This window comes from Cloacibacillus evryensis DSM 19522 (assembly GCF_000585335.1).
In the GTDB taxonomy this organism is placed as follows: Bacteria; Synergistota; Synergistia; order Synergistales; family Synergistaceae; genus Cloacibacillus; species Cloacibacillus evryensis.
In genome coordinates, this window is record NZ_KK073872.1 from 130001 (window position 1) to 187671 (window position 57671).

The following is a 57671-nucleotide window of genomic DNA, read 5'->3' on the forward strand; positions in this document are numbered from 1 at the left end:
TTGGCGCTGAATGCCGAAGAAAGACGCAGCAAGCTGCGAAAAGCCGCGGGGAGGAGCAAGCATCCCGTGATCCGCGGATCTCTGAATGGGGCAACCTTCACAGAGTAACCTGTGAGCCTATCCAATAGGCGGCAACCCGGGGAAGTGAAACATCTCAGTACCCGGAGGAAAAGAAATCGTAAGAGATACCCCAAGTAGTGGTGAGCGAAAGGGGCACAGCCCAAACCATATACATGCCAAGCCTGCAGGCGTTGTGTAAATGGGGTAGAGGGACCTGTCGCGGAGTCCTGCAGAACTCCGAAAGAGTTACAAAGCCGTTTTATAACCGAATCGAGTTGGAAAATCGAGCCACAGAGAGTGAAAGCCTCGTAAGTGAAATAAAAGGCCTCTTAGACAGACACCCAAGTAATACGGAGCACGTGAAATTCCGTACGAATCCGGGCCGACCACGGTCCAAGGCTAAACACATTCAGCGACCGATAGAGAAACAGTACCGAGAGGGAAAGGTGAAAAGCACCCCTGGCGGGGAGTGAAACAGACCTGAAACCTCGTGCTAACAAGCAGAGGGAGCATCTTCGGATGTGACCTCGTGCCTCTTGGAAAATGAGCCGTCGAGTTATAGTACGTGGCAAGTTAAAAACTACAAGGTTTGCAGCTGCAGCGAAAGCGAGTCTGAACAGGGCGCAAGTCGCGTGCTATAGACCCGAAGCCATACGATCTATCCATGTCCAGATTGAAGACCGGGTAACACCGGTTGGAGGATCGAACCACAGCCTGTTGAAAAAGGCCTGGATGAGGTGTGGATAGGAGTGAAAAGCTAATCGAGTATGGTGATAGCTGGTTCTCCCCGAAATGCATTGAGGTGCAGCCTCAATCGACAGACTGCAGGGGGTAAAGCACTGAATAGGTAAGGGGGCAGCACTGCCTGCCGAGCTTAATCAAACTCAGAATACCTGCAGATCAAGATTGGGAGTGAGACTGCGAGTGCGAAGATCCGTAGTCGAAAGGGAAACAGCCCAGCCCGACAGCTAAGGTCCCAAAGCCCATGCTAAGTGTTACAAGGATGTGGGGATGCCCAGACAGCCAGGAGGTTGGCTCAGAAGCAGCCACCCTTGAAAGAGTGCGTAACAGCTCACTGGTCGAGCGTCCCTGCGCCAAAAATGTGGGGGCTAAGCATGGCGCCGAAGCTTCGGATTCAATGGAGATATCTATTGACTGGTAGGGGAGCGTTCTTTATAGGACGAAGCAGTGCTGTAAGGCACTGTGGACAATAAAGAAGTGAGAATGACGGCATGAGTAGCGAAAAGTGTGCGAAAAACACACTCACCGAAAACCCAAGGATTCCTGGGGAAGGTTCATCCACCCAGGGTTAGGCGGGACCTAAGGCGAGGCCGAAAGGCGTAGTCGATGGACAGCGGGTAGACAATCCCGCCCTTCGGTAGCTCGTTTGGCAGAAGTGGTGACGCAGAAAGCTATGCACGCCGGGTGATGGAAATCCCGGTACAAAGTCGTAGGCTGAAAAAAGAGGCAAATCCCTTTTTCTAAAGGCCGAGAACTGACGTGGAAGAATCTGATTCGAGAAGGTGCAAATGCTCGGCTGCCGAGAAAAGCCACTATGGAGAACTATCGAACCCGTACTCAAAACCGACACAGGTGGGTTGGCTTAGAAGGCTAAGGTGAACGGGATAACCATTGTTAAGGAACTCTGCAAGTTGACTCCGTAACTTCGGGAGAAGGAGTGGCTGGAGATGTCAATACTATACGTAATAAGCATCTTTGGTTCGCAGAAACCAGGCTCAGGCGACTGTTTAACTAAAACACAGGACTCTGCTCAAGGCGCAAGCCGAAGTATAGGGTCTGACACCTGCCCGGTGCTGGAAGGTTAAAGGGAGAAGTTAGACGCAAGTCGAAGCCTTGAACTGAAGCCCCAGTAAACGGCGGCCGTAACTATAACGGTCCTAAGGTAGCGAAATTCCTTGTCGGGTAAGTTCCGACCTGCACGAAAGGTGTAACGATCTGAGCGCTGTCTCGACAGTGGACCCGGTGAAATTGTGGTACTGGTAAAGACGCCAGTTACCCGCAGTAGGACGGAAAGACCCCGTGGAGCTTTACTGTAACTTGATATTGAATTTCGGTATAGTATGTATAGGATAGGTGGGAGTCAGTGAAATAAGGACGTCAGTCTTTATGGAGACACCGTTGGAATACCACCCTTATTGTGCTGGGATTCTAACCGCAAGCATTGAAGCATGATGCGGGACATTGTCAGGCGGGCAGTTTGACTGGGGCGGTCGCCTCCCAAAGAGTAACGGAGGCGCGCGAAGGTCACCTCAGTGTGAATGGAAAACACACAAAGAGCGTAAGGGTATAAGGTGGCTTAACTGTGAGACTGACAGGTCGATCAGAAACGAAAGTTGGTCCTAGTGATCCGGTGGTCCTGAGTGGAAAGGCCATCGCTCATCGGATAAAAGCTACCCCGGGGATAACAGGCTGATGCCGCCCGAGAGTTCCTATCGACGGCGGCGTTTGGCACCTCGATGTCGGCTCATCGCATCCTGGGGCTGAAGCAGGTCCCAAGGGTTGGTCTGTTCGCCCATTAAAGCGGTACGTGAGCTGGGTTCAGAACGTCGTGAGACAGTTCGGTCCCTATCCACTGTGGGCGCAAGGTACTTGAGAGGAACTGTCCCTAGTACGAGAGGACCAGGATGGACGGACCGCTAGTGAACCAGTTATTCCGCCAGGAGTAAAAGCTGGGTAGCCATGTTCGGATCGGATAACCGCTGAAGGCATCTAAGCGGGAAGCCGGCCTCAAGATGAGATACCTCATTGCATAAGCAAGTAAGGTGTCCGGCAGACGACCGGTTAGATAGGTTGGGAGTGTAAGAGGGTAACGCCCTTTGAGCTGACCAATACTAATACACCGAGGCCTTAACCTCATAAATCCTTTATAGACCTGATAGAAGGTTTATAGAAAATTTCCAGTGATAATAGATAAGTGAGAAAGGAAATCTTTGATTTCCGTCTTCGAACTTAGTCTTGCAGTCAGTGGAATTGACAAAGCAGATAGACGCGCAAGCGTTTATTCATAAAGTTTCCAGTGGTAATAGATAAGTGAGATAGCAAAATCTTTGATTTGCGTGATCGAACTTAGTATTATAGCTGGGGACGATGACAAAGCAGATAGACGCGCAAGCGTTTATTCATAAAGTTTCCAGTGGTAATAGATAAGTGAGATAGCAAATCTTTGATTTGCGTGATCGAACTTAGTATTATAGCTGGGGACGATGACAAAGCAGATGAACGCGCAAGCGTTTATTCATAAAGTTTCCAGTGGTAATAGAGGAGTGGATCCACCCGGTCCCATGCCGAACCCGGCAGTTAAGCACTCCATCGTCGATGGTACTACGGAGGGTATCCGTGGGAGAGTAGATCGCTGCTGGAATTAATTGAGAAAACAGACTCAGGAGATCATCCTGGGTCTGTTTTTTTATAGCCGATTGGCAACAGTTTAACCGTAAGCGTCAAACAGCCAGGACCTCCCCTCAAAGCAGGAAGCCTGTTATCGTCATTTTGTAGTGAAGGTATGGATTGCTATTCGTCGACTAGGCGATAACCTACTCCCACTTCGGTGACGATGTATCGCGGCTGTGCGGGGCTTTTTTCTATTTTACGGCGCAGGCTGGCCATCAGGGCGCGCAGCGATTGTGTGTCGCTGCCGTATCCGACTCCCCATATCTGCCTGATGATGTAGGCCGAGGTCAGCACTTTGCCGATGTTTTTGAAAAAGAGGGCCAGCAGGTTATATTCCATGGGGGTCAGGTGGAGTTCCCCGCCGTCAAGGTATACGAGGCGGCGGTCAAGCTCGATCCGCAGGCCGCCGACATTTTTGGCCGCCTCCTGCTGGGGTTTCCCCAGGCGGTCCAGGTGGCGGAGCGCGACGCGGATACGCGCCGAGAGTTCGGTGGCGGAGAAGGGCTTGGTCAGGTAATCATCCGCCCCCGCGTCTAACGCCGCGGCTTTTTCTTTGTCCTGGTCGCGGGCGGAGACGATGATGATCGGCATCTCCGACCATTCGCGCACTTTTTTTATGATCTCCATGCCGTCTATGTCCGGCAGCCCGAGGTCGAGCAGGATGAGGTCGATCCGCTCGGAGAGCAGCTTGCCCGTCGCCTCGGCTCCGTTGGCGGCGGCCGCGTATTCAAGTCCCGCGTTTTCGACGGCGAAGCAGTTGAAATTCCTTATCTGGCTGTCGTCTTCAACTATCAGTATGCGTCTCTTCATTTTGACCGTCCTTCGCGAGCGGCAGCGTGAAGGTAAAACGCGCGCCGCCGTCCGTGATATTTTCCGCCGAGGCCGTGCCGCCGTGGCTCCTTATGATCGCTTCGCATATAGGAAGTCCGAGGCCGATGCCTTTTTTCACGTCGGCGGAACGTTTTTGGGAAGTATAGAACATTTCAAATATGTGCGGCAAGTCCTCCAGCGGGATGCCCTCTCCCTCGTCCGCCACCGCGACACGCGCGAAGCCGCCGTTCTCGCGGGCGGCTGAGATCTCGATCGTCTTTCCCGGCGGCGTATGTTTGACCGCGTTGTCGAGAAGGTTGACGAGCACCTGCTGGATGAGGCGGCTGTCAGCCCGCACCATCAGCAGTTCGTCGGGCAGCCGCACCTCCAGCCGGCGGCCGGCCAGGCGGCGTTTGACGTGGTTTATCGCGACTTCTACGATCTCTTCCAGCGCGGAGGGCTCATATTTTATGACGGAGGCTCCGCTCTGTATCCTCGTCAGGCTAAGAACGTTCTCCACGATGTCGTGAAGCCACTGCGCGTCGTTGTAGATCGCCAGGGCAAGTGATTTTTCCGCGCCGCCGTCTCTGTCCCGCCCGATAAGGATCTCCGCCGTGCCCATGATCCCGGCGAGCGGAGTTCGCAGGTCGTGTGAGATGGCGCGCAGGAGGTTGCCGCGGTAGCGCTCCCGCGCCGCCTCTTCTTCCGATCTCAGCCGCGCCCGCGCGCTTCTGTACCTGTCCATCGCAAGCGCGGCCCCCTTGATCACGGAGTGCAGCGCCTGCCGTTGGTCGCCGGTCATCGCGATCGCGTCGGGAGCCGGTATCCGGATGACGGCGAGCAGTTTGTCGGTGCTGTAGACCGGCCAGTCGAAGAATTCGGCTCCCGCCAGACAGGCGCTGCGCAGCCGCAGCATCTCCCCGCCGATCCGCTCTGGGTCCTCGGTCATACGCCAGACGGGGGTATCCTCGCCCACCTGCTGGATATAGGAGTTTTCAGGCCGCCCGTCGCCGTCGAAACAGAGGCAGGCCGCCTGCCAGCCCCAAAAGCCGTGTATGGTGTTTACGGCAACGCCCGCTATCTCATGCGGCGTGAAGGCGTTGCTCAACCGGTTTGTAAAGCTGTAAAGCATCAGCACCTCCGCCTCGCGGCGCAGAGACTCCTCTTCGGAGGCTTTCGCCCTGGAGGTCACGGCGCTGGTTATCGAGGCGGTGATCGTCATGATGGCGAAGGTGACGATGTAGGAGCTGTCGTTTACCGCGAATGAATAGAGCGGAACGGTGAAGAAAAAGTTATAGGTGAATGTGGATACGAACGATACGGCGATGCCCCAGCGATAGCCGGCGGTAAAGCGCGCCGTGAGCAGCACGGCGAGGAGATAGATGATGACGATGTTCGTTTCCGGAAAGCCGAGGGCGCGGAAGAGCAGCCCGATCAGCGTTGCCCCGACGATCAGCGAGGCGGCGAGAACGGCGAAACGCGCCGGGCGTTTCATGAAAAGACGCCTTTTCAGCCTTGAAAAAATCCTCTCCATCGCGGCGGCCCTCCTACGCATAACGAGAGTTATTCTCTTCAGTCTACAGCATTTTTATTCTTTGGCAAACCGGCGAATGTCCGGAACCGGAGATTTCTGTTGTTGGCGAATGTTTTGTGTTAGAATATCCGCGGTAATAAGATGATGCGTAACGCATTGCCGCCGGGTAATGCGGTTTTAAACGCGCTGGACTCACGCCGTCAGGCCTTAGAAGGGGTGAGTCTCGGCGCGGTTTTTATTTTTGCGGAGGGTGTTTGTTTATGAGGGGAAAGCTTTTCATGTCTTTTATCAAATATGTTTCACAGAGCGTGATGGGGATGGTCGGCATTTCCTGCTATATCCTTGCCGACACCTGGTTTGTCGCCGCCGCTTTAGGCGCGGAGGGGCTCGCCGCGCTGAATCTTGCGATCGTATTTTACAGCCTGCTGAACGCCGCCGGGCTGATGGCGGGCATCGGCGGCGCGACGCTTTTTTCCCTCTCGCTATCGTCCGGCAGAAGAGGGCGTTCGGAGATTTTTTCCGCGACGGTCATTCTCGGTTCCGTGCTTGCGGCCGTCTTTACCGCCGCCGGACTTTTTTGCAGCGGCTGGATCGCGCGGACGCTCGGCGCCGACGAGGCTATTTTTGCGATGACGGAGACCTATTTAAGAACGATCCTCTCCTTCTCATTATTTTTTATCATGAATAATATTCTGCTCGCCTTTGTACGCAACGACGGCGGCCCGCGGCTCGCGATGGCGGCGATGGTGACGGGCAGCCTTTCTAATATCGCGCTTGATTATATCTTCATCTTTCCCTTCGGCTGGGGCATCTTCGGCGCGGCTTTTGCCACGGCGATCGCCCCGATGATAAGCATCGCGCTGCTTTCGCTGCATTTTATCCTGCGGCGCGGCTCTTTTTCTCTCTCGTTCTCGCGTCCGCGCGGCGTCTATATCTTGAAGATGATCCCGCTGGGGTTATCTTCAATGGTGACGGAGTTGTCTTCCGCCGCCGCGCTGGCCGCCTTCAACCTTATTATCCTGGCGATGGCCGGTAATACCGGCGTCGCCGCCTACGGCGTCGTGGCGAATCTCGCGCTCGTCGAGCTTGCGGTCTTCGTCGGTATCGCGCAGGGGATGCAGCCGCTCGTCAGCCGCCGCCGCGGCATGGGCGACCTGGCGGGCTGCCGCGCGCTCCTGTGCTACGGAGCCCTCTTTTCGCTGGGGGCCGCCTCTCTGGCCTATGGCGCGGTCTTCGTGTGGGCGCGGGAGATCGCCGCGCTTTTCAACCAGGCCGGCGACAGGCTGCTGGCCGCCTACGCGGAGGAGGGGCTGCGCATCTACTTCGCGGGCTTTTTCTTCGGCGGCCTTAATGTGGTGACCGCCGCCTTCTTCAGCGCGGCGGAGATGCCGAAGCGCGGTTTTTTGATCTCCTCGCTGCGCGCCTTTCTGCTGGCCCTGCCGCTGGCGGCCCTCTTTTCCCGATTTTTTGGAATGCGCGGCCTCTGGTTCTCTTTTGTGGCCGCGGAGGCGCTGACTCTCTTCATCGCCGCCGCGATGCTGCGCCGTTTTGCGGCAAATTTTCAGCGTGAACATTAAAATCTGCCATATATGCCTATTTTTTCTTTAAAAAAGGCGTATAATCTGGCAAACATGATGATAAACGGCGCAAGGGCTAATACATCACTACTTTAATACAATATATAGTATAATTGTAATAGGATATTCGGATTTTTTGCGAGTATAAAGCCATATAAGTCAGGCATATATGGCTATGCAGATAGATAGCTTTATCGATATAACATCGAAAGGAGTGCTTTTTTATGTCAGAATCAAACAGTGTGTGGAAGGCATACCGCTTTCCGATAATCCTTCTCTGTGCCATCGCCGTCGGCTGCGTCATCGGGGCCGTGATGGGCAAGGACGCCCTCGTGCTCAAACCGCTCGGGGATCTCTTCATCAACGCGATGTTCATGGTGGTCGTGCCGCTCGTCTTTACGACGATATGCAGCGCCGTCGCCTCTATGTCCTCGATGGAGCGTCTCGGGAAGGTCATGCGCTCGCTCGTCGTCGTATTCCTGATCACGGGCGCGCTGGCGGCGATCCTCATGCTTGTCACCGTCACCATTTTCCCACCGGCGCAGGGAGCGAATATCCAGATGCAGGCCGCCGGCGAGATCCAGGCTTTCAGCACGCCGGACCAGATCGTCAAAGCCTTTACGACCGACGACTTCGTGAACCTGCTTTCGCGCCGCGCGATGCTGCCGCTGATCCTCTTTACGATCTTCTTCGGCTTCTGCCTCCAGTCCCTCGGTGAGAGGGGACGGTCGATCGGGCGCGGTATCTCCGTCGTCGCCGACGCTATGCTGCAGATGGTCAAGTACCTCATGTACTATGCTCCGATCGGACTCGGCGCCTACTTCGCGACGCTCGTCGGCGACTACGGGCCGCAGCTGCTCGGCGCCTATTTCCGCTCGATGGTCGTCTATCACGTGGCGACCTTCGGCTATTTCTTCGTCGCCTTCACGATCTATTCATGGTGGGCGACGGACGGCAGAGGCGTCAGGGTCTTCTGGAGCAAGATCATCGCCCCCGCTCTGATGGCGCTCGGCTCGGGCAGCAGTACGGCGACGCTGCCGATCAACCTTGAGGCGGCGACGAATATGGGCATTCCGCGCGACATCAGCGAGATCGTCCTGCCGATCGGCGCGACCGCCCACATGGAGGGCTCCTGCCTCTCCGGCATCCTTAAAATATCCTTCCTCTTCGGCATCTTCGGCCTGCCGTTTACCGGCCTTGGCACGATGGCGACCGCCGTCGCGGTGGCGGTGCTATCCGGCGTCGTCCTCTCCGGCATTCCCGGCGGCGGACTGGTCGGCGAGATGCTGATCGTGAGCCTCTACGGTTTCCCCCCCGAAGCTTTCCCGATCATCGCGACGATCGGCTTCCTTGTCGACCCCGCGGCGACGATGGTCAACGCGACGGGCGACACATGCTCCGCTCTGATCATTTCGCGCCTCGTAGAGGGCAAAGACTGGTTCGCGAAGGCAAAGGTCACGGACCTCTAAGCCTCTCCGCACGGGCCGTTGATATTAAAAGGCCGCCCCGCCGTCATACAGCACGGCGGGGCGGCCTCTTTTTGTTGCCGAACGGTTGGAGCCGGCCTGCGGGTAAACGCGAGGCCGGCTCCGGTCCGTACACAATCCTGTTGGGCAGGGAGAGCGCGCCGACTGCCTCCGAGTCTCTATTCGAAGGCAGTGGCGTCGCTTTGTGTGTGGTGTGGGTTTTATAGAAGGGTTTTGGGAGAAACCGTGTCTATCTTATTTGTTGTCTTTCTTCGGCGGGTGGCAGATGGTCGATCCAGAGCAGCTGCCGCAGCTTCCGCCGCAGCCGCAGGAGCTTTTGCCCTCGCGCCGGTCCTTGTTGATTTTCATCAGTATCGCGATCACCGCCGCGAAAAGAAGTATGCTTATCACTATTGTGGCAATCATTAATGTTCACGCTCCTGACTTTCTAACTTATATCGGCGGCGCGCACTCTTCCGTCAATTGCCGCCGAGTCTTTTTTTTGCGGGCGCACCAGCAGGTAGATGGCTGCCAGCAGGACCGCCGCGGCGATCGCCGTCCACGCCGTAAACGGTTTGCCCTCCAGGGCGACAAGGCCGAGCTGGTAGGCGACGAAGGCCACCGCATAGGCATAACCGGTCTGGTATCCTATCGCGAGGCAGGTCCACTTCGTACTGTTCATCTCGCGCTTGATCGCTCCCATTGCCGCGAAGCAGGGGGCGCAGAGAAGGTTGAAGAGCATGAAGGAGTAAGCCGCGAGCGGTGTGTAGTGGGCCGCGAGCTGCTGCCAGATCTCTTCGCCCTCTTCCGATACTTCGGCAAAGCCGAAGAGGATTCCGAAGGTGCCGACGACGTTTTCCTTAGCGACAAGCCCAGTAAAGGCGGCGACGGCGGACTGCCAGGTGCCCCAGCCGAGCGGCGCGAATATCCAGGCTATCGAACGCCCGATAGCGGCGAGGAAGCCGTCCGAGAGGTCTTCTACCATCACGACGCGGCCGTCGGCGTAGCCGAAACTTGAAGTGAACCAGACAAATATAGTTGAGAGCAGGATTATCGTTCCCGCCTTTTTAATGAAGCTCCATCCGCGCTCCCACATGCTGCTGAGAACGTTGAAGAGAGAGGGCATGTGGTAATCCGGCAGCTCCATGACGAAGGGCGCGCTCTCTCCCGCGAAGAGGGCCGTCTTTTTCAGGATCAGCCCTGAGATGATTATCGAGGCGATGCCGACGAAATAGGCACTCGGAGCGACCCACCAGGTACCGTCGAACAGCGCTCCCGCGATGAGGGCGATGATCGGCAGCTTTGCGCCGCAGGGCATGAAGGTCGCCGTCATTATCGTCATCCGGCGGTCGTGTTCGTTTTCTATCGTGCGCGAAGCCATGATGCCGGGGACGCCGCAGCCGGTGGCGACGATCATCGGGATGAACGACTTCCCGGAGAGGCCGAAGCGGCGGAATATCCTGTCGAGGATGAAGGCGACGCGCGCCATATACCCGGAATATTCAAGGACCGCCAGCAGCGCGAAGAGGACCAACATCTGCGGCACGAAGCCGAGGACCGCGCCGACGCCGGCGATGATCCCGTCAAGGACCAGGCTTTGGAGCCAATCCGCGACATTCAGCGCCGCGAGGATTCCCTCAGCCGCCGGCGGGATGATCTCGCCGAAGAGGACGTCGTTCGTCCAGTCTGTCACGAAAGCGCCCACCGTCGTCACCGAGATGTAGTAAACGGCGAAGATGATCGCCGCGAATATCGGCAACGCCATCACGCGGTTTGTCACGACGGCGTCTATCTTGTCCGTCATTGTGAGGAGCGATTCGTTCTGCCTCTTGTGCGATTCCTTTATCAACGCGCTGATATAGGCGTATCTTTCACTGGTGATGATGCTCTCGGCGTCGTCGTCAAATTCCGTCTCGCAGCGCTCTCTGACGGCGTTTGCCGTCTCGATGCCGCGGACGTTGTCCTTCAGCTCCGCCATTACGTCGGGGTCCCCCTCGAATAGTTTGATGGAGTACCAGCGGATGCGGTCTGCCGGCAGAGTATCCGCGAAAGCCAGCTCTATCTCGGCGAGGGCCTTCTCGACGGAGCCCTGGAATATCCTTTTTACCACCGGGACCGTCTTCTCCTCCGCGGCGACGTATGCCTTTTTGACGAGCGCGTCAAGCCCCGTCCCCTTCAGCGCGGAGATCTCCACTACGGGAATGCCGAGCTTTTTTGAAAGCTTGGCGCAATCTATCGATTCGCCCCTCTTCTTTACGACGTCGATCATATTGACCGCCGCCACGACCGGGATCGATAGCTCCGTGAGCTGCGTCGTCAGGTAGAGATTACGTTCGAGATTACTGCCGTCGATGATGTTGATTATCGCGTCAGGCGTCTCGTCCCGCAGGTAATTCCTGGCGACGCGCTCCTCGGGGCTGTAGGGAGAGAGGGAGTATATGCCTGGAAGGTCGATGATCCTCACGTCTTTCTTACCGCGAAGGACGCCCTCCTTTTTTTCAACCGTAACGCCAGGCCAGTTGCCGACCGATTGGTTGGCGCCGGTGAGAGCGTTGAATAAAGTCGTCTTGCCGCTGTTGGGGTTCCCAGCGAGAGCAATTTTTTTGATCATGCCAATTCCTCCTGTGGTTAGCAAAACCTAACCTAAATAAGATTTAAAAATGCGCAAGACGCACATCCCGCGCATGATTCTTTAAATGATAGGTTCTACCTCGACCATCTCTCCCTCCGACTTCCTCAGAGAAAGTTCATATCCGCGTATAGTAACCTCGATCGGGTCTCCGAGCGGGGCCGCCTTCAATATGTCGATGCGGCTTCCCTTCGTAATGCCCATGTCAAGCAGGCGGCGCCGCAAAGCGCCGGCTCCGTGTACCTTCACAACGCTGACGGACTCGCCCGGTTTCGCCTCTTTCAGAGTTCTCATGACTGATCCTCTCCTTGTCAAACCATTATTTTAAGGGCCACGTCTCTGTTTATCGCTACTCTTGAGCCCTTTATGCTGACAATAAGGTTGTCCGCATTTTTTGATATGATCACGACTTCGGCTCCGGGAACAAAACCGAGCCCCTCAATGAACTGTCTCTGAGTGCCCTCTCCGCCTATCCTTTTGATCCCGTAGGCCATCCTCGTATCGGCCATCATTAAAGGCATCATGGACATTACCTCCGTCTCTTAAAAGTGGTTAGATACCACTAACTCATTTACGGCGCTAAGGTTAGCATAAGCTAATAATTTTGTCAACCTTTGGAATGATTACAAATTAGAAAGATAATGGACGGCGAGGCAAAGCCTCGTCCGTCCATTCTGAAGAAGGGGTATATTTGAATGAGTAAATTTGAAAAGCCGCTATTTAACCGCCCCTATTATCTTGTCGTAGATGACCGCGCCGATGGTGTTTTCCGGGACGGCGCGCCAGCCCTGGGCGGAAAACTCGTTTGATTCATTTCCTGCCGTTTCATAGCCGTATACTACCTCGGCTTTGAGCAGTTGGTCTTCGCGCGCCGCCTTATTATATGCGAACGTCATCAGGACGTAGTGCGCGTCAAGGCCGCTGCGCTCCTTGAATTTAGCCCTCTCCTCCGGCGTACGGAGGATGATCTTTGTGACCGCCGTCAGATAGCCGCCGTTATCCTTGATCGAGTCAGTGTCGAGGTAGGCGATATTCCTCTCCGTCCTGTCGACTTCGACGAAGTTCTCCGCGAAAGCGGCCTGTGAGAGGCATACCGTCGCGAGCATTGTAAGGGCAAGCGCCGCGAAAAGAATTTTCTTCATCTTCGCCGCCTCCTAGTTTGAGGCCGAATTGTTGATGACGGTCGTCAGCACCGCGCCGAGGATCGCTCCCGTAACCAACGCTCCCGTATTGTTCGAGCCGTCATTGTGGTGCTGCTTCGGCGGTGCCGGGGGCTGCTGCGGCTGCGGTTGCGGAGCCGGCGTTGGTTTTGGCGCGGGCTTAGGCGCAGGCGTCGGTTTCGGCGCGGGCGGATTGTTGGGCGCTGGATTACTTGGCTTAGGCGCGGGCTGGTTCTGCTTAGGCTGATTTGGTTTCGGCGCAGACTGCCCCGGCTGCTGATTGTTCGGCGCCGGTTTTACCGCCGGCGGGTTTTTCTGCTGCCCTTGACCTTTGTTGGGCTGTTGCTGCTGCGGCGGCAGGGGGGAGGCAAAGGCCGCCGCGGCAGCCATCACCGAGATAAGGACAGATGTTGTGATAAGTTTTCCCGATCTTCTCCACATATTCATTGTTGTCATTCTAAATCACTCCCGGATTGCTCGGATCAACGAACTATATTGTCTCTGGAAGTTAATATACAACTTAAATATGGAGATTTTATGATGATTTTCTGTCTTTTATTGGAATTATTGCCGTTTTATTTGAAAAACGTCTTACAAAAAAAGCAGTATTGCCAAAGATAGCCTTTTTCTATGCGCTGAAATTAAAGATGACCCCGACAGCCGCCGATATTGCGATAAATACCACCGGGCTCCACTTCAGCCTCTTCTGCGCCGCGAAAAGAATGAGGCCTAAGAGGATCGCCTTCCAGGCGAAAAGATCCGCTGGACCGCCGGTCGCCTTAAACTTTTCGAGGTCGAGCAGGGTCACGGCGACGACATTCATTCCCGAGGCGGCGATCAGCGCGATCGAGGCGGGGCGCAGCCCGTAAAAGGCGTCCTTGACGACGGGGCGTTCCTGAAAGTTGTCCAGCAGGTTCGCGATCAGCAGTATCACGATTATCGACGGCAGCACGAGCCCCGCCGTCGCGACGGCCGCTCCGGAGATCCCCGCGCTCATATATCCGGCGAAGGTCGCCATGTTTACCCCGATCGCCCCGGGGGTGGATTCCGCGACGGCGATCATATCCGCGATGTCGGTCGGCGTGAACCAGCCGCTCCTGGCGGAGAGAGAATAGAGGAATGGCAGCGTCGCCAGGCCGCCGCCGACGGCGAAGAGGCCGACCTTGAAAAATTCATAGAAGAGCCGCAGCAGGAGGGTCATCTCTTGCCTCCCATCCTTCGCCGCCACGCTATCCCGAAGAGGAGCGAGGCGAGGACGATGAGCGCCGGGCTGACCGAAAAGGGCATATAAGGCGAACCCGCGCTGACGGCAAAGACCGCCGCGAATAACAGCAGCGTGGTACGGTCGACGACGGAGTTTTTCCAGAGCCGCAGCACGGCGTTTACGATCAGGACGCAGACGCAGACGCGAATACCGGCAAAGGCACTGCGAACGGCGGGGACCTGCGCGAAGCTGCGCAGCGAGGCGGCGATAGCGATCAGCAGCAAAAGCGGCGCGGTGACGAAGCCGAGCGTGGCGACGATCCCTCCCGGCAGCCCGCCCCTTTTGTTCCCCACGAAGGTCGAGACATTGACGGCGATGATCCCCGGCGTGCATTGCCCGACGGCATAGTAATCCGTCAGCTCGGCCTCAGTTATCCAGCCGCGCTTTTCAATAAATTCATAAGACAGAATGGGATACATGGCGAGCCCGCCGCCGAAGGTGACGCTGCCGATCTTCAAAAATATGAGATAAAGCTGCAAAAGGTTTTTCATCCACGTTCTCCCAAGACATTTTACCGCGAGATATTACACTTGTCGCAGTTTGAACTGTATAAAGATATGGCGTTGGGGCTAGGATGTCAAGAAATAGCAGATGTTTTCGATGCAGGCGTCAGGTTGAAGGTTCTTCAGCGCCGTGTATTCCTATCCCCCGCATGTGATATGATGATGTGGGGATAAAGTAGTAGATAAAGTAAAGAGAACGGGGGATCAGCGTCCGTTCTCCTTTTTATTGGAAGGTGGTTTTGGCTAAGGCAAAATCGAAATTTTCCCCGGGATGCTTAGATAAAGGTAAGGACCGTAAATACCCCGCAGATAATGATCCCCGACACTATTGTCCATATCACACAGTATCCCATTATGTCTCTTGCACTGAGTCCGACGACGCCCAGTAACGGCAGGGCCCAGAAGGGCTGGATCTGGTTTGTCCAGCCGTCGCCCCACGCAAAGGCCATGACCGTCTGCGGAATGCTCGCGCCCATCGCGGACGCCGCCTTCAACATGACAGGCCCCTGTATGGCCCACTGCCCGCCGCCGGAGGGAACAAATATATTGACGAGCCCGGCCGCTAGGAATGTGATCATTGGGAATGTAGTCGGGGTAGCAATATTTACGAACCACAGGGACAGGCTTTCAACCATACCTGATCCGACCATCATGCTTGATATCCCCGCGTATAATGGAAACTGGACAATTATTCCTTTTGTCGCCGTAATCGCTCTGGCTACAGCCTGGAGGTATTGCATCGGAGTGCTGTGAAATAGGAGCCCCAAGGTCATAAAGATCAATATGACGAGGTTCAGGTTGAGGTTGAATCCCAGCTTGTTAAAATTGACCACTAGGTAGGTAAGCGGGAATAGGGCGATCAAAATGTTAAGTATATAGGTGTTCTCAAGTCTTTCTGCAAAAGTCATCGCGCTCTTTTCTTTTTTAGCGATAACAGCCTCTTCCAGGGGCTCTTTATACTCGATGATTTCGTCGTCGGGTGCCTTTACCGTACAATAATAGGTGAAAAGTGCCGCGGCTATGAGTATCGTAAGAATGATATTCCACGGGGAATAGAGTGTTTCAGTTACTGGAACGATGTCTATCCCAAGCTCGGTCATAAAATTGCCTGGTGTGGCGGAGACGAGGGGAATAGAAGATGAAGGGCCGCGCACCAGTTCGCCGCCATAAGAAGCCGCGACAAGAAGCGGAAAGTGGATGCCTTTGATCTTGCGTCCCATTGCCTTGGCGACGATGGCACCTATCACCATTCCGAACCCCCAATTGAAGTAACATGAAACGAGCCCGACGATCGCGGTCAGTCCCATTGCGGATTTCGGCGTCTTGGGGATCGCCACCAGCTTATCGACGACTTTTTCCATAACCGGAGTCAATGCAAGCACGTATCCGGTAAGCAGCACAAGGACCATCTGCATCGCAAAGACGAAGAGAGATGGATACCCGTTGCCCCATAAGGAAATCATATCAAAAGGGCTTTTTCCCATCACTACTACGCCCGCGCCAAAGACTACGAAGGTAAGCAATACTGCTAAAATGTATGCGTCCGGCAATATGTTTTGCACGAGACGGACAAAAAATTTGGTTATTTTCTGCATAATATTATAACCCCCAAAATTATTTCTTATCGGTTATGAAGCCCTTTTTAATCTGCCATATCGATTAAATCGGGTGCAACGCTGTAATTTGCTTCGGTAACAGATTTCAGCTCATCAAAAGATACTTCTTTCGCTTTGGCCGTCAAGACCATTTGTCCATTTTCGAATTTGAAGACGGCGTATTCCGTGACGACGGTATCAACCGCGCTGTATCCGGTTATTGGAAGCGAACATGCGTGTACCAGCTTGCTCTTTCCTTTTTTGGATACGTGCTGCATCGCGATATAGACCTTCTTGGCGCCTGATACGAGGTCCATCGCACCGCCTACGCCGAGCATTTTGCCGTTGGGGATGATCCAGTTGGCGACGTTGCCTTCTTCGTCAACTTCAAAGGCTCCGATGACGGTGGCGTCGACATGGCCGCCGCGGATCATGCCGAAGGAATCCGCGCTGTCCATATAGCTGCACCCTGTTGTCTCCGTTACCTTTGCGCGCCCAGCGTTTATCAGCAGCGGGTCGATATGGGCTTCGTCGGCGACCGGCCCCACGCCGAGCATGCCATTTTCCGCCTGCAGAAAGACGCGTTTGCTCGCGGTGTAATCGGCCACCATCGTGGGGATGCCGACGCCGAGATTTACAAACAGGTCGTGTTCTTCGCTCATTTCGTCGAACTCTCTGGCGATGTATTTAGCTATTCTGGCTTTTGCCTCTTCTTCTGTGAAGGTAAACATTTCTAACAGCTCCTCAGTACGATCGCGTCCACGAAAATATGCGGCGTCACGATGCTTTCAGGGTCCAGCGCTCCGGCCGGCACGATTTCTCCAACTTCGGCTATTACAGTTTTTGCGGCCATTGCCATCACAGGGTTGAAATTTCTGGCAGTTTTATGGTAGACGAGGTTTCCCAGTTCGTCAGCCTTGTCCGCGCATATTAGGGCGACGTCGCCGGTAATCGCCTCCTGAAGCAGATATGTCTCTCCGTTAAATTCTTTGGTGTCTTTGCCTTTAGCGAGCTCAGTTCCTACGGCCGTCTTGGTATAAAAGCCGGCGCTTCCTACGCCGGCCGCCCTGATGCCTTCGGCGAATGAGCCCTGCGGCACGAGTTCTACCGTGATTTCACCGGCGTTGTAGGCGTCGGCTACTTCGGTGTTCCAGTTGTAGTATGTGCCGATAAGTCCTTTTATCTTCTTTTTGGTCAACAGCTGCCCGAGCCCGATGTTGGGCGAACCAAGGTCGTTGCTTATAATCGTAAGCTCTTTTTTGTCGGTCTCCACGAGCGCCTTGATGAGCTGTTTCGGGTCGCCGGCATTGCCGAAACCGCTGATAAAAATTCTATCCCCGTCTTTTATCAGCTCCATCGCTTCGTTAAACGAACAAAGTTTTGAACATGTTATCTCCCGCATTTTCTTTTCACCTCTTTTCCTTTATATCTTCTCGAAGGCCATCGCCATTCCGAGGCCGCCGGCGATGCAGATGGTCGCAAGGCCGTAACGAACGTCTCTCTTTTGCATTTCGTAGAGCAGCGTTGTTGAGATTCGTGCTCCGGAGCATCCAAGCGGGTGTCCCAGCGCGATGGCGCCGCCGTTGACGTTGACTGTTTCCGGATTTAGGCCGAGTTCGTTGACGCACGCGACGGACTGTGCCGCAAAGGCTTCGTTGAGTTCGACAAGGCCGAAATCATCAAGTTTGAGGTTTTGCGGTTCGATCATTTTCATCAGCTTACGCGTCGCGGCGACGGGTCCCATTCCCATTATGCGCGGGTCTACCCCCGCGGCGCAGCCGGCGATGATGCGGGCCAGCGGTTTCAGCCCGAGCTCCTCGACCTTTTCTTTTGACGCGACCATGACCGCCGCCGCGCCGTCATTGCGCCCTGAGGCGTTTCCCGCCGTTACGAAGCCCTCGGGGAATATGGTCTTGAGCTTTGACAGTTTTTCCATATTCGTCCCGCGCTTGGGAAATTCGTCGGTGTCGAAGATAGTCGGTTCTTTTTTGCGCTGCGGTATGATTACCGGCACGATTTCGTCTTTAAAACGCCCTGAATCTATCGCGGCGATGGCCTTTGTCTGGCTCGCGAGGGCGAATTCGTCCTGTGCTTCGCGGGATACGCCGAACTGTCTCGCCACGTTGTCGGCGGTCTGTATCATCGAGAATGTCCCGTAGATGTCATTGGGCTGGCTTTTTGGCTGGCTCTCGATGTTAGGGTCTACAAAAACGCCGTTGCCGTTGCCGACGCCGAATCTGGCGTTGCGGATATAGAAGGGAGCGGTGCTCATACTCTCCACGCCGCCTGTAAGTACGACGTCGGAATATCCGCACTGGATCTGCTGCATGCCGCTGAGGATCGCCTGCATCCCGGACGCGCACTGGCGATGGACGGTGTATGCCGGAGTCGCCTCCGGTATCTGCATCATGAGCGAGACGATCCTTGCGATGTTGGGGGCGTCCGTCGTCTGCTTCGCCTGTCCGCAGATCACCTCGTCGATTATCTCTTTGCCGATCCCTGCCTTGGAAACAGCCCCTTCAAGAGCGACTCTCAGCAGCTCTTCCGGCTGCGTATTTTTCAGGGTCCCTCCGATTGATCCAAGCGGCGTCCTGGCTGCGGATACCACATATACCTCTTTCATTGCTTACCATCAACCTTTCATGCTGTGTTGCTGACTTAATGCGTGTTTTATGCGCCTTCTGTAAAACCTATTAGTGTGTGCGCATTTAAGATATCAAGGAGCTGTATTTCTGTGCATGTTTTGTGAAATAAAAAACAAATAATATTTTTGTAGAAAATTATAAAATGAGACCTTCGGTGATTATTTTAAGGAAATATTAGAAACGTAAAAATACACTGATAGTAAGATGTTGGATAAGTTAAATTTATCTTAAATTGTATAAAATAACAAGTAATTTATTATATTTTTATATAAAAATCTAAATGCCGTGGAGGAAATATGATATAATGCCGGTAAGGGGGGGGGAGGTGCATTATGCGTGAATCTATAGATGTCGAATGGCTCACCGAGATCACGATGTTTAAAAATAATATCAGGCTTGTGGCCGGCGGAGGCGGTCTCAGCCGTCATGTGACATATGTGGCAGTGCAGGAGGCCCCTGACTTTTATGAGTGGATCGAAGGCGGGGAATTTATCCTTTCTACGTGGTACGCATTCAAGGACGACATTGATGCCGGACTTGCCGCCATACGCAACATGTGCGACAAAGCATCAGGAATCTGCATAAAGGTCAACCGGTTTATCGATAAGATACCGCCCGAGTATCTGAGATGTGCCGATGAATTTAATCTCCCTCTGTTTGTTGTGGACAAAGACGTAAAATTTCGCGAAATCATAAAGAGCATCACCCTTGAGATCAATATGGCTCACGTCAACGTCCTGATCCAACTGAACGATTATTACACATATCTTTTTCAGACGGCTCTGGAAAACGGAAGCGCTGACTCGATGCTGCTTGATTTTGCCAGGCGTTCCGGCCTGATCGCGATCACGATTTCCACTGATTTTAAACAGCTGCGCGGTATGCGTTCTTTTCAGAAACTGCCGAATCATGAATACAGGCTTCAGGTCATAAAAGATATTATCAATTCGAACTCCAACAGGGTGAAATATTTCTGTGAAAACGAATATCATATTTTCCCCTGTATTGCGCGAGGTTATTGTTATGGTTATCTTGTGGTGCTGAGCGTCAACGTATTATCTGAACGTCAGCGCCTGTACGTCGCCCAGTTGGTCAATATCATAACGATAAAATGGCTTGACAGACAGGAACAGGAAAATGATTCGCTGCTTTCATTATTGGATATGATTATGAATAGCCCGGGAAAAGATCAGGAACATATAGTTCAGTTTTTGACTAAAAAATCCATTGATATCAGCTCCGGTATAAGAGCTGTTCAATTAAAGTATAGTAAATCGAAGAAAGGCAATGCTAAGGTTAATTTTTCTGTAGTCCAACGATTCTTGGTCGACCTGATGGCTGTCAAACCAAATCTTCTGTATATATGGGATAAGGCCGCCGATGCGTTTACTCTTCTAATAGATGGGCAAGGTTGTGAAAAGGAGGGAGAGGGCTTATCGCATGGTTTTTTATACAACGTAGTGAAAATTTCGGAAAACTATAAAGAGATTTCCGTGTCGATCGGTCCTGTCGTGACGAAAGTCTCCGATATTAGCATCAGTATAAAAATGGCGATAAATTCTTTTTTATTTAAAAATAGTGAAATCCCCAAAGTCATGTATTACAAAGAAAATTTGATGCAATTCGCACTGCTGGGAGGGGCCGGCTCGCGGGAGAGTGATTTCTTTCTGGAAGAGGTCATTATGCCTTTGGCGGAGCATGATCGCCGCTATAATGACTGCATAATGCAGACGCTTTCTTCTGTCGCTGAGAATGTAAGTTTGGAACAAGCCGCGCAAAAACAAAATGTCCACGTTAATTCTGTACGCTACAGGCTGCAAAAAATCAAGAATATATGCGGACTTGATTTTTTCAGTCAGGCGGAAAAATATGTAATAATAACAGCATACATGATCTATCAGAACAGAGACAAATATCGTTATTAGCAGGGAAATATGAACTATAAAAGGGGACGGACTTTTGCCCGTCCCCTTAAACTGCTTTGTATCGGAGCCCTCCTCTATTAGAGGAAGAAGCCCTTGATCTTGAGTCCGTCGGCAACGCGTTTGATGGCGACGAGGAAAGCCGCGCGGCGCATCTTCACGTTGTGCTCCTGAGCATAGTCCCAGACTCTCTTGAAGTTGTCCTTCATGATCGGGACGAGACGGTTGTTGTATTCTTCCTCGGTCCAGAAGAATCCGGCGAGGTCCTGTACCCACTCAAAGTATGAGCCGATGACTCCGCCGCTGTTGGCGAGGAAGTCAGGTACGACGATGATGCCGCGCTCGTCAAGGATCTTGTCGCCTTCGGGACGCGTCGGTCCGTTGGCGCCTTCGACGATGTATTTGCACTTGAGTTTGCCGGCGTTCTTTTCGCTGATGACGCCTTCAAGGGCGCAGGGTGAGAGGACGAGGCATTCCTGCTCGAGGATATCTTCGCCGCTCATCTTCACGAGGCCGGGTTCCGTGTATCCGTCGAGGATGCGTTTCGGGTGCTTCTCGACATAGGCCTTCGCGGCTTTGATGTCGATCCCGTTCGGGTTGTAGTAGCCGCCGGTGATGTCGCTGATACCGACGATCTTCGCGCCGGCTTCCTGGAGGAAGAGGGCGTTGTAGGTCCCGACGTTGCCGAAGCCCTGCACGATGATGGTGGCGTCTTTAGGATCGATGTGCTGCGTCTTGAGCAGTTCGAGCACGCAGGTCGAAACGCCGAGTCCGGTTGCCGCCGTGCGGCCCTTTGATCCCCAGTAGGCGATCGGTTTGCCTGTTACGACGCCGGGCTCGAGGTGGCCGCGGAGTTTGGAGACGGTGTCCATGATCCAGACCATTTCGGGGCCGCCGGTGTTGACGTCGGGAGCGGGAACGTCAGTCCAGTCGCCGATGAAGGGAGCGATGCGGGCTGCGAATGTGCGGGTCATCATTTCGCGCTCACGCGGTGAGAGCTCGAAGGGATCCACGGAGATTCCGCCCTTGCCGCCGCCGTAAGGAATACCGGCGAGCGAGCACTTCCAGGTCATAAGGCTGGCAAGCGCTTCGCACTCTTCAAGGTTGACGTCCGGGTGGAAGCGAAGTCCGCCCTTGGCGGGTCCGCAGACTGTCGAATGCTGTACGCGATAACCGTTGAATACTCTTACCGAGCCGTCGTCCATCTGGACGGGGACGGAGACGCAGATTGCGCGCTCTGGACGGCTGAGGACTTCGACGAGACCGTCTTCAAGTCCCATCTCTTCTGCTGCGTCATAGAAATTCTGCAACGCTGTGTGGAGAAGTACGTTGGTGGAAGTACGTTTCTGTACGGCCATACAAAAAACCCCCTTAGTATTTTTGTCCCTTGCGGGACGGTAACTTTAAAATTGTACCCTTCGCAGGACAAATTTTATCGTACATAACTATTGTATTCCTGATTAGTTTTTCCGTAAAGGGGCTGCAAATAAGGTTATATTTGTGAATTCCAGAAAATAGTATAGAATTTATATAATTTCGCGCCTAAACTTAGAGAAAAAAGGAGCTATTTGGCTTTATGAACAAAAAACCCTAAAAAAATAACCTCACAAGTATGACGGCGACTATGAGGCCCGGAAGCATGTTCATTACCCGTATTTTCATAAAGCCGAGCAGGTTGATGCCGATGCCCATGAGCATAAGCCCTCCCGTCGCGCTCATTTCCGTTACCGCCGCTTCGGACATAAAGGGCTGTATCCATCCGGCCGCCAGGGTCAGCAGTCCCTGATAGAGAAAGACGGGGACGGCGGAAAAGATCACGCCAAAGCCGAGCGAGGCCGCCATTGCCACGGAGGTGAGGCCGTCGATGAGCCCCTTTGCGAGGAGCAGCGAGGGGTATCCGCCGAGCCCCTCTTCAAAGGCTCCGAGCACCGCCATCGAACCGGTGCAGTAAATGAGGCTTGTCGTTATAAATCCCGTTGAGAATCCCTTCGCGCTGTCTCCGATGCGGTTTTCGAGCTTCATGCTCGCCGCTTCGAGCGCTCCTTCGAGATCCATCAGTTCGCCTATAAGCGAACCGAGGGCGATGCTGGCGATGACCACCAATGGCTGTTGTGTCTTTATTGCCATGCCGACGCCGAGCGTCACGACAAAGAGCGCCATTCCCTGAACCGGCAGCTCCATTATCTTTGCCGGGATTTTTTTGCGGAGAAGAAGTCCCGCGAGGGCCCCGCATACGATAAAAACAGCGTTGGCGATGCTTCCGAAAAGTGGTATAGAGCTAAATAATTCCAAAATAAATTCCCCGCTTTCATCCTCGCTATTATATAGCATAAAGGCGGGTGCGCGGGGAATGGTCAGTTATTTGGGCAAGAGTCCTTTTTCTTTGAGGATTTCGACAATACGCTCTCTGGCGGCCCTGACGGCTTCGTCGATGAGTTCAGGCTTGTGGGCGGCAATGTATTCGGCCGCTTTTCCCGTGCCTCCTCCGAGCGCCAGATCGTTATATAGGCCGCCGACCAGCTTCTCAATCGATTCCGGCACAGAGATATACTTTTCTGGGTCACGGCTGTGCAGGGAACTTTCCAAAACCTGGAAAAGTCCGGCGAGGTTGTTCGTGTCGACCGACATCTCACCGGCAAAGTTCTCCGCGTCTGAACCGTTGTCGAAGACATCCGCCGCGGCGGCTCGCCCCCCGTCTATTCTCGTTACGACCCATACGCGTTTGCGCGGGCTTTCGTTCATAAGATCCCCTCCTTAAAAGCGTTGCTTGGTATCTAATATAAAAAATAATGAAATTGCGCGGAGGGTAAAAATAACGGCAACGGGCCGCCATTTTGCCTATTTTATACGGCCCGTTTGACTTTGCCGGGTTTGGCGCTAAGCTATGTATTCGTAAATATGAAATTTAAAGAAGAGGTCATTACGATGCTTATAGATTTTGAAAAGATCGCGGCAAGTGTGATCCACAATTTTTACGGTGGCGAAAAGGAGACCGAGGCGCGGATGTTTTTTGACGGAACGAACCGCATCGCCTACAGCACGCTTGCGCCCGGTGCTTCGGTCGGAATGCACCTCCATGATAACGGCAGCGAGATTGTCTATGTACTTAAGGGCAGGGGGATGGCTCTCTATGACGGTGGCACGGAGGAACTCTCTCCTTGGCTCTGTCACTATTGCCCCAAGGGGCATTCACATAGTATCGTCAATGACGGCAGTGAAGAACTGATCTTTCTATCCGTCGTGCCGCGCCAGTGATCCTCTGCCGCCGATATTCCGGCGTGTTTCGATTGCTTATAGCAAGCGTCTGAGAAAATATTATATTCTCAGACGCCGTCTGCGGCTTTCGTCCCGGCAGAAACGCACGTTAGGCAACACTCAAAGCGAAAGAATATTACGAACAGGGATACACAACGGCGGCTCAACCACTGTTAGTGAACATAACCGCAGGGAGCAAAGATCTGATCCGACCGCCTAGCAGTCCCATCAAAGGAGGCCTCTCAAATAATGAGAGGCCTCCGGCTCGATAAGAAAAATCTAGCTATCTATTAGCCACCGTATACATATTGTTAGCGGTAGCTATGCCTAAAATAGCCAACAGGCGATCCGCAACATAATCACGGTCGTTGTAGGGTGCATGATATAGTGACGTAGTGCTGTCCTGTTCACGGGCGGAGACATTAACCACTACCGGCATATCTTCATCCTGCCACGCGGCGGTATCGGTCCTGGGGCGTCCGACATATTTGGCTTGCCCCGTGCTCGTTGGAGTGCTCATTGTAATAGTAGCTCCGGGGTTGACATCAGAAGCATCCTGTCCCCAAGGGTGATGTCTGCCCTGGCTGGAATCCAGAAGTTCATCTACAAGCGGGGCTAAACCGGCTGACATACTAGTTGAAAGTGTGATCTCGCCGTGTCCTTTGCCGAAAGTAGCGTCTGTGTGGAATACAGCCTTAACTTTCTCTCTGCCGTTGGCCGCAAACCATGCGGCTGCTTTTTTCGCGCCATTCATACCTGATTCTTCCGCTCCGTCAAGAATAAAGACCAAGCTGCGCTTGGGTTTATTTCCGGCGGCCGCCATCATGGCAGCGTAACGAGCCGCGATCATATTCGCCGTACTGCCGCCTCCGTTGTCAGCCGCACCTGCGGTCATATACGGGCCCACGAAACCACAGTGGTCAAAATGGGTCATATAGATTACATACTCGTCGGGAAGTTCGCTTCCTCGGACTACTCCAACAACATTCATGGCTTTAGCATCTACACGGCTCTGTGCTTCAGTCGTAATTTCAATTTCGATCCGATCATCAAAATTAAAGGAATTTGTTGCGATCGATGCGTCATAATTCTTATCATACGGGCTGTTTAAGGCTCCTACCGTGCTGTCGGGGCCTTTAAAAAGATCGGCCGTCGCCTGGTAAAGGAACTGTGGGTAGTCTGGCACGTCGCCCTTCCCGTCGCCAAAATTCTTCATGGGGACGCTGCGAACCGGGCCGTTGCCGTCCTTATTTGGGCTCTTAACAGCTTTTGCGCGGGTAATGAGGTCGGTAAGCGTGTGCTTGGCACCTCCTGAAGCCGCCTCGATCTCAAGCTGTTTTGCAAAGAGGTCGTTTAGTAATCTGCTGTCGCCGGTACCGTTGGTGTATGTGGTTTCACTAAGCGTGCCGTCTTTTGTATTGCGCCCGATACTGCCGACCAAGGCAATCTGGAACACATTATCGCCTACCGGCGGCTGATAGCGGATGTTGGGGTTGGCAACCATCTGATTGTAAAGCACCCCTGCGGCTTTCCTCTGTCTGGCAACTCCAATTTTGACATAATGTTCGTCATGGCGGATCCAATCGTTGCCCACGGTGTATTTATACTCCTCAGCCTCAAGGGCGCCGCCTAAAATCGGAGTAGGCCGGTAATCCACATTGCTTAAAGAATTGGGAGTGGCGTTCCTGAAAATTACGACACGGTCGGCAACGTCCAGAAGCGTTTTATTCGGAATGTCATTAGCGGGATCGGATCCGGAATCCCATGTCAGCCCGGCATACTCGTTAAAATCGTTGCGATATACAGTGGCCGGATTGATATGTTTAAATTCAGTGTTAGCATAGACATTCGCCGCGGTGGCATCAATACCATAACCCAGGAAGGTTAATTTACTTCTGACCGTCCCTGTATTGGTACCATGAGCGGACATAATATCCTTGACAAACTCGTCATCAATATAATCACCGTTCTCTGTGGATTTCCATACCTTTCCGTCAACTAAAATTTTGATTACAGGCGATTTGTTGATGGGCATACTGTAAGAAATGTTAAAGTCCTGGAAGTAACTACCGTCCAGCGGCTCAAGTCCCCATGCTTTAAAGTTTGTGGCGGCCCACATTGCCGCTTGTTCATAACCGATGTCTCCGGCCATTCTGCCTCTGAATTCAGTAGAGACCATCTGATCCAGCAGGAGAGTTCCCTGATTTATCCAAGCCGATTTTTCAGCCGCGGTCCAATTGGTTGGATCTTTTGGAAGTATGGCGCCATCTGCATTCACAACAGGATATTTGGAATCGCTTCCGCCGCCGCAACCGCCGCTCACTGCGACCAACACTCCCATTAGCACCAGAAAAACAATTTGCCTTAACAACTTACTCATACCCACTCTCATCTCCTAAAAAAATTAGTATTACAGTTTCATTTTCAAGCCTCAAAATCTCTCAAAAATGTTAACTCAAACTTTACACCGAGGGATATACATCACAAGATACCTCGTTGTTTTAAATGGGCAATAGACGGATTTAATATTGCCCGCCTATCCTAAAGCAAATGCTTATGATTCCTTCGCTGGTGCCCTGTTCTTTCAGTTCATTGAAGTCCGGATTTTCTATATTTTATTGATATGCCATGGTAGTGTCAACAAGTTATGCGCATATTACCGTTGAATTTTGAAGATTATTGTATCGCCGGCTGCTTTGACTTTTATATGTGATTAATTTATAATCATGATTATTACAATAAAAAGCGAGGCACTATCTTACAGAAAGGGGTGTGCGCCATTGGATATCCAAAAACTGAGCATAAAAAAGAGACGAGTGATGATCTATTTTATCGAGGCGGCGCGGCAATTGATGTCATCCGATGGCATACAGGCGCTATCGATACGGGGGATCGCGGAGATCGCCGGGTATAACAGCGCGACGCTCTACAATTATTTTGAAGATCTTCAGCATTTGACGCTTTTCGCCTCGATGTCGTACCTGCGGGATTATGTCTCCGCGCTCAGCGGCAAATTGAAGGCGCCGATGAGTTCGCTTCAGCGCTATCGCGTCATTTACGAGACCTTCGATCATTTTGCCTTTCGCTCGCCGGAGATATTTTATAATATGTTTTTCGGAAGCCAAAGTTCAAAGCTCCCCGAGGTGACCGTGCAGTACTACACGCTCTTTCCCGACGAGCTGAAAGAGCATACGCCCTCGGTGCGAAAGATGCTGACACAGGGAAATATGTATCTCAGGGACGAACCGATCGTGGAAGAGCTGGTGAAAGACGGTTTTGTAAAGCGGGAAAATGCCCCGTATCTGTCGGCCATAGTGCCGCGGCTCAATCAGACCTATCTCCATGAGCTAGCGAACGGCGAACGTATCGACCCGGAGGAGCAGCACAGACGTTTCATTGCCGTATTCGATTATCTGCTGGAGACGGCAAAATAAACTTAAAGGGGGGGCAAACCATGCTTTCTGACAAGATGAAGTTGCTTGAGGACCGGACCATATGTCATTTCACGAGGCTCTGCGGCATTCCGCACGGCAGCTTCAACGAGAAAAAGATCAGCGATTATCTCTGCGAGTGGGCGCGCGGGCTTGGATTGAAAGCCGCGCAGGACGAACATTTTAACGTGGTGATCCGCAAGGAGGCTTCGCCGGGGAACGAGGCTGCGGGAGCCGTCATCCTCCAGGCGCATATGGATATGGTCTGTGAGAAGTCGCCGTCGTATAAGCATGATTTTAAAAAAGATCCCATTCCTTATCAGATAGACGGGGACATGATCTCGACTGGAGGCAAGACTACGCTGGGAGCCGACGACGGCATCGGTGTGGCTCTGATAATGGCGATCCTTGAGTCGGACGGCTTCGCGCATCCGCGTATCGAGGCTGTTTTCACCACGGCGGAGGAGGAGGACCTGAGCGGGGCGCTCTCTATCGACGGGAGCCTTTTTACGGCGCGCAGGATGATAAATATCGACCATGCCGCCGACAACGAGGTCGTGCTGGGAAGCTGCGGGGGAATGGCCGCCGAGCTCGCGCTTCCGGTCGAAAGGATACCTTTGGACGGCGGTCATGTATGCAGAACGATAGGGCTTTCGGGGCTCCCGGGAGGGCATTCCGGTGAAAATATCCACTGCGGCAACGGAAACGCCATCGTTCTCATCGGGCGTGTCCTTAGGCGCTGCGAACCGCTGGGCGTGCTGATATCCGATATTTCCGGCGGAAACTTTCGCACCGCGATACCGCGCGAGGCCTCGGTGACGGCGGCCGTTCCCCGGGAAAACACGGAAGCCTTTGATACGGCGCTCGCTGAAATGGAGATGGCGTTTAAAGAGGAATACCTGGCGGCCGCGCCGGAGCTGCGGCTCTCCGTTACGGAAGCCACGGCTTCGCAGGCCCTCTCCGCGGCCTGTACGGAACGGCTTATCCGGGCGCTTTGCCTCTCCCCCGACGGTATCTCCGCAATGAGCGACCGGATGGAACATGTCGTTGAAAGCTCTGACAACCTCGGCGAGCTGCATCTTGAGGAGGACGTTTGTCGGATAATATGTGAGATACGCGCCGCATATCCTTCGACGGCCGCGTATATCGCGGATAAGATCGCTATGCTTTCCGAACTGCTGGGCGCACGGTTCAGGACCTTCGGACGCTACCCCGGCTGGAGTTATGATCCCGGCTCCAAGATGAAGGAAATATCCAACCGGGTTTACGCGAGGGAATTTGGCGAGGCGCAAAAAAACGTCGTACTGCACGCGGGGCTTGAGTGCGGATGTTTTTACGCCGTGATACCCGGCCTTGACGCGATCTCAGTCGGACCGAATATGTGGAACCTCCATTCCCCCTCCGAGCGCATGAGCCTTTCGTCCGTCAACAAAATGGCTAGATTTCTTGTCAAGCTGCTCGAAGAGCTGGCTTTGGAGAGGTAGATGACAGGGAGGATATAAAATAAACGGAGAAGACAGAGCCCCGTTCCGTTCGAGATCGGGGCTCCGCTTTTGGGGGAGAATTAAGAAAAGGAGAAAGGCCGGACCTTTGATCCGGCCGGGAATGTTTTTTAAAAGGGCCCGTATCCGACCGTGACCGCGATGATCAGCGATGCGAAGGCGATCAGGCACCAGATGCCGAATAGCGGCAGCAGCCATTTTACCCACTTTCCATAGGGGATTTTCGCCATCGCGATCGCCGCGATGACTTCGCCGCTGGTCGGCGCGAGTACGTTTGTGAAGGAGTCTCCCATCTGAAAGGCCAGGACCGCCGTCTGGCGCGTCACGCCGATGACGTCGGCGAGCGGGGCCATGATCGGCATCGTGATCGCCGCCTGCCCCGAACCAGAGGGGACGAGGACGTTGAAAATGTCTTGAACGACGAACATCGCGCAGGCGCTTATCGCCGGCGGCAGGCCGTTGAGCAGTCTGGAAAGGGAGTGGATTATCGTATCCATGATCGAGGCGTTTTCCGTGATGATGATGACGGCGTTGCATAGGCCGATGACCATGCAGGCGAACAGCATATTGTCGCAGCCTTTGAGGAACGCGTCAGCGATCTCGCCGGCTTTCAGCCCGCCGGCGATACCGGCGACGATGCCGACAATGACGAACAGCGCGGCCAGTTCGTCGATATAGAAGCCGAGTTTGAGCACGCCGTAGACGAGTACGGCGATGGCGGCGACGAATGTCAGCAGCACGAGCTTGTGGCGCGTCGTCATGCCCTTGCTTTGGGCTTCGGCGATGGCGGCATGGGTGTGGCTGTTATATTCAAGGTCTATCTCGTGAACGGAGCTGAGCTCAGGATTATTTTTGACCTTGCGCGCGTAAAGCATGACATAAATGATGCTCGCGGTTATCAGCGCGATGAAGACCCCGGCGCGGAAAACGATGCCGGAGAACATCGGCAGCCCGGATATCCCCTGCGCGACGCCGACGGTGAATGGGTTCGTCATCGCCCCCGCGTAGCCCGACGCCGCGGCGCAGAAAACTACGCCGATCGCCGTCAGAGAGTCGAACCCCATCGCGACACAGACCGCGATCATCAAGGGGACGAAGACCAGATATTCCTCAAAGTTACCGGCGAAGGCCGAGCCGCAGCCGAAGATGATCATGCAGACGGGGATGACTACGAGCTCGCGGCCGTCCATTCTTTTTACGACTGATGCCAGGCAGGCGTTCATCGCGCCGGTCGCTTCGATTACGCCGAAAGCGCCGCCGACGAGGAAGAGGAAGAAGATTATATAGGCGGCTCTCTGCATTCCCAGCGTTATTGACATGAAGAACTCAAAAAATCCTACCGGGTGCTGGGCGATGTATTTGAAACTCTGCGGGTTGACGACCTCGCGCTGCGTCGTCGGGTCCATAACGCGCTCGTATACGCCGGCCGGGACTATGTAGGTCGCGATGGCCGCGATGACCAGGATGATTGCAAGTAAGACGATGGGGTTCAACGCTTTCAATTTTGTCTTTTTCTCTGACGTGTTTTCCACAATATGACCTCCTCTTGAGTTTAAAATAGTTTTTATGTCAAATACAGCAGTGCCTTTTTGCGGCGCACGCTCCTCTCCCGTATCATATTTAAATTTTGTGAATATGCTGAAAACGTGTTGTTTATAATAATCCAGATTATAAAATAATCATGTTTATATGTCAATTTTTAAATCAGTAATTTTTATGCTTGAAATTTTGAGTTTCTATGTGAAGAAATAAAAATGAGAAAATGTGATGCCAACGAAAAAACGGGCCGGACACAAAGGTCCGGCCTATCTCTTATCTTAGGTTCGGTCGTTTCCGCGTCCTTAAAACTTGCCGGCTTTTGCCGCCTCTTCGACGGCGACGGCCACCGCGACGGAGGCGCCGACCATCGGGTTGTTGCCCATGCCGATGAGGCCCATCATGTCGACATGCGCGGGGACGGAGGAGCTGCCGGCGAACTGCGCGTCGCTGTGCATGCGGCCCATGGTGTCGGTCATGCCGTAGCTCGCGGGGCCGGCTGCCATGTTGTCGGGGTGCAGCGTGCGTCCCGTACCGCCGCCCGAGGCGACGGAGAAGTATTTCTTGCCGTTCTCGACGGCCCACTTTTTGTATGTGCCGGCGACGGGGTGCTGGAAGCGCGTCGGGTTTGTCGAGTTGCCGGTGATGGAGACGTCGACGCCCTCGTGCCGCATGATCGCCACGCCCTCGTTGACGTCGTTGGCGCCGTAGCATTTGACCTTCGCCTTGTCGCCGTCGGAGAAGGGCTTTTCCATCGTTACCTCAAGTTCCCCTGTGTACTGGTTGTAGAGCGTCTCCACGAAGGTGAAGCCGTTGATGCGTGAGATGATGTAGGCGGCGTCTTTGCCGAGCCCGTTCAGGATGACGCGCAGCGGCTCTTTGCGCACCTTGTTTGCCGTGCGCGCGATGCCTATCGCCCCCTCGGCGGCGGCGAACGACTCATGTCCCGCGAGGAAGCAGAAGCACTTTGTATCTTCCCGCAGCAGCATTGCCGCGAGGTTGCCGTGGCCGAGGCCGACTTTGCGCTGGTCGGCGACGGAGCCGGGGACGCAGAAGGCCTGGAGCCCCTCGCCGATCTTTTCCGCCGCTCCGGCCGCCGTCCGGCTGCCGCTCTTTATCGCGTTCGCCGCGCCGAGCGTGTAGGCCCAGACGGCGTTGTCAAAGGCGATCGGCTGGATGCCGCGCACGATGGCGGCGACGTCGACGCCCTTGTCAAGGCAGAGCTGCTGCGCCTCTTCCAGGCAGTCGAAGCCTATTCCGGCGAGGAATGAGTTTATCTTGTCTATCCTGCGTTCGTAACCTTCAAAGTTTGCCATTGCCGTTTCCTCCTACTGCCTGCGCGGGTCTATTATCTTGGCGGCCTCTGCGTAGCGGCCGTATGCGGCGGTGTTTTTCTCAAGGGCCTCTTTGGGGTCCATGCCCTTGCGGATCGCCTCCATCATCTTGCCGAGCGATACATAGCGGTAGCCGATGATCTCGCCGTTTTTGTCGAGTGCCTGGTCAAGGACGTAGCCTTCCGCCATTTCAAGGTAACGCGGCCCCTTCTCGAGCGTGCCGTACATCGTGCCGATCTGCGAACGCAGCCCCTTGCCGAGATCCTCCAGCCCCGCGCCGACTGGGAGCCCGTCGTCAGAGAAGGCGCTCTGCGTCCTTCCGTAGGCTATCTGGAGGAAGAGCTCGCGCATCGCGGTGTTGATCGCGTCGCAGACGAGGTCGGTGTTGAGCGCCTCAAGGATCGTCTTTCCGGGGAGTATCTCCGCCGCCATTGCCGCCGAGTGGGTCATGCCCGAGCAGCCGATCGTTTCGACAAGCGCCTCCTGGATGACGCCGCCCTTGACGTTGAGCGAGAGTTTGCAGGCGCCCTGCTGCGGCGCGCACCAGCCCACGCCGTGCGTAAAGCCGGAGATGTCTCCTATCTGCCTCGATTCTATCCATTTCCCCTCTTCGGGGATGGGCGCGGGGCCGTGATTGGCGCCCTTTGCCACACATACCATTTCTTCAACTTCGCGAGAACACTGCATGTGGTCCGTCTCCTCCTCAAAATTATCTATATATTGTGAACCGCGTTCCTTAATAACCCCACTCAAAGTCAGGACTGCCCGCCGCAAGCAGCCGGCGCTTCATGTCTTTGGTTATTTCGTCCAGAGCCTCTTTCGTGCGTCCCTCGCAGCGCGCGACGAGCACGGGCTGGGTGTTTGAGACGCGGACGAGCCCCCAGCCGTCTTTGTAGATTATTCTCACGCCGTCGACGGTGATCGTATTGAGCTTTTCCGCGAGAGCCGCCTCTTTGACGCGCTCTACCACGCCGAACTTGACGTCGTCGGGGCAGTCGTAGCGCGTCTCTATCGTCGAGGGATAGAGCGGGATGTCCCTCATCAGCTCCGCGAGTGTTTTTTCGGTGTTGGAGATTATGCGCGCGAGCCGTCCGGCGGCGTAGAAGGCGTCGTCATAGCCGAAGTATTCATCGGCAAAAAACATGTGCCCGGAGACCTCGCCGGAGAAGAGGGCGTGTTCTTCACGCATCTTCGCCTTAACGAGCGAGTGCCCCGCGTTCCACCACATCGGCCTGCCTCCGAGCTTCTCCACCGTCTCCGGCAGGGCCATCGAACTCTTTACCTCGCAGATCGCCACCGCGCCGGGGTGTTTCGGCAGGATCTCGCTCCAATAGAGCGCCATCAGGCGGTCTCCCCAGATTACCTCGCCGTCGTTGTCGACGACGCCGATGCGGTCGGAATCGCCGTCGAAGCCGACGCCGAAATCCGCGCCGCCCTCCTTTACCGCGGCGATCAGCGCGGGGAGGTTCTCGCGTTTCGTCGGGTCGGGGTGATGGTTGGGAAAGCGTCCGTCCGGCGTGCTGTATAGCTCCGTCACATCGCAGCCGATGCGCCGCAGGAACTCCGGCGCGTAGAGGCCGCCGGTGCCGTTGCCCGAGTCGCAGACGATCTTGGGCCGGCGCGGTCCGAGGGTTATCTTTGAAACGAGCATGTCGATGTACTCGGCGCTGATGTCTGCGGTCCTATAGACGCCCGGCCTCTCCGCCGCCGTCATGTCGTCGGCGGTTATCATCCTGTAGATCGACTGGATGTCGTCGCCCCAGAGCGTGGCTCTGTCGTAGGCCACTTTCAGGCCGTTGAACTCTTTCGGATTATGGCTGCCGGTCACCATGATCCCTCCCCCCGCCTCGAAGCGGTAGAGGCTCCAGTAGAAGGTCGGCGTCGAGACGAGGCCGATATCGGTGACATTGACGCCGGCCGCGTTCAGGCCGCGTGCCGCGGCCGCTTTTATGCGCGCGGTGGAAAGCCTCGCGTCGCCCCCGACGGTGGTTTCGGTGACGCCTCGCCGGCTGAGCCAGGTGCCGAAGGCCCTGCCGATGAGAAATACGTGTTCGTCGGTGAGCTCCGAATCGGCGATGCCTCTTATATCATATTCGCGAAAAATGTGCGCGGGGACAAAACTCATAGTGATACCTCCGTTTCTGGTATTACTTCAGCTAAAGCATATAGCTTTTGCGCGGCTTTTGCAACCGGAACGAGTGTGCAAAAACACAAAACGGCCTGAGAAAAATCTCAGGCCGTTTTGTGTTTTTATCGGTTATTGTCTGCCGACTGCCATGACGCCGGTTATCTTCATGATCGGGCCAAGCGTCAGCGCCGCCTCTATATTTACCTTGTTGAAAGAGGCTAGGAAGCGTCCCTTGAGGCCGAGCGCCTCGGCGGCGAGGAAAACGTTCTGCGACATCGCGCCGGTGGCGATGTAGTTGTAATTTTCAACGTTCATCGTTCCCTTGCTCACGAATACGAGTATACAGGGGGCGCTCTTCGCGAAGTCCTGCGTTACGGCGCGGCTCGTCAGCTTCTTTTCCGCCGTCTGCTGCATCAGCGCGTTTTTCTCCCAATTATAAAGATAGCCGCCGCTCTTCAGCAGAACGTAGACGGAGACGTAGGGCTCGCGCCCCATCGCCATCGGCACCGTCCAGCCCTTCGGTTCGCGGTTCTTTCCCGTCGCCGCCCAGAGTATAGTTGAGAGCTCTTTCAGCGAAAGCTCCTCTTTGGAAAAATCCCGCTGTTCCGCCGAGGCGCGGGTGGGGATCGCCTCCATAACGGAGGGCCCGCCGGTTTTATCCGGTTCCGGCAGGACGATGTTGGCCGCCGTCGCGGCGGATGCCGCGGCAAGCAGGAGCGCCGCTGTGAGCGATAAAATCTTCTTCATAAGTTGTTCCTCCTTAAATTATTACTTAAAAATTTTTTAGATCACGGCCCAGGGCCATTGCGCCGTATACCCCAGGTAGGACAAAATCTTTTCCCCAAACAACATCGCGAACGCCATCCCCGCGCAAAGAAACGGTCCGAGCGGCACGGCGGTCTTGCGCGTGACCCTCTTGGCAAGCAGCAGGGGTATCACCACGAGGCCGCCGCTCATAAAGCCGAGGTACAGCGAGAGCAGCGTCAGCCTGAATCCCATGAAAGCGCCGACGCCGAGCATCAGCACCGCGTCTCCAAGTCCCATGCGCCCGCGGCTTGCGATGATTATCGTCCCGATCACCCCGAAGCCGGCGAGCGCGCCGAAGAGGCCGTCCAACAGCCCGCCCCAGCCGTGAACGGCGCGCAGCAGCATGCCGCAGGCCGCCATCGCTATCGCCCATGAATCGTAGATATAACCAGTGTCAAGATCCGTGAGCGTGTGGAAGGCGATGAAGGGAACTGAGAGCGCGGCGAAGGCGAGCGCCGGCGTCAATCCAAATCTCCAGACGAAGATGGCCGCAAGCGCTCCGCACGAAAGCTCGGCGGCAAAATGGCGCAGCGGGATGCGGGCGCGGCAGACGCGGCAGCGGCCCTGAAGAACGATGAAGGAGACTACTGGAATGAGGTCGCACGACGATAAAGTCCGGCCGCAGCTGTCGCAGACGGAACGTTCGCGTCCCCACCATTTTTTCTCCGCCGCCGTCCGCATGGCCGCCGCGTTGGCAAAAGAGCCGAGCGCCGCGCCGAGGCAGAAACCCAGAAATATATAAATACCGCCGTCCATATAGACACCTCAGCCATAGAGCGATTAAAATACGGGTTATATTTTACACGCAACCGCCGATATTTCATAATCATAATAAGGAGATGCGAAAGATGCCGATCGTTATGGTAAACATCAAAGAGGGACGCACCGTGGAACAGAAACGCGCGATGGTGACGGGGATGACGAAGGTCCTTTGCGAGACGATGGAGGTGCCGCAGAGCTCCGTGCGCATCATCATCAACGAGATGAAGAACGATAACTTCGCGATCGCCGGCACGCTGATCTGCGACGATCCGTCAAAGCAGGTGAAAAAGAAAGACTAGCGCGGCGTGACCTTCCCTATGGACAAAGAAAAATCGTGGATCACTTCGGAGGTCCACGATTTTTCATTTATGAGGATTTTACATATTGCCGATGATATGGTCCAGCGAAGGGCTCCTGAATAGGAAATCAGGGTTTTCCGCGGGCTCGCTCCATCCGAAGGTGGAGGATATCTCCGCGCAGTATTGGGGAATGCGCTCCTTCAGCCCCTTGACGATGTTGTCGGTGAACCTAGCGCTCGGCCCGGTGACAGCGATCGTACAGAGGATATTGCCGTCGTTCCCGACGATCGGTCCCGCGATCGAAGAGAAGCCCTCCTGGTATTCGTTGATGCAATAGCTGTAGCCGTTTTTACAGAGGTTATAAAGCTCCCTCATTAACTTTGCCCGGTCCGTCGTCGTGAATGTCGTAAGGTTCCTTGTATCTTTTAAAAAGCTGTCCTGTTCCTCCGGCGTGGCGTAGGCGAGGAAACCCCTGCCGCCCGCGCCGGCCCACAGCACATACTTTGAGCCGACGGTGGGCGAGAACTTGAAGCTGTGAAAGGCCGGCACCTTTTCAAAGCAGATGCGGTAATCGCCCTCTCTGATGTAGACCAGCGCCGTTTCTCCAAATTCATCCCTCAGCCTGACGAGATAGGGATATGTCACCTTTCTCAGGAAATCATTCTGCTTTGCGCAGTAGCCGAGGCTGTAGACCCGCCGCCCGAGGCTGAAACGCTTGGTGCTTTTATCGCGTATAAGGAAAGATTCCTGCTCCAGTATACCCGCGATCCTCGAGGCGGTGGAATATGGTATCTGCACCAGCTTCGAGATCTCCGTCAGCGACAGGTCGTCTATTCCTCTTGTAAAACAGTTTAATATCGCAAGGGCCCTCTGTATGGCCTGAGTTCCGGTCTCCAATTGTTTTTCGCTCATCTCTCATACCTCCGCGAAACGTATTATAAGCCTAAACATAATGTGATAAGACATTTCTCCTTGTTATTGAAAATATATTTAACCGCTCAATGAATTTTCCTGAATTTTAACAGATAACATCACCTCAAACCAGATAGAGAAATTTTTCGTTATTGACAGCCGAGATAAAACTATGTATGATGTAATCACCACATAGAAGATATTATATCCACAATATGGATATAAGCAAGAGATAAAAATTATGAAAGGGATGGCGCGGATATGCAGATAAAGATGCCGGTCGACGATGAGACGATAAAGAAGCTGCACGTGTATGACATGGTCGAGATCTACGGGCCGATCTTTACGGGTCGCGACGCGGTGCTGCCGAAGGTCGTCAAGTGTATCGAAGAGGGAACATGTGAGGAAAAGGGGATCTTTCTGAAAGGGGCGGCCGTTTTTCACACGGCGGTGAGCCCCGCCGGCATCGGGCCGACATCGAGCAACAAGCTCGATATTGAGGGCAGCATTCCCGCGCTCTCGGAGGCCGGCGTCAAAATGCACATCGGCAAAGGCAGCCTCAAGAAAGAAACGGTCGAGGCTCTGAAGAAAAATAATTCGATCTTCCTCGTCACCCCGCCGAACACGGCGCTGTTGACGGCTACGATGAAAAGCAAGCGCGTCGTGGCCTTCCCCGAAGAGGGCATGGAGGCGCTTTACGAGGTCGAGGTCGAAAAGTTCCCCGCTATAGTCGCCATCGCTCACGGCGAATCGATCTATGACTAAGAGGGGCCGGCGGAGGTAATTAAGATGATAGATTGCAGGGAAGTTACGGAAAAAACGGCGGATACACTGGTCAGGGCAAGCACGGTCTTTCGTCCAGACCAGATAGCGGCCTATAAGCGCGCGGCGGAGAATGAAGAGAGCCCGCACGCCAGATGGGTACTCAACAATATCCTTGAAAACGCGGAGATCGCGGAATCAAAGGTATTCCCGCTCTGCGACGATACGGGCATCCCCCATCTCTTCCTTGAAGTGGGCGAAGAATGCGTCGTCCCCGCCGGTTTTTACAAAGCGGTGGAGGAAGGCGTCGCCAAAGGTTTGAGGACGCTTCCGGGCCGCCCGATGGCGGTGATGGGAAACGACGCCGAACGCATAAGCCAGAGCGGAGGGCTCTCCGACGACTCCGGCGCGCTCGCGATGGCCCCTATTCAGACAAGACATGTTCCGGGCAAAGATATCCGCCTGACGGTGATGATGTACGGCGGCGGTCCCGAGATCCGCGGCAAGACGCTGCGCGTCTTCCATAAACATTCGGTCGACACGGTGATAGACGAGATGATCGCCTGGGGCGCCGAGGGCGCGAAGCTCCTGGGTTGTCTGCCCTGCGTGCTTGTATTCGGCATCGGCCGCTCCAACTATGAGGCCGCCTCGCTGGGCATGGAGGCGATGGCCAAGGGCAACTTCCTTGTGCAGTCGGAGATGGAAAAGAGGATCACCGACGCCGTAAACGAATCCGGCTACGGCGCGCTGGGGCTCGGAGGCAAGACCACGGTCCTCGGCACCTTCGTCAAGGTCGGGCCGCAGAGGGCCAGCGGCATAAGAGTAGTATCGATGAGGCTGGGCTGCTGCTTTGATCCGCGCCGCGCCGAGTGTCTCTTTGAAGGATAAGAATCTAATTTATATCAGGAGGATATAAGATGAAGATATTTAAAAACGGCACCGTCGTAACCGGAGACGGCAAGACAGTATTGGAGAAGGCGAACGTCATTGAGGTCGACGGGCTCGTCGCCGACGTAAACCTCTATTATGACGAAAACCTTGAGTCATACGCGGAAGAGGTCGTAGACTGCGGCGGCAAGTGCGTGATGCCCGGCATGATCAACCACCATCAGCACGGCGTGACCTTTGGCACGATGTTTGCCAGCGGCTGCGTCAGCTACGGGCGCGAATTTATCCTCGACCACCTCGACAGGAGCCTGCTCCAGGGGCACACGACGGTCCTCAACGTCGACGGTTTCGCGACGATGGACGAGGTCGAAGAGGCCCAGAAGGCCCATCCGATCCGTATCAAGACGGCGACGACCCACGCCCCGATCAACTACCACGCGGGCGAGCTCTGTGACGGCAAAGGTTTCCTGCCCAAGCACAAAGAGATGACCGTTGAAAAGATGCTCGCGGACGGCGCGGTCTGCATCGGCGAAGTCGGCGGCGGCCATACGCTCGGCGGCGGCGGTCAGGATTATCTTTACATCCCGCGCGCGGTCAAAGAGCGCAAAGGCAAGGACATAGACTACCTCCAGGCGCGCGCGATGAAGCTCTCCGTCCTCGGACGCTATATAGAAGAATCATATTATGACCGCGACCGCGTGGCGGCGGCGCTCAAAGAGGCCAAGCTTGACAGCTTTCTCACGCCGGAAGAGACGAAGGACATCGTCTACAAGACGACGCTCGCCTCAGTGAAGGTGGCCCTTGACGGATACCGCGAAGCGGCGAACCTCGCCAAGAGATACGACGTGCCGCTGATGATCCACAACGCTCCGACCTCTAAGTACATCGTCCACGAGATCGCGAAGATGGGCCTTAACACACTTATCTGCTGTCACTCAAACTACCTATTCACCACCGAGGAATGCGTCGAAAACGGCCGCTACCTCAAGCAGTTCCCCGGCGTCGTGCTCGACGCCGCCGTACATGATCCCTGGGGCGCGAAGCACCTCGTCGCCACGCCGGACAACCTTTACGCCTTCTATGAAAACGACCTCATCGACGTCATCTCCACCGACTTCGCGGCCGGACACAGCGATTCGATGCTCGAAGCCATCCAGCACGCGGCGCTCGAGAAGAAGCTCGTCGGCCTCGCTAAAGCGGTGAGACAGGGGACTTCAAGAGTCACCGAAGTGCTGCCGCTGCTCGCGCCGAACCTCGGCGAACTCAAGAAAGGCTATACGGCTGACATCGTGGTCACGGAATATCCGCAGCTCAAGAACGTTGAAAGAGTTTACATCGGCGGCAAACTCGTCGCCAAAGACGGTAAAGTCATTCGTTAATTATCATATAAATATTCAGAGAGGAAATGATTTGAAATGAAGGTTAAAAAGGTACTTTGTTCAGAGGCGCTTACCGGATTCTATATGGACGACAAAGAGGCCATCAAAAGCGGCGCTAAGTCCGACGGCTTCGTATATAAAGGCGCGCCGGTAACGCCCGGATTCAAGTCGATCAGACAGCCAGGCGTGGCGGTTTCCGTGATGTTCGTCCTTGAAGACGGCCATGTGGTATACGGCGACTGCGCCGTCGCCCAGTACGCGGCCAGCGGCGGCAGAGAGGTCCCGAACACCGCCGCGGCGCTGATCAAGGTCATCGAGAAGTACGTAACGCCCTACTTTGAGGGAATGGATATCAAAGAATTCAAATCGACGGCGGAGAAATTTGACCGCTATGAGTTCGACGGAGAGCGCCTCCCCGCCTCCATCCGCTACGGCGTGACTCAGGCGATACTCGAAGCCGCCGCCTACGAGCAGAAGCTGACGATGTGCGAAGTCATCCTCAACGAATACAACCTGCCCGTCGACCTCACCCCTGTGCGCATCAACGCCCAGTCCGGCGACGAGCGCTACACCAACGTTGACAAGATGATCCTCAAGAAGGTCGGCATGATGCCCCACGGACTGATCAACAACGTCGAAGAGAAGCTCGGCAAAGACGGACAGATATTCCTTGACTGGGTCAAATGGGTCACGAAGCGCATCTCCGATATCGGTGAACCCGACTACAAGCCCGTCATGCGCTACGACGTCTACGGCTGCATGGGCAAGGCCTTCGACAACGACCTTGACAAGGTCGGCGAATACCTCATCAAAGTCGCCGACGCCTGCGCCCCCTATGAAGTATTCGTCGAGATGCCGGTAGATATGAAATCGAACGAAAAGCAGCTTGAGGCCATGAAATATCTGCGCAAGTACCTTGACGACGCCGGCTGCCGCCTTAAACTTATCATCGACGAATACGCGAACACCTACGAAGAGATCGTCGAGTGGGTCGACGCCAAGGGCGCCGACATGGTACAGGTCAAGACGATCGACCTCGGCGGCATCAACAACATAGTGGAGGCCGACCTCTACTGCAAGGCGCACGGCGTCCTTGCCTACCAGGGCGGCACCTGCAACCAGACGGACAAGGCTGCGATCGTCTGCGCCAATCTTGCCGTTGCCACCAAACCGTTCGCAATGGCGGGAACCCCCGGAATGGGCGTCGACGAAGGCGTAATGATCGTCAGCAACGAGCAGGAGAGACTGCTCGCGATACTCAAAGCGAAACAGGAAGGTAAGATCTAGCGTACCACCTCTACCCTCGCTCCGGCAGTGTCGACGGCAGTAATGCAGCGCTGCCGGAGTTTTTGTAAGGCCCCTTTTAAAGGAGTTGGGAGAAATGATAAGAGTTGAAATCAGCAAGTGTGTGGGATGCAAGGCGTGTGAGCAGGTATGTCCCTCCGGGGCGATCAGGGTCGTTGACAGAAAGGCGGTAGTCAACGACAACTGCGTCCACTGCGTCACCTGCATCAAATACTGCAAACCCGGCGCGATATCGGAGGATGCGGTAGCGGAGAATACCCTGCTCTGCCGCAACTGCGGCGTCAAATGCCGCATTCCCGAGGGTAAAGAGGGCGCGTGCAAGCGCTTCCGCAATGAAAACGGCGGGCTTGCCCTTGTAAGGCCCCTGCAGATACCGACAAACACCGAGATCACTCCGGAAAAGACCGCGATCATGAAACCGGTCGTTTCCGCGGTCGGAGCCGGCGCTGCCTATCCCGATTACAAACCGGCCCCCTATATCGTCACCGAAAAGCGCGATGATTTTGACGTCGTCACCGTCGTTACAGAGGCCCCGGTCTCCTACAGCTCGATGATGGTGAAGATCGACACCAACGCCCACATCGGCGATGAGGGCGCGCTCGTTCGCCGCAGCGGCAGGGTTGTCGGCATCGTCACCACGGAGCAATACGGTTCCCATATTCTCATCCTCGGCGGCGTCAACAAGGTCAAAGGCCCCGACGGCATGTATGTCGTGAAGACGATGGCCGAGCTGGGAAATAAAGAAAAGGTGACGCTGACGGTGGATAACGGCTGCACGCTGGAGCTGCAGGTAGGCGAGCATCCCGTGATCAACGGCGTCGTTGACGATAAAATGCGCGTCGGCTGCGGCGGCGCCTGCTGCGGATTGTTCGCGCGCTCGCTGGCTCCGCTTATTGACGAGGCGATCATCCTCGACCATCATATCACCGGGCTTTTCACACAGCATCCCGCCGGCGCGGAGCAGAAACCTTACAGCGGCGTCACACCCGTCGGACGGCTGGCGACCAACGGCCGTTATTTCTTTGAGCACGGCGACGGCTGGGGCGGCACAAATATCAAAGACCCCATCGAGGCGATCAGGAATATCGATATGAACATCGCCAGGCCGGGCATGAAGATACTGGTCGCCGAAACCACCTGGCGCAAGATCGCGCTCTTCGAGGTCTCATCCGAGGGAAAGCCGGTACCTGTCGCGATCCCCGCCGAACTGGAAGCCTTCCGTAAAATGGCGGCTGGCTGCTGCGAAGACAGCCGCGTCTCCGCGATGTACTATGCGGGCGTCGGCGGCAGCGCGCGGGCCGGCGTCACGGTCGACCCGATACAGATCACCAAGGCGGTGCACCGAGGCGACGCGAACCTCACGATCGCCGGCGCTCCGACATACCTGATGCCCGGCGGCGGAATAACGTTTCTTGCCGATGTGGAGAAGATGATCGACCACCCCTTCAACTACACGGCTTCGCCGGCGGTCCTCGCCCCCATCGAATACACGATGACGGTTGAAAATTACGAAAAGATCAAGGGGCACGTCCACGCGATGCGCACAAAAGAGGATGTGCTCAAAGAGGGCAGATACGAGTTTACCGAGCTCAAGGATTAAATGGCGGTTTTATGTCCCGTGGGAGAGAAGGGACATTTATTCGGAAAACGTTTCACATTTTGAGAGGAGGAACTTTGTAATGAAAAAGTTTTTTACGGTACTGGCATTAGTGGCGGTAATCTTCTCAGTGGCTGGTTTTGCGGCAGCTCCGGCACAGGCTGCGCAGAAACTTGACCTGGCAATATGCGGAGGCTCTATCGGCGGCGCTTGGGCGGCGATCGGCGAAGGCGTCGGCGAAGTCGTAAGGCGCAGCTATCCCGGTTCCAACACCGCTTATGAAGTGGGTCAGGAAGCGGCCAACCTCGCCCTTGTTTCGCGCGGGAAAATCCAGCTCGGCATCGCTCACGCCCAGCTCATCAAAATGGCGGCGGACGGCAAACAGCCCTTTAAGAAAAAGATCGATAACCTTCGCGCGCTCTGTGTTCTTTACAACGGAGCGGTAGAGCATTTTATCGTCAAAGCTGACACGAAGGCAAACACCTTCGCCGATCTGAAGAGTAAGAAATATCCGCTCAAAGCCTATTTCAACACCAAGGATTCCTTTATGGACATCGTAGGCAAAAAGGTTATCGAGGCTGAAGGCATCACTGCGGCCGATATCGACAAGTGGGGCGGGTTCACGAAGAACAGCTCGATGGGCGCGGCTCTTGACCTTATGAGAGACGGCAAGATCGACGCCTACAGCAACGTTATTCAGGTACCGTCAAGCCATGTCGTCGACGCGGGAACGACCCTGAAGCTGAACCTGCTCGGCATGTCTCCCGCCGCCCAGAAGAAGGTCAACGACGAACTGGGCACCTACTCGGCCGTGATCCCCAAATCCGCCTATAACTTCCTCAAGAATGATGTTCCCACCGTCGGAGCTACGGTCATCCTGTTTACCAACGCCGACCTTCCCGACGACGAAGCATACGCGATCCTCAAGTCGATCAAGGACAATTTCCCCTACTTCTGCAACATCCACGGTTCGCTTAAGGGGCTGAAATTCTCGGAAATTAAGAATACGGCGCCCGTTCCGCTTCACCCCGGCGCGGTGAAGTTTTTTAACGAAAACAAGTAATAAGTTTTGATTTTGCCGCGGGAAACCCTTTTATTTAAGGATTCCCACGGCAAATCAGGAGTAATTTCATGAACTTTCAAAAGTACAATGTAATACAGGAGGGCCTCGTCTATATCGATCACGGCCCGATCACCATGACGCTTGAGGCGCGCCGTAACGGCTGTGCCTTTACGGAGGCGGCGGTTGCCGGAGCGGAGCGGGTGCTCGAAGTCTTTGGAGAGTCAGCAGTATATCTTGAGTATCTGCGCCGCCCGGTGGAAAAAATATCTTCGCTCCCGGACGGGACGCCGCTGGCGGTACGTAAAATGACGGAATCCGTCATGATGCTCGAAGAGGGAGACTTCACTCCGCTGGCTGCGGTCGCGGGCACGACCGCGGATTTCGCCGTCGAAGCGATGGCCGCCCACGGAGCGGATTACGCGCTTGCCAATAACGGAGGCGATATTGCCTGGCATATATCCCGGGGACAGAGTACGCCGCGAGATTTTTTGAAGGTCGGCCTGATAAGCGACATCAACGGCGGGCGGGCAACCCATTCTCTGAAAATAAAATCATTCGGTGAGATAAGGGGACTTGCCACAAGCGGATTGGGAGGAAGGAGCCTTACGCGCGGTATCGCTTCAGCCGTGACGGCGCTCGCTCCCGATTCTTCAAGGGCTGACGCGGCGGCCACCGCGATCGCCAACGCCTGTTACTGTGATGATCCGGCCATAGAACAGTGCCTCGCTGAGGAGCTTGACTACGGAACGGATATCCGCGGGCTGACGGTGACGAAGTCCGTCGGCTGCCTTCGGAGCGGAAGCGCCGAGCTTGCTCTTGAGGCGGGATGCCGGAGAGCCGAAACGCTGATCGGCAAAGGAATGATTTTTGGCGCGGTGTTGTTTGTCGCCGGCGCCATGCAGATAGTAAAAACGAAGGAGAGAGTGGACCTCTTTGAGGTCGCCGCGTTGGATTAGGTAATACAGTTGTGGAGGGCTCTATATGGAGAAGTTTAACAGTATCGGCTTGAAACAGAGCTTTGTAGACGCTCGGGAAAAGGTGACGGGCAGCGCCAGGTATCTTGACGATCTGGAATTTCCCGGCCTTTTGACAGGGAAAATACTGCGCTCGCCCTACCCTCACGCGAGGATATTGTCGATCGATACCTCCGCCGCCGAAGCGCTGCCTGGCGTGAAGGCGGTCATCACCGCCAAGGACTGTCCGCAGAACAAGTTTGGTATGGAGATCGCAGACGTCGACATGCTTGCGGTGGAGAAGGTGCGTTATGTCGGCGACGAGGTCGCGGCGGTCGCGGCCGAAAACGACGAGATCGCGCGCGAGGCGCTCAAACTCATTAAGGTAGAATACGAGGAATTGCCGGTAGTCGACGACCCGGTGAAGGCGATGGAGAAAGATTCGCCGCTCGTCCATGAAGAAAAGGGGACAAACGTCGCGCGCGAGTATCATATACAACGCGGCGATATCGAGGCGGACTTCGCCTCCTGTGATTATGTTTTTGAAAAGGAATTCAGCACGCACCGTGTCTCTGGGCTTTACCTTGAGCCTTTCGGGGCGGTCGCGCAGTGGGAATCAAACGGGCGCCTTACCGTGTGGACCGGCCTTCAGTCCGCTTTTCAGGGAAGAAACGAGATCGCGAAGGCGCTTGGCATCAAGCCGACGCAGGTGACGGTGAAGTCGCCATTCATCGGAGGCGGTTTTGGCGCGAAGATCTGGATCAGGAATTTTCATCCCATCGCCGCCGTGCTCGCGAAGAAGACGGGGCGGCCGGTGAAAATACTCCTCACAAGGGACGAGGAACAGCTTACGACGCGCCCGCGTATCGCGCCGCGTATGAAGGTCAAGCTTGGCATGATGAAGGACGGCACGATGGTCTGCAAGCAGGCGACGATCGTCGCCGACAACGGAGCCTATTCATGGGCCGCGCCGAAGGTGCTGCTGAACCTTTCGATGCGTACCGACTGCCTCTACAGATATAAGTCAAGTAAATGCGACTCCTATCTCGTCTATACAAACCTCATTCCGACCAGCGGCTTCCGCGGCTACGGCAACAGCCAGATGCACTTTGCCGTCGAGTCGTTCATCGACGAATGCTGCCGCAAGGTCGGCCTCGACCCGGTCGAGGTGCGTCTCAAGAACTGTGTCCACAAGGGCGACATGACGCTGCACCGCTGGCATATCAAGAGCTGCGAACTTTCCGAATGTATCAGGATAGCGGCGGAGAAGATCAAGGAAAACCGCCTGCCTGCCGAGGAACAGGACGGACGCATCAAGCGCGGCATCGGAGTAGCCTGTATGACGCACGTCTCCGGCAACCGCGGCGGCGATAAATTTGACGGTTCTTCGGCAATGATACGTATCCACGAGGACGGTGAGGTATTCATCTTCTCGGGCGAGGCCGACATGGGGCAGGGCGCGAAAACGGTATTCGCGCAGATCGCCTCGGAAAGGCTTGGCGTGCCGATCGGCGACATCACGGTGATGCCGCTCGACACCGACGTCAGCCCCTTCGGTATGGGGACATATTCGAGCCGTGTCACGACGGTGGGCGGCAAGGCCGTCTTCCTCGCGAGCGAAAAAGTTCTCGACCAGGTGCTGACTCTGGCCGCGGAGATGAGCAAGCGCCAGCGGGATACGATGTATATGGAAAACGGCCTCATCAAGTGCAGCCGCGATCCGTCGGTGCTGATGACGCTCAAAGAGGTGGCGGCGAAGGCGATACGCAGCCGCGCCGGCGTGCCGCTCACGGCCTATGTCACCTACGACCCGCCGACGGAGGGCGCCGACAAGGACTTCTACGGAGACTACTCCAGCGCTTATTCGTTTGGCGCACACGGCGTTGAGGTCGAGGTCGACACCCATACCGGCAAGGTCAAGGTGCTGCGTGTCGTAGCGGTACACGACGTCGGCAAAGTGATCAACGAATTGGGGCTGCACGGACAGATAACGGGCGGTGTAGCGCAGGGCATCGGCTGGTGCCTCTACGAAAACATGCTCTTTAAAAACGGCGTTCCTGCGACGAACGGACTGCATGGCTATACCTTCATGACGATCAAGGATATGCCTGCCGTAGAAGGGATCGCGATAGAAAGCAACGACCCTATAGGCCCCTACGGCGCTAAAGGAGTCGGCGAGCCGACGTTGATACCGACCGCTCCGGCCATTGCCAACGCGATCGAGGACGCTTGCGGTGTGCGTATGCGAGACCTGCCGATCACGCCGGAGAAGATGTACTGGGCGCTCCATTCGCCCAAAGAAGATTAGACACAGCCCCGGAATCCCTGCAAGTGAGACCCTTAATATTTGAATTGAGGTGCAGATAATTGAACAAACTATGGAAATTGTTGACAGAAGAGGGGAAAAAGCGCAAACTGAGCGGTTTTGACGCGCTGACGGTAAAATATGTCGCGGTAATCATGTCTCTATATCAGCTTGCCCAAGCAACTTTTTTGACGATCCAGCCCCAGATGCACTACGCGATACATCTGACGTTCATCATGGTGCTCTGTGCGCTGATATACACGAGGACATTTCAGACCAACCAACGCACCAGCACAAGGGTCCCGATCGAGGACTGGATATACGCGGCGATCCTCGCGTTGGCGGGTATATATTACTGTACTCAAATGGAGACGTATCTGACGCGTATGCCAATGGTGGACGAGCTTTCCTCGCTGGAGATCGTGATCGGTCTCCTGACCGTAATCGCCGTCATCGGCCTTACGAAGAGGTGTATGGGATTCGTGCTCCCGAGCATCGGCTGCATCTTCCTCGCATACGCGCTGTGGGGACACCTCATACCCGGCGTCCTCTATCACCGTAAACTGCTGGCGATCGACATTCTCGACCAGCTCGTCTTTACGACGAACGGCATATACTCTTCGCCGATCGCGGCAGCCGCCACATACGTATTCATGTTCGTCATGTTCGGCTCGTTTTTTGCCGCCTCGGGAGCGGGGGACTTTTTCTACAAGTTTTCGATGGCGGTCGCCGGGCGTTATGCCGGCGGTGCGGGCAAAGTCGCGATCATCACCAGCGGGCTCTTTGGTATGATCAACGGCAGCCCGACGGCCAACGTCGTTACGACCGGTTCCTTTACCATCCCGATGATGAAAAAGGCCGGTTATGACGGGACCTTCTCCGGCGCTGTAACGGCGGTGGCGGCCACCGGCGGCGGTATAATGCCGCCGATTATGGGCACGGCGGCATTCCTGATGGTCGAGATGGCAGGTATCTCCTATAAGAACATCGCTATCGCAGCATTCGTGCCCGGCGTTCTATATTATCTGGCGCTGCTGCTGATCGTCCATTTCCGCGCGAAAAAATGCGGTCTCGTCGGCCTCGACGTCTCCGAGCTGCCGTCAGTATGGGGAACGCTGAAAGAGGGATGGATATTCCTTGTCCCGCTCGTCGTGCTTGTGGTCATGCTCATGCGCGGCTACACGGCCAACCTTTCCGCCGTCGTCGGCATTGCCGCCGTGATCGCCGCCTCTTGGGTGCGCAAGGAGACGAGAATGCATCTGCCTGCGGTGATCAAAGCGCTGGAGGACGCCGCGCGTTCTGCCGTCATCGTTTCGCTCTCATGCGCCGTGGCTGGCTGCGTCATCGCGGGGCTGATGACGACGGGGCTCAGCGGAAAGCTCGCGAGCCTCATCCTCAGCCTCGGAGGCAACAGCACGCTCTCGGCGTTGATACTGACGGCGGCGATCTGCACCCTGCTCGGCATGGGCATGCCCGTTGCGGCGGCCTACTGCCTGACGGCGGCCCTCTGCATCCCTTCGCTCTACGAGCTGGGCCTGCAGCCGCTTGAGGCGCACATGTTCGTCGTCTACTTCGCGACGCTCTCCGCGATAACGCCGCCCGTTGCCGTCGCCTCCTATGCCGCGGCGGGGATATCGGAAGCAAACGCGGCGACGGTCGGATGGCAGGCCTGCCGTATCGGCCTGGTGTCGTTCATCGTCCCCTTCATCTTCGTCTTTGAGCCGATGCTGATGGTCACTCCCGCCAACTTCTGCCTGCAAAGCGTATGGATCGTGACCTCCGCGACTTTGGGCGTGCTGATCCTCTGTGCGGGACTTGAGGGATATCTGAAGAAGGAGATACCGATGCTGCTGCGCGGCGTCCTTGTGATCGGCGGGCTGTTGCTCATCTATCCCGGCGCGATCACCGACTACATCGGCCTTGGCGTAATGGCGCTGCTGCTCGTTCAGCAGTTTGCCGGAACCAAATTCGGGAGGGAAACAAATTGAAAAAAGTGGAAAAACACTTATTTCCGAAAGATATAAAAGAGGCGCTCGCGTTCCTCGAAGAGTATAAAGGAGAAGCCCGCCTCGTTTCGGGCGCGACCGACCTTATGCTCTGGATACGCGATGGCAAAGTTTCTCCCTCTGTCCTCGTCGACGTCTCCGATATTCCCGAGATGAAATTCGTCTCCGTGATGAACGGTAAAATGACGATCGGCGCGGCAATGACTCACGCTGAGATCGCAGCTAACGAGTCAGTGAAACAGATATTCCCCGCGCTTTCCGACGGCTGCCGCAGCGTCGGCTCACCGCAGATCCGCAACATCGCGACGCTCGCGGGAAACATTGTCAGCGCGCAGCCGGCGGCGGATTCTGTGGTGCCGATGACGGCGCTCGGCGCGATCTGCGAGATCGCGAACTGTGAGGGCGCGCGCATGAAGCCGCTTTGTGAACTGTCAAAGAGGGTCGGCGAGAGCTATGTCGATCCGACGAAAGAGATTCTTACGAAGATAGAGATCGCCATCCCCGCCGGCAAATATGGCACGGCCTTCAAGCGCATCGCGCCTCGCGAGGCGATGGCGCTGCCGGTGGTCAATGTCGCGGTGATGCTTGAGGCCGCGGAAGACGGGGCCATAAGCGCGGCGCGCGTCGTCGCCTCGCCCGTTGCCGTAGTCCCCTTCCGCGCGCAAAGGGCCGAGGCGCACATGGTAGGAAAGAAACCGTCGGCAGAGCTTTTCGCAGAGGCCGCCGCGATCGCCGAAGAGGAGGCCTCGCCGCGCGACTCGCTCGTGCGCGGTTCCGGGGCCTACCGCAAAGCTCTCGTGAAGGACCTCGTCGAGCAGGCGCTGACAGAAGCCGCAGCGGCTCTCGCATAAGGAGTGGATCTGATGCAGGAATTAAAATGTGTCGTCAATGGTAAAGATATCGCGATAATGATCGACCCCAGCCACTCTCTGGCCGACGTGATCAGGTATGACCTCGGCCTTACGGGGACGAAAAAGGGCTGCGAGGAGGGCGAATGCGGCGCCTGCACGGTGCTGGTGGACGGGCTGCCCGTCGATTCGTGCATCGTGCCCGCGATGAAGGCGCAGGGCAGGAGCATCCTCACGATAGAGGGGCTTGAGCAGAACGGCGAACTCGACCCGATACAGGAAGCATTCGTTGAAGCGGGAGCCATCCAGTGCGGCTTCTGCACCCCGGGCGTCGTGCTCTCCGCCAAGGCGCTGCTGATGCGTGAGGAGAACCCGACGAAGGAAGAAGTGCGCGACGAACTATCGGGCCACTTCTGCCGCTGCACCGGCTATTTGCAGTTCTACGACGCCGTGAGGATCGCTTCGGAGAAGATCGCGGCGCGCAAGGCCGCCACGAAAAAATAGATCGTAAATATTATCAGGAATCGAGGTCTGCGGCGGAAAAGAAAAACGACTATCTGCCGCGGCCTTTTTATAAACGCTTTCTGAAAGGAGTATTTTCACATGCAGCGAATCGGCCTTTTTACACCTATCAAAATAAATTCGATGGAACTGAGCAACAGGGTCATCATGTCGCCGATGTTTACCAACTCGGCGGCTCCCGGAGGGTTTGTCTCGAAGAATACCATCAAGCATTATGTGGACCGCGCCCGTTCCGGCGTCGGCCTGATCATGACCGAGCATACGAGCGTCAGCTCGCACTTCATCCACGCGGGGCTGCGTCTGCAGATCAGCCGCGACGAGCATATCGACGGTTTTAAAAAACTTATCGCCGCCGTGCATGACGAAGGCTGCAAGATCGGCCTGCAGATCGCGCATTCGATTTACGGCGTAGGCAGGAAACCGCACGAACTGACCAACGAAGAGTGCTACGGCATCATCGACGACTTCGCCGCCGGCGCGCGCCGCGCCTACGAGGCGGGCTTCGACGCCATAGAGCTTCATTACGCGCATACCTACACGATGGCGGATTTCATCTCGCGCCGCACCAACCTGCGCACCGACGAATTCGGCGGTGACATATACGGCAGGATGTTCATGCATCTTGAGATACTAAAGAAGGTGCGCGCCATCGTCGGCCCGGATTACCCGCTCTTCGCGCGCATCAGCGCCGAAGAATTTGTCCTCGGAGGCAACACGATAGTACAGAGCCGCATCTTCGCGCAGGAGCTTGTCAAGCACGGCATCGACTGTATGGACGTCTCCGCCGGCGTGCGCTTCGACGACGCGCCCGTCAAGGGATACTCGGACCAGCGAGGCAAACCGACGATCGAATACCCAGACGGCCCCAACGTCTACCTCGCGGAAGAGATCAAAAAATGTGTCGACGTGCCCGTGGTCACCGTGGGCAAACTCGGCAACCCCGAGTTTGCCGACAACGTCATCGCCGAGGGGCGCGCCGACATGGTGGCGCTGGCCCGTCCGCTGATCGCCGACCCGATGTGGGTGCGCAAGGCAAAGGACCATCGCTTCGACCGCATCACGGAATGCCTCTACTGTACGGAATGCCTCTACGAACGCCACGACCCTTCGGCCTATATCCACTGCATGAGATATACCTGCCAGAACGCCTGCCCGGCCAATGTCGAAGTCCCTGTCTATCTCGACTTCGCGCGGCGCGGCATGTACAAAGAGGCCTATCAGGTGATCCAGAACGAAAACCCGCTCGTCCTCACCTGCGGCCGCGTCTGCAACCACCTCTGCGAAAATATGTGCAACCGCGTCAAGATCGACGAACCGATCGCCATCCGCGGCATCAAGCGCTTCATCACCGACTGGCTGCTCGAGCACGACGGTAAGTTCCCGCTGCCGCCGATGGAACCGGAAAACGGCAAACGCGTCGCCGTCGTCGGTTCCGGCCCTTCGGGACTTTCCTGCGCCTTCTATCTGCGGAAAAAAGGCTACGAAGTGACCGTCTTTGAAGCGCTTGACGTGGTCGGCGGCATGCTGGCGGTCGGCCTTCCCGAATATCGGCTGCCGGCTGATAAATTTGCCAAAGAGCTTGAACTGTTCAGGGAAATGGGCATCGAATTTGTGACGGGAACTAAAATCGGAGAGGACATTTCGATCAAAGAACTGCGGAAACAGGGCTACATGGCCGTCTACATCGCCGTCGGCGACCACAACGACCGCAAACTTGGCGTCGAGGGCGAGGATTCCGAGGGCGTGACCTCCGGCGTCTCATTCCTGCGCTCGGTAAAGACCGGCGGCGGCTGTGACCTGCGCGGCAAAGAGGTCATCGTCATAGGCGGAGGAAACGTCTCCATGGACTGCGCGCGGACGGCGATACGCCTCGGCGCGGCGAAAGTATCACTCTTCTGCCTTGAAAAAGAGGATGAAATGCCGGCTCACCCAGACGAAGTCAGAGAGGGTAAAGATGAGGGGCTTTACGTATTCAACGGCTGGGGCCCGATGGCGATCTCCGCGAAAGAGGGACGCGCCGACGGGGTGACATTTAAAAAATGCACCGCCGTCTTTGACGCGTCGGGGCGTTTCAACCCCTCTTATGACGAAAGCGCGCAGATGAAAGTTCACGCCGATTTCGTGATCTGTGCTATCGGCCAGGCCCTGAGCCGCGAAGTGGCGGCGGGCGACGAAGAGCTTGTAGACATCCGCGGCAACGTGATCAAAGCGGCATACCGCGGGACCACCGCCACGCCGTGGATATTCGCCGGCGGCGACTGCGCCACCGGCCCCGATTCCGTCGTAGGCGGCGTAAACCGCGGCAAAGAGGCGGCCTCTTCCATCGACCGCTACCTCGGAGGCGACGGACAGGTGATCGCGCACAAATATATTAAGAGAGAAATGAGCAAGCCGATAGACGAAAACCCGACGCCGCGCGAAAAGATGCCGGCGCTCTCACCAGAAGAGCGTAAGAGCTGCTTCTGCGAAGTCGAAAAAGGATTCTGCGAAGGACAGATCGCCAAAGAGGCCGGCAGATGCCTGCGCTGCGACGTCCTCAAGGTGAGTCGCCTTTAAAGGCGTGAATGGAGATCCTTTGTCATGAGAAATGGTAAAACGGCTGTCGTCAGGGGCGGCGGCGACCTTGCGACGGGAATAATATACCGGCTGTGGAGAGTCGGATACTCCGTGCTGGCGCTGGAGACGGCGCTGCCGCTGGTCGTACGCCGAACCGTCTCCGTGGCCTCCGCCGTATTTGACGGCAGGGCAAAGGTCGAAGACATGTCCGCCGTGCTCATCGGCTCCATGAAAGAATACGACCCCGCGTCCGACGTCATACAGGTGCTCGTCGACCCCGAGGGCCGGTCGATAAGGGAAGTCAAGCCGGACATCCTCGTCGACGCCGTCATGGCAAAGAAAAATATCGGCACAACCAAGGATATGGCGCCCACCGTCATCGCCGTCGGCCCCGGCTTCAGCGCGCCGGGCGACGTCGATGCCGTGATAGAAACGAAGCGCGGACACACTCTCGGACGCGTCATCAGGGATGGCAGCGCCATCCCCAACACCGGCGTGCCGGGAATAATAAAGGGCTACGGCACGGAACGGCTGCTGCGCGCGCCGGCAGACGGCTATTTGCTGCCGGTACGGAAAATCGGCGACGAAGTCTCCGTCGGCGAAGTCGTCGGCTACGTGGGCGGCGTCGAGGTCTGCGCGCGCGTTGACGGTGTGCTGCGCGGCCTCATCCACCCGCGCGTGCGCGTCACGAATGGGCTCAAAATAGGTGACGTCGACCCGCGCGGCGACCCGTCGCACTGCTGGAGCATAACGGACAAAGCGCTCGCGATTGCGGGCGGGGTCCTTGAAGTGATAATGAGCCGGGACAGCAACGGCAAATAACCGCGCGGCCTGCCTACCGTTGAAAAATCGACAGGCGGGCCGTGTTTCGGATAAGAACAGGGGGAACGAAAAGATGAAGACATCCCAGGCCGGCACGCTCGAGTCAATGGACTGCCTCGTGACGCTCACCGAGGCGGAGTCGGGAGCCGGGATCAAGATAACAATAACGGGAGCGAGCGCGGCCCGCTTCAAAAGCGCGATGGAAAAGAAAATAACCGAGACCCTGGAAGAACTCGGCGTAAAAGACATCGAAGCCGCCGTGCAGGACAACGGAGCGCTCGACATCGTCCTCGGCGCGCGGGTCGAAGCCGCTTACAAAAGACTGCTGAAACAGAAGGGGGAAGACAAATAAGATGAGACGCACGATGCTCTACCTCCCCGGCAACAACCCCAACATGCTCACGCGCGGCTACCTCTTCGGCTCGGACGGAGTAGTCCTCGACCTCGAAGACGCCGTCGCGATGGTCGAAAAAGACACCGCGAGGATACTGGTCAGCAAATACCTCAAACAGGGCGAATTCGGCAGCTGCTACGTCTCCGTCCGCATCAACGGAGTAGACACCGAATACTGGAAAGACGACCTCGCGGCCATCGTCCCCAACAAACGCCTCGACGGCATCCGCGTCCCCAAAGTCGAAGACGCCGGCACCGTCAAAATAATAGACGAAGAACTCTCCCGTCTCGAAGAAAAAAACGGACTTCCCGTCGGTAAACTCACCCTCCACTGCCTCCTCGAAACCGCGCACGGCATCTGGAACGCCTATGAAATAGCCAAAGCCTCGCCGCGCATAGAGGCCATCATCCCCGGAGGAGAAGACCTCAGAGCCGACCTCAAAACCAACCGTTCAGACGACAGCACCGAACTCGAATGGGCCAGAAGAATGCTCGTCTTCGCGGCGCGCGCGGCGGGAGTAGAACCTCTGGACACCGTATTCCCGCGCATCACAGACGACGAAGGACTGCGCAAAGAGACAGAATTCATCAAACAGCTTGGCTTCTCGGGCAAATCCATCATCCACCCCAACCAGATAAAAATCATCCACGACATCTTCACCCCCACCGAAGCCGAAATAGCCAAAGCGCAGAAAATAATCGCCGCCGCCAAAGAAGCGGCAGAACGCGGGCAGGGAGCCGTCACCGTAGACGGTAAAATGGTAGACATCCCCGTAGTCAAAAGAGCGGAATACACACTCGTCCGCGCCGGCCTGGCATAAACGGCCCAACAAGAGGTGAACTGAAATGACAATCAACGCAGTAAAACGGGAAATCCCCGACTACATAGAAGGCTACGGCAAAGTAAAACACTACCAGGGAGCCTTCGCGAAAAAGCCCGAAGGAAACATCGCGGGAGCCAAACTCAGGTGCTTCAACAGCGACAACACCGACAAAACAGTCAGCTCGATCAAAGAAGCCATCAGAGCCAGCGGCCTCAAAAGCGGCATGACCATCTCCTTCCACCACCACCTTAGAAACGGAGACTACGTCGTCAACATGGTCCTCGACGCCTGCGCCGAAATGGGCATCAAAGAGCTGACCCTATTCCCGACCGCCCTCTTCGGAGTCCACAAAAAAGTCATCGACCACATAAAAAGCGGAGTAGTGACAAAAATCATGGGCTCCGTCAACGGCCCCATCGGCCAGCTCGTATCGGAAGGCGGCATGAGCGTCCCCGTCGTACTCAGAAGCCACGGAGGCCGTCCCCGCGCGGTAATGGCGAGAGACGTCCACATAGACGTCGCCTTCATCGGCGCCCCCACGGTCGACAAATACGGCAACATCTGCGGCACCTTGGGCAAATCCGCCTGCGGCTCCCTCGGCTACGCCTACACAGACGCCGACTACGCCGACAAAGTCGTAGTAATAACCGACAACCTCGTCCAATACCCGGCCGCCCCCGTCTCCATCCCCCAGACCAAAGCCGACCTCGTAGTAGAAGTCCCCTCCATAGGAGACCCGGCGGGAATCGTCTCCGGCACCACCAAAGTCACCAGAGACCCCCTTGCGGCTCCTCATCTCCAGCTACGCCTCCAAACTCATAGAAGCCAGCCCCTACTTCAAAGAAGGCATATCATTCCAGACCGGAGCCGGAGGAATCCCCCTGGCAGTGACCGCCTTCATGAAAGAAGCCATGATCAAAAAAGGCATCAAAGGCAGCTTCGGCCTTGGAGGAATCACCGGCTACTTCGTCGAACTCCTCAAAGAGGGGTTAGTGGACAAACTCATGGACGTCCAGTCATTCGACCTCGACGCCGTCAGATCCATCAGAGAAAACCCCAACCACATAGAAATCTCGGCCGACTGGTACGCCAACCCGTGGAACTGCGGGGCGGCGGTAAACATGCTTGACGTCGTGATACTGGGGGCGACCGAAGTAGACACCGACTTCAACGCCAACGTCAACACCGAAGCCGACGGAGCGCTGCTCCACGGCACCGGAGGGCATCAGGACACCGCGGCGGGAGCCAAACTGACGATCATAGCGCAGCCGTTGCTAAGAGGCAGAATCCCCTGCGTGACAGACAAAGTCTACAACGTCACCACGCCGGGAGAAGTGATAGACGCCATAGTCACCGAATACGGAGTGACGATCAACCCCAAGAGAAAAGACCTCTTAGAGGCAGTCTCCGGTCTCAAAGGACTTCCCGTCATCAGCATGGAAGAACTCGAAGCGCGAGCGAAAAAAATGTCCGGCCCGACCGACCCCGTGGCGACCACAGACAGAATAATCGGAGTAGTCGAGTGGAGGGACGGCACCGTTATCGACGTCGTCAGACAGCTGAAAAAATAAAATAGTTACGGTAAAAAGTGATTATACACAGTATTTTTATACGATATATACTCACTTACAGAAAATTATTATTCCAAAATACTATATTTTTAATAATACTTAATATTTAAAAAACTAATTGACAATGTTATGAAAGAGAGTATTATAATATTTATCCATATTAAAGATATTATATCCATAATATGGATAAAAGAAAAAACAGGAGGTTTTTCTTTGTCATGAAAAAGCTAGTGGTGTTAAGTATTCTTGTTTTGTCATTACTCATCAATGTGTTTGCTGTGCCAAGTCGGCTCAGTGCGGCGGAATGGCCTCAGAGTAAAGTCACATTGCTTATCCCGTTCAAGGCAGGCGGTTCTTCTGATTCTATGGGACGCGGCCTTGCAAAATATTGGGAGAAATATCTTGGCGTGCCTATCGTGATAGATAATAGAGACGGAGCGTCAAGCCAGGTGGGTACCACTATATATTCAAGGCTCCCGGCCGATGGTAATACAATATACTTAGGCTGCCAGGTCTATTTCAGTTCTAATATCATTACGCATAATGCCAAGTACAAATTTGATCAATTTGATGTCCTCAATATTCAGCAGGAAGATGCGATAGAGATCGTTGTGTTGAATAATTCGCAGTATAAAGATGCGAAATCTCTTTTTAAAGCGATAAAGGAGAAGCCGGGGACATTAAAGTGCGGGTATATTGCAGGAGGCCCTCAAAATATAGCGGCCTCGATCCTGAGGAAAGAACATGGTTTGGATTTTAAGTCTGTCACATATGACAATGGCAATGCTTTGAGAACTGCTTTGCTCGGCGAACATCTGGATTTCATGATTGGAAATTCAAGCGGAGATATTTCTGTTGCAGGAAAGGCGAAGGTTTTGGTAATACTGGGTGTTAAAAGAAGCGGGCTCTTCCCTGGCGCGCCTACGTTTTCTGAAGTATTTGAAGGCAAGCAGTTCCCCGCTCTATCTATGAGCACGTTTGTCGCTGTACATTCAGATCTGAAAAAAAAATATCCCGAAAGATATAAAAAATTACTTGATACTTACCAGCAGGCTTTGAAGGATCCTGATTATAAAAAGTTCCTTGTCGATTCAAAACAGGATCCGATCAATCAATATATCGGGCCTGAAAAGAGTAAAACTGTGAACAAAGCCATACATGAATTAGTGGAAAAATACAAGGACGAACTTGTAGTAAAACATTAATGCCTGTGTTCGGGGCTGAAATCTATGAAATATTTTAATATAAGCTTCAGCCCCTTGTTATTTTATAATTTTGGAGGATTTAAGGATGTACAGATTCATAGCTCCGCTTTTTGTGCCAAGCGTTGTCCTT

General features: G+C 55.2%; 51 protein-coding genes, 2 rRNA genes and 1 pseudogene (2 of these 54 running past the window's edge). 28 read left to right on the forward strand and 26 right to left on the reverse strand.

Translation table 11 applies throughout. From position 1 onward, the window contains the following. Both CLOEV_RS00550 and rrf read left to right on the forward strand, forming a co-directional pair. Positions 1 to 2936: ribosomal RNA gene (locus CLOEV_RS00550) — 23S ribosomal RNA — on the forward strand; it begins 33 nt to the left of the window's first position. A 390-nt stretch (positions 2937 to 3326) separates the two neighbouring features. Then, positions 3327 to 3442: ribosomal RNA gene (gene rrf / locus CLOEV_RS00555) — 5S ribosomal RNA — on the forward strand. Between the two features lie 149 nt (positions 3443 to 3591). On the opposite strand, the gene CLOEV_RS00560 is transcribed toward rrf, so the two are convergent. Together CLOEV_RS00560 and CLOEV_RS00565 are read right to left on the reverse strand one after the other, a co-directional pair. Further along, positions 3592 to 4281 (reverse strand): response regulator, encoded by a 690-nt coding sequence (locus tag CLOEV_RS00560; protein ID WP_034441302.1) that lies wholly within the window; start codon positions 4279 to 4281, stop codon positions 3592 to 3594. Further along, complete coding sequence (locus tag CLOEV_RS00565) at positions 4256 to 5815, reverse strand: ATP-binding protein (protein ID WP_034441304.1); 1560 nt, start codon at positions 5813 to 5815, stop codon at positions 4256 to 4258. Before CLOEV_RS00565 ends, CLOEV_RS00560 begins: the two co-directional genes overlap by 26 nt. A 260-nt stretch (positions 5816 to 6075) precedes the next feature. On the opposite strand from CLOEV_RS00565, the gene CLOEV_RS00570 reads away from it, so the two are divergent. Continuing rightward, positions 6076 to 7392, forward strand: coding sequence for an MATE family efflux transporter (locus CLOEV_RS00570; RefSeq protein ID WP_008709189.1), 1317 nt, complete (start codon positions 6076 to 6078; stop codon positions 7390 to 7392). A gap of 224 nt (positions 7393 to 7616) precedes the next feature. Beyond that, positions 7617 to 8861 (forward strand): dicarboxylate/amino acid:cation symporter, encoded by a 1245-nt coding sequence (locus tag CLOEV_RS00575; protein WP_008709190.1) that lies wholly within the window; start codon positions 7617 to 7619, stop codon positions 8859 to 8861. 252 nt (positions 8862 to 9113) lie between these two features. Here the strand turns inward: CLOEV_RS00575 and CLOEV_RS16330 are convergent, their stop codons facing one another. From CLOEV_RS16330 to CLOEV_RS00630, 12 genes are all read right to left on the reverse strand, one after another. After that, complete coding sequence (locus CLOEV_RS16330) at positions 9114 to 9284, reverse strand: FeoB-associated Cys-rich membrane protein (protein WP_008709191.1); 171 nt, start codon at positions 9282 to 9284, stop codon at positions 9114 to 9116. A gap of 22 nt (positions 9285 to 9306) precedes the next feature. Beyond that, positions 9307 to 11469, reverse strand: a complete 2163-nt coding sequence (gene feoB / locus CLOEV_RS00580) for a ferrous iron transport protein B (protein WP_034441306.1) — start codon at positions 11467 to 11469, stop codon at positions 9307 to 9309. Between the two features lie 81 nt (positions 11470 to 11550). Next, positions 11551 to 11781 (reverse strand): FeoA family protein, encoded by a 231-nt coding sequence (locus CLOEV_RS00585; RefSeq protein ID WP_008709194.1) that lies wholly within the window; start codon positions 11779 to 11781, stop codon positions 11551 to 11553. A gap of 17 nt (positions 11782 to 11798) precedes the next feature. Next, entirely contained in the window at positions 11799 to 12011 is a 213-nt protein-coding gene (locus CLOEV_RS00590) for a FeoA family protein (RefSeq protein WP_008709195.1), read from the reverse strand. A 192-nt stretch (positions 12012 to 12203) separates the two neighbouring features. Next, complete coding sequence (locus CLOEV_RS00595) at positions 12204 to 12629, reverse strand: hypothetical protein (RefSeq protein WP_008709197.1); 426 nt, start codon at positions 12627 to 12629, stop codon at positions 12204 to 12206. A 12-nt stretch (positions 12630 to 12641) separates the two neighbouring features. Beyond that, positions 12642 to 13103: a hypothetical protein gene (locus CLOEV_RS00600; RefSeq protein ID WP_034441307.1), complete on the reverse strand. Its 462-nt coding sequence runs from the start codon at positions 13101 to 13103 to the stop codon at positions 12642 to 12644. Positions 13104 to 13275: 172 nt separating this feature from the next. Next, positions 13276 to 13848, reverse strand: a complete 573-nt coding sequence (locus CLOEV_RS00605; protein ID WP_034441309.1) for a chromate transporter — start codon at positions 13846 to 13848, stop codon at positions 13276 to 13278. Next, on the reverse strand, positions 13845 to 14402 hold the full coding sequence (locus tag CLOEV_RS00610) for a chromate transporter (protein ID WP_034441310.1): 558 nt from the start codon (positions 14400 to 14402) through the stop codon (positions 13845 to 13847). The genes CLOEV_RS00605 and CLOEV_RS00610 overlap by 4 nt, the downstream gene beginning before the upstream one ends. 287 nt (positions 14403 to 14689) lie before the next feature. Continuing rightward, positions 14690 to 16009, reverse strand: a complete 1320-nt coding sequence (locus CLOEV_RS00615) for a short-chain fatty acid transporter (RefSeq protein WP_034441311.1) — start codon at positions 16007 to 16009, stop codon at positions 14690 to 14692. 47 nt (positions 16010 to 16056) lie between these two features. Next, positions 16057 to 16740, reverse strand: coding sequence for a 3-oxoacid CoA-transferase subunit B (locus CLOEV_RS00620; protein ID WP_034441314.1), 684 nt, complete (start codon positions 16738 to 16740; stop codon positions 16057 to 16059). Positions 16741 to 16742: 2 nt separating this feature from the next. Next, positions 16743 to 17411 (reverse strand): CoA transferase subunit A, encoded by a 669-nt coding sequence (locus tag CLOEV_RS00625; RefSeq protein WP_008709209.1) that lies wholly within the window; start codon positions 17409 to 17411, stop codon positions 16743 to 16745. Positions 17412 to 17432: 21 nt separating this feature from the next. Continuing rightward, the gene (locus CLOEV_RS00630) at positions 17433 to 18632 is read right to left on the reverse strand and encodes a thiolase family protein (RefSeq protein ID WP_034441316.1); all 1200 of its coding nucleotides are present in this window, start codon (positions 18630 to 18632) and stop codon (positions 17433 to 17435) included. Positions 18633 to 18986: 354 nt separating this feature from the next. Between CLOEV_RS00630 and CLOEV_RS00635 the strand changes: the two genes are divergently transcribed. Next, positions 18987 to 20579 (forward strand): PucR family transcriptional regulator, encoded by a 1593-nt coding sequence (locus CLOEV_RS00635; RefSeq protein WP_034441318.1) that lies wholly within the window; start codon positions 18987 to 18989, stop codon positions 20577 to 20579. A 77-nt stretch (positions 20580 to 20656) separates the two neighbouring features. On the opposite strand, the gene CLOEV_RS00640 is transcribed toward CLOEV_RS00635, so the two are convergent. From CLOEV_RS00640 to CLOEV_RS00650, 3 genes are all read right to left on the reverse strand, one after another. Next, entirely contained in the window at positions 20657 to 21934 is a 1278-nt protein-coding gene (locus CLOEV_RS00640) for a Glu/Leu/Phe/Val family dehydrogenase (RefSeq protein WP_008709212.1), read from the reverse strand. Between the two features lie 232 nt (positions 21935 to 22166). Next, complete coding sequence (locus CLOEV_RS00645; RefSeq protein ID WP_008709213.1) at positions 22167 to 22868, reverse strand: DUF554 domain-containing protein; 702 nt, start codon at positions 22866 to 22868, stop codon at positions 22167 to 22169. 66 nt (positions 22869 to 22934) lie between these two features. Then, positions 22935 to 23318 carry a hypothetical protein gene (locus CLOEV_RS00650; RefSeq protein ID WP_008709214.1) on the reverse strand — a complete coding sequence of 128 codons (384 nt, stop codon included), beginning with the start codon at positions 23316 to 23318 and terminating at the stop codon, positions 22935 to 22937. Between the two features lie 183 nt (positions 23319 to 23501). Here CLOEV_RS00650 and CLOEV_RS00655 point away from each other — a divergent pair, with 183 nt between their 5' ends. Continuing rightward, the gene (locus CLOEV_RS00655) at positions 23502 to 23831 is read left to right on the forward strand and encodes a cupin domain-containing protein (RefSeq protein WP_008709216.1); all 330 of its coding nucleotides are present in this window, start codon (positions 23502 to 23504) and stop codon (positions 23829 to 23831) included. 283 nt (positions 23832 to 24114) lie between these two features. Here CLOEV_RS00655 and CLOEV_RS00660 read toward each other — a convergent pair whose 3' ends face one another. Beyond that, positions 24115 to 26211, reverse strand: a complete 2097-nt coding sequence (locus tag CLOEV_RS00660) for a M20/M25/M40 family metallo-hydrolase (protein WP_034441320.1) — start codon at positions 26209 to 26211, stop codon at positions 24115 to 24117. A 439-nt stretch (positions 26212 to 26650) separates the two neighbouring features. On the opposite strand from CLOEV_RS00660, the gene CLOEV_RS00665 reads away from it, so the two are divergent. Together CLOEV_RS00665 and pepD are read left to right on the forward strand one after the other, a co-directional pair. Next, the gene (locus CLOEV_RS00665; RefSeq protein WP_083829568.1) at positions 26651 to 27265 is read left to right on the forward strand and encodes a TetR/AcrR family transcriptional regulator; all 615 of its coding nucleotides are present in this window, start codon (positions 26651 to 26653) and stop codon (positions 27263 to 27265) included. A gap of 20 nt (positions 27266 to 27285) precedes the next feature. Next, positions 27286 to 28746: a beta-Ala-His dipeptidase gene (pepD, locus tag CLOEV_RS00670; RefSeq protein WP_051484769.1), complete on the forward strand. Its 1461-nt coding sequence runs from the start codon at positions 27286 to 27288 to the stop codon at positions 28744 to 28746. Between the two features lie 128 nt (positions 28747 to 28874). Here the strand turns inward: pepD and CLOEV_RS00675 are convergent, their stop codons facing one another. From CLOEV_RS00675 to CLOEV_RS00700, 6 genes are all read right to left on the reverse strand, one after another. Continuing rightward, the gene (locus tag CLOEV_RS00675) at positions 28875 to 30296 is read right to left on the reverse strand and encodes a YfcC family protein (RefSeq protein ID WP_008709222.1); all 1422 of its coding nucleotides are present in this window, start codon (positions 30294 to 30296) and stop codon (positions 28875 to 28877) included. Positions 30297 to 30605: 309 nt separating this feature from the next. Further along, positions 30606 to 31616, reverse strand: a complete 1011-nt coding sequence (locus CLOEV_RS00680) for a GGGtGRT protein (protein WP_034441322.1) — start codon at positions 31614 to 31616, stop codon at positions 30606 to 30608. 12 nt (positions 31617 to 31628) lie between these two features. Then, positions 31629 to 32321: an iron-sulfur cluster assembly scaffold protein gene (locus CLOEV_RS00685; RefSeq protein WP_008709224.1), complete on the reverse strand. Its 693-nt coding sequence runs from the start codon at positions 32319 to 32321 to the stop codon at positions 31629 to 31631. A gap of 49 nt (positions 32322 to 32370) precedes the next feature. Then, entirely contained in the window at positions 32371 to 33759 is a 1389-nt protein-coding gene (locus CLOEV_RS00690) for a phosphomannomutase/phosphoglucomutase (protein ID WP_084482132.1), read from the reverse strand. Between the two features lie 132 nt (positions 33760 to 33891). Further along, positions 33892 to 34509 (reverse strand): nitroreductase family protein, encoded by a 618-nt coding sequence (locus CLOEV_RS00695; protein ID WP_034441327.1) that lies wholly within the window; start codon positions 34507 to 34509, stop codon positions 33892 to 33894. A 36-nt stretch (positions 34510 to 34545) separates the two neighbouring features. Next, the gene (locus tag CLOEV_RS00700; protein ID WP_034441329.1) at positions 34546 to 35325 is read right to left on the reverse strand and encodes a prepilin peptidase; all 780 of its coding nucleotides are present in this window, start codon (positions 35323 to 35325) and stop codon (positions 34546 to 34548) included. A gap of 92 nt (positions 35326 to 35417) precedes the next feature. On the opposite strand from CLOEV_RS00700, the gene CLOEV_RS00705 reads away from it, so the two are divergent. Continuing rightward, positions 35418 to 35630: a tautomerase family protein gene (locus CLOEV_RS00705; RefSeq protein ID WP_008709229.1), complete on the forward strand. Its 213-nt coding sequence runs from the start codon at positions 35418 to 35420 to the stop codon at positions 35628 to 35630. A gap of 78 nt (positions 35631 to 35708) precedes the next feature. On the opposite strand, the gene CLOEV_RS00710 is transcribed toward CLOEV_RS00705, so the two are convergent. Continuing rightward, a complete protein-coding gene (locus tag CLOEV_RS00710) occupies positions 35709 to 36542 on the reverse strand; it encodes an IclR family transcriptional regulator (protein ID WP_008709231.1) in 834 nt (277 codons plus the stop codon). A 261-nt stretch (positions 36543 to 36803) separates the two neighbouring features. Between CLOEV_RS00710 and CLOEV_RS00715 the strand changes: the two genes are divergently transcribed. The 15 genes from CLOEV_RS00715 (at position 36804) to CLOEV_RS00785 (ending at position 54762) form a co-directional block, all read left to right on the forward strand. Further along, on the forward strand, positions 36804 to 37307 hold the full coding sequence (locus CLOEV_RS00715; RefSeq protein ID WP_008709233.1) for a fumarate hydratase C-terminal domain-containing protein: 504 nt from the start codon (positions 36804 to 36806) through the stop codon (positions 37305 to 37307). A gap of 24 nt (positions 37308 to 37331) precedes the next feature. Then, positions 37332 to 38192, forward strand: a complete 861-nt coding sequence (locus CLOEV_RS00720; protein WP_008709234.1) for a fumarate hydratase — start codon at positions 37332 to 37334, stop codon at positions 38190 to 38192. A gap of 29 nt (positions 38193 to 38221) precedes the next feature. Continuing rightward, complete coding sequence (locus tag CLOEV_RS00725) at positions 38222 to 39571, forward strand: amidohydrolase family protein (protein ID WP_008709236.1); 1350 nt, start codon at positions 38222 to 38224, stop codon at positions 39569 to 39571. Positions 39572 to 39607: 36 nt separating this feature from the next. Then, positions 39608 to 40858 carry a methylaspartate ammonia-lyase gene (locus tag CLOEV_RS00730; RefSeq protein ID WP_008709238.1) on the forward strand — a complete coding sequence of 417 codons (1251 nt, stop codon included), beginning with the start codon at positions 39608 to 39610 and terminating at the stop codon, positions 40856 to 40858. A gap of 94 nt (positions 40859 to 40952) precedes the next feature. Further along, positions 40953 to 42476, forward strand: a complete 1524-nt coding sequence (locus tag CLOEV_RS00735; RefSeq protein ID WP_034441333.1) for a DUF362 domain-containing protein — start codon at positions 40953 to 40955, stop codon at positions 42474 to 42476. Positions 42477 to 42555: 79 nt separating this feature from the next. Next, the gene (locus tag CLOEV_RS00740; RefSeq protein WP_008709240.1) at positions 42556 to 43536 is read left to right on the forward strand and encodes a TAXI family TRAP transporter solute-binding subunit; all 981 of its coding nucleotides are present in this window, start codon (positions 42556 to 42558) and stop codon (positions 43534 to 43536) included. A gap of 68 nt (positions 43537 to 43604) precedes the next feature. Further along, the gene (locus CLOEV_RS00745; protein ID WP_051484770.1) at positions 43605 to 44492 is read left to right on the forward strand and encodes a UPF0280 family protein; all 888 of its coding nucleotides are present in this window, start codon (positions 43605 to 43607) and stop codon (positions 44490 to 44492) included. A 25-nt stretch (positions 44493 to 44517) separates the two neighbouring features. Beyond that, positions 44518 to 46797: a xanthine dehydrogenase family protein molybdopterin-binding subunit gene (locus tag CLOEV_RS00750; protein ID WP_008709245.1), complete on the forward strand. Its 2280-nt coding sequence runs from the start codon at positions 44518 to 44520 to the stop codon at positions 46795 to 46797. A gap of 59 nt (positions 46798 to 46856) precedes the next feature. Continuing rightward, positions 46857 to 48782: a TRAP transporter permease gene (locus CLOEV_RS00755; protein ID WP_008709247.1), complete on the forward strand. Its 1926-nt coding sequence runs from the start codon at positions 46857 to 46859 to the stop codon at positions 48780 to 48782. A 5-nt stretch (positions 48783 to 48787) separates the two neighbouring features. After that, entirely contained in the window at positions 48788 to 49651 is an 864-nt protein-coding gene (locus tag CLOEV_RS00760; RefSeq protein ID WP_034444970.1) for an FAD binding domain-containing protein, read from the forward strand. 12 nt (positions 49652 to 49663) lie between these two features. Next, on the forward strand, positions 49664 to 50152 hold the full coding sequence (locus tag CLOEV_RS00765; RefSeq protein WP_008709249.1) for a (2Fe-2S)-binding protein: 489 nt from the start codon (positions 49664 to 49666) through the stop codon (positions 50150 to 50152). Positions 50153 to 50251: 99 nt separating this feature from the next. Next, a complete protein-coding gene (locus CLOEV_RS15575) occupies positions 50252 to 52726 on the forward strand; it encodes an oxidoreductase (protein ID WP_051484775.1) in 2475 nt (824 codons plus the stop codon). A gap of 24 nt (positions 52727 to 52750) precedes the next feature. Then, positions 52751 to 53548, forward strand: a complete 798-nt coding sequence (gene yqeB, locus CLOEV_RS00775; protein WP_034441335.1) for a selenium-dependent molybdenum cofactor biosynthesis protein YqeB — start codon at positions 52751 to 52753, stop codon at positions 53546 to 53548. A gap of 73 nt (positions 53549 to 53621) precedes the next feature. After that, positions 53622 to 53900: a citrate lyase acyl carrier protein gene (gene citD / locus CLOEV_RS00780; protein ID WP_008709252.1), complete on the forward strand. Its 279-nt coding sequence runs from the start codon at positions 53622 to 53624 to the stop codon at positions 53898 to 53900. Between the two features lies 1 nt (position 53901). Beyond that, a complete protein-coding gene (locus tag CLOEV_RS00785; RefSeq protein WP_008709253.1) occupies positions 53902 to 54762 on the forward strand; it encodes an HpcH/HpaI aldolase/citrate lyase family protein in 861 nt (286 codons plus the stop codon). Positions 54763 to 54852: 90 nt separating this feature from the next. Here CLOEV_RS00785 and CLOEV_RS17240 read toward each other — a convergent pair whose 3' ends face one another. Further along, entirely contained in the window at positions 54853 to 54990 is a 138-nt protein-coding gene (locus CLOEV_RS17240; protein ID WP_245591168.1) for a hypothetical protein, read from the reverse strand. Here CLOEV_RS17240 and CLOEV_RS17435 point away from each other — a divergent pair. The 4 genes and pseudogenes from CLOEV_RS17435 to CLOEV_RS00800 form a co-directional block, all read left to right on the forward strand. Continuing rightward, positions 54989 to 55480 (forward strand): annotated as a pseudogene (locus tag CLOEV_RS17435) (citrate lyase subunit alpha); the annotation flags it as partial. The gene CLOEV_RS17240 and the pseudogene CLOEV_RS17435 sit on opposite strands and share 2 nt — an antisense overlap. A 67-nt stretch (positions 55481 to 55547) precedes the next feature. Further along, positions 55548 to 56336 (forward strand): citrate lyase subunit alpha, encoded by a 789-nt coding sequence (locus tag CLOEV_RS17440; protein WP_342667568.1) that lies wholly within the window; start codon positions 55548 to 55550, stop codon positions 56334 to 56336. A gap of 218 nt (positions 56337 to 56554) precedes the next feature. Further along, positions 56555 to 57541: a Bug family tripartite tricarboxylate transporter substrate binding protein gene (locus CLOEV_RS00795; protein ID WP_051484777.1), complete on the forward strand. Its 987-nt coding sequence runs from the start codon at positions 56555 to 56557 to the stop codon at positions 57539 to 57541. An 85-nt stretch (positions 57542 to 57626) separates the two neighbouring features. Beyond that, positions 57627 to 57671, forward strand: the 5' portion of a protein-coding gene (locus CLOEV_RS00800) for a tripartite tricarboxylate transporter TctB family protein (protein ID WP_034441339.1). 423 nt of this gene lie beyond the right edge of the window; 45 of the gene's 468 nt are visible here — the first part of the coding sequence; it begins with the start codon at positions 57627 to 57629; its stop codon lies off the right edge, out of view.

Excerpts from the sequence above, each read along its gene's own strand:
- CLOEV_RS00560 (WP_034441302.1), bottom strand. The coding sequence starts at position 4,281 with ATGAAGAGACGCATACTGATAGTTGAAGACGACAGCCAGATAAGGAAT.
- CLOEV_RS00565 (WP_034441304.1), bottom strand. The coding sequence starts at position 5,815 with ATGGAGAGGATTTTTTCAAGGCTGAAAAGGCGTCTTTTCATGAAACGC.
- CLOEV_RS00570 (WP_008709189.1), top strand. The coding sequence starts at position 6,076 with ATGAGGGGAAAGCTTTTCATGTCTTTTATCAAATATGTTTCACAGAGC.
- CLOEV_RS00575 (WP_008709190.1), top strand. The coding sequence starts at position 7,617 with ATGTCAGAATCAAACAGTGTGTGGAAGGCATACCGCTTTCCGATAATC.
- CLOEV_RS16330 (WP_008709191.1), bottom strand. The coding sequence starts at position 9,284 with ATGATTGCCACAATAGTGATAAGCATACTTCTTTTCGCGGCGGTGATC.
- feoB (WP_034441306.1), bottom strand. The coding sequence starts at position 11,469 with ATGATCAAAAAAATTGCTCTCGCTGGGAACCCCAACAGCGGCAAGACG.
- CLOEV_RS00585 (WP_008709194.1), bottom strand. The coding sequence starts at position 11,781 with ATGAGAACTCTGAAAGAGGCGAAACCGGGCGAGTCCGTCAGCGTTGTG.
- CLOEV_RS00590 (WP_008709195.1), bottom strand. The coding sequence starts at position 12,011 with ATGATGCCTTTAATGATGGCCGATACGAGGATGGCCTACGGGATCAAA.
- CLOEV_RS00595 (WP_008709197.1), bottom strand. The coding sequence starts at position 12,629 with ATGAAGAAAATTCTTTTCGCGGCGCTTGCCCTTACAATGCTCGCGACG.
- CLOEV_RS00600 (WP_034441307.1), bottom strand. The coding sequence starts at position 13,103 with ATGACAACAATGAATATGTGGAGAAGATCGGGAAAACTTATCACAACA.
- CLOEV_RS00605 (WP_034441309.1), bottom strand. The coding sequence starts at position 13,848 with ATGACCCTCCTGCTGCGGCTCTTCTATGAATTTTTCAAGGTCGGCCTC.
- CLOEV_RS00610 (WP_034441310.1), bottom strand. The coding sequence starts at position 14,402 with ATGAAAAACCTTTTGCAGCTTTATCTCATATTTTTGAAGATCGGCAGC.
- CLOEV_RS00615 (WP_034441311.1), bottom strand. The coding sequence starts at position 16,009 with ATGCAGAAAATAACCAAATTTTTTGTCCGTCTCGTGCAAAACATATTG.
- CLOEV_RS00620 (WP_034441314.1), bottom strand. The coding sequence starts at position 16,740 with ATGTTTACCTTCACAGAAGAAGAGGCAAAAGCCAGAATAGCTAAATAC.
- CLOEV_RS00625 (WP_008709209.1), bottom strand. The coding sequence starts at position 17,411 with ATGCGGGAGATAACATGTTCAAAACTTTGTTCGTTTAACGAAGCGATG.
- CLOEV_RS00630 (WP_034441316.1), bottom strand. The coding sequence starts at position 18,632 with ATGAAAGAGGTATATGTGGTATCCGCAGCCAGGACGCCGCTTGGATCA.
- CLOEV_RS00635 (WP_034441318.1), top strand. The coding sequence starts at position 18,987 with ATGCGTGAATCTATAGATGTCGAATGGCTCACCGAGATCACGATGTTT.
- CLOEV_RS00640 (WP_008709212.1), bottom strand. The coding sequence starts at position 21,934 with ATGGCCGTACAGAAACGTACTTCCACCAACGTACTTCTCCACACAGCG.
- CLOEV_RS00650 (WP_008709214.1), bottom strand. The coding sequence starts at position 23,318 with ATGAACGAAAGCCCGCGCAAACGCGTATGGGTCGTAACGAGAATAGAC.
- CLOEV_RS00655 (WP_008709216.1), top strand. The coding sequence starts at position 23,502 with ATGCTTATAGATTTTGAAAAGATCGCGGCAAGTGTGATCCACAATTTT.
- CLOEV_RS00660 (WP_034441320.1), bottom strand. The coding sequence starts at position 26,211 with ATGAGTAAGTTGTTAAGGCAAATTGTTTTTCTGGTGCTAATGGGAGTG.
- CLOEV_RS00665 (WP_083829568.1), top strand. The coding sequence starts at position 26,651 with ATGATCTATTTTATCGAGGCGGCGCGGCAATTGATGTCATCCGATGGC.
- pepD (WP_051484769.1), top strand. The coding sequence starts at position 27,286 with ATGCTTTCTGACAAGATGAAGTTGCTTGAGGACCGGACCATATGTCAT.
- CLOEV_RS00680 (WP_034441322.1), bottom strand. The coding sequence starts at position 31,616 with ATGGCAAACTTTGAAGGTTACGAACGCAGGATAGACAAGATAAACTCA.
- CLOEV_RS00685 (WP_008709224.1), bottom strand. The coding sequence starts at position 32,321 with ATGCAGTGTTCTCGCGAAGTTGAAGAAATGGTATGTGTGGCAAAGGGC.
- CLOEV_RS00690 (WP_084482132.1), bottom strand. The coding sequence starts at position 33,759 with ATGAGTTTTGTCCCCGCGCACATTTTTCGCGAATATGATATAAGAGGC.
- CLOEV_RS00695 (WP_034441327.1), bottom strand. The coding sequence starts at position 34,509 with ATGAAGAAGATTTTATCGCTCACAGCGGCGCTCCTGCTTGCCGCGGCA.
- CLOEV_RS00700 (WP_034441329.1), bottom strand. The coding sequence starts at position 35,325 with ATGGACGGCGGTATTTATATATTTCTGGGTTTCTGCCTCGGCGCGGCG.
- CLOEV_RS00705 (WP_008709229.1), top strand. The coding sequence starts at position 35,418 with ATGCCGATCGTTATGGTAAACATCAAAGAGGGACGCACCGTGGAACAG.
- CLOEV_RS00710 (WP_008709231.1), bottom strand. The coding sequence starts at position 36,542 with ATGAGCGAAAAACAATTGGAGACCGGAACTCAGGCCATACAGAGGGCC.
- CLOEV_RS00715 (WP_008709233.1), top strand. The coding sequence starts at position 36,804 with ATGCAGATAAAGATGCCGGTCGACGATGAGACGATAAAGAAGCTGCAC.
- CLOEV_RS00720 (WP_008709234.1), top strand. The coding sequence starts at position 37,332 with ATGATAGATTGCAGGGAAGTTACGGAAAAAACGGCGGATACACTGGTC.
- CLOEV_RS00725 (WP_008709236.1), top strand. The coding sequence starts at position 38,222 with ATGAAGATATTTAAAAACGGCACCGTCGTAACCGGAGACGGCAAGACA.
- CLOEV_RS00730 (WP_008709238.1), top strand. The coding sequence starts at position 39,608 with ATGAAGGTTAAAAAGGTACTTTGTTCAGAGGCGCTTACCGGATTCTAT.
- CLOEV_RS00735 (WP_034441333.1), top strand. The coding sequence starts at position 40,953 with ATGATAAGAGTTGAAATCAGCAAGTGTGTGGGATGCAAGGCGTGTGAG.
- CLOEV_RS00740 (WP_008709240.1), top strand. The coding sequence starts at position 42,556 with ATGAAAAAGTTTTTTACGGTACTGGCATTAGTGGCGGTAATCTTCTCA.
- CLOEV_RS00745 (WP_051484770.1), top strand. The coding sequence starts at position 43,605 with ATGAACTTTCAAAAGTACAATGTAATACAGGAGGGCCTCGTCTATATC.
- CLOEV_RS00750 (WP_008709245.1), top strand. The coding sequence starts at position 44,518 with ATGGAGAAGTTTAACAGTATCGGCTTGAAACAGAGCTTTGTAGACGCT.
- CLOEV_RS00765 (WP_008709249.1), top strand. The coding sequence starts at position 49,664 with ATGCAGGAATTAAAATGTGTCGTCAATGGTAAAGATATCGCGATAATG.
- CLOEV_RS15575 (WP_051484775.1), top strand. The coding sequence starts at position 50,252 with ATGCAGCGAATCGGCCTTTTTACACCTATCAAAATAAATTCGATGGAA.
- yqeB (WP_034441335.1), top strand. The coding sequence starts at position 52,751 with ATGAGAAATGGTAAAACGGCTGTCGTCAGGGGCGGCGGCGACCTTGCG.
- citD (WP_008709252.1), top strand. The coding sequence starts at position 53,622 with ATGAAGACATCCCAGGCCGGCACGCTCGAGTCAATGGACTGCCTCGTG.
- CLOEV_RS00785 (WP_008709253.1), top strand. The coding sequence starts at position 53,902 with ATGAGACGCACGATGCTCTACCTCCCCGGCAACAACCCCAACATGCTC.
- CLOEV_RS17240 (WP_245591168.1), bottom strand. The coding sequence starts at position 54,990 with ATGCCGCTTTTGAGGCCGCTGGCTCTGATGGCTTCTTTGATCGAGCTG.
- CLOEV_RS00795 (WP_051484777.1), top strand. The coding sequence starts at position 56,555 with ATGAAAAAGCTAGTGGTGTTAAGTATTCTTGTTTTGTCATTACTCATC.